We start from the raw sequence: 55,826 nt of genomic DNA on the forward strand, positions 1-55,826 counted from the left end.
CCCGCCGCCTCCCGGGGCCGAACCCGAAGGTGCACGGTTTCGGCCCCGAGCCGCGCGAGCGCTTCGCGCAGCGCGGCCTCTACCGGCGGCTGCGCAGCGCCGCCGGGCATTAAGACCGTCAGCGATGCTTGACGGTCCTTCACCAGACTGTCGCGGACGGCGATTCCGTCCGCGCCTTGCGCCGTGATCGTGTTCACGGCTTCCAGAACTTGTTCGCGTGTGAGCATAGTGTACGGTCTCCACCTTCCGGCATGCGTGAAGGCGGCTCAGCTGAGCCGCCTCATCAAACGAGTATGCTCCCATTATAACATACCGGGACAGCTTCTACTGCTTTTAAGGCTTGGCTGCAGAGTTCTCTGCCAGTACCTCAGAAATCCTTCCCCACCACGCTCACGCTTCCATTTTTCATCTAAAGCTTGATCACTTACCCCAGCCGCAAGATGACAATTACGCGTCAGCACTAAAGAATAGCGTCATACTGGACTAACAGCCCAGCAAGGGCGTTAAAATTCTCATTTAATTCGATGAGACTAGGCTATAAGGCGATCTAAACGCCTCTCCCGTCTCCCTACCCGTTCGCCCCGCCTGTCGTGCCTTGAGGACGCTCGCCGCTGCTGTAGCGCAGGATGCCCTTATAAATCGAGGCTGCCACCTGCTTCTGATATAAACCGTCAGCCAGCTTGGCCGCCTCGCCCGGGTTGGACAGGAAGCCAACCTCAACAAGCGCGCTTGGCACGGATTTGACCGCCTGCAGCAAGTACACCGTATTGGGCGCTTTTGCCGCTACACGGCTCGTATTTTCCAGATTGCGTTTGATTTCCTCTTGAATAAATGAGGCCAGCGCAGAATTCCCTTCATGGTTCGGATAATAAAAAGTCTGCGCTCCCGACCACTTCGGCGATGGAATGCTGTTCATGTGGATGCTGATCATCATATCCGCTTTTTTGTCCTCCACAAACTTTGCCCGCTGCTTCAAATCCTCTGTCTTCCGTTTCCGGTATCCTTTTGTGCCGTCACCGGCGAGATCCTCATCCGCTTCCCGGGTCAAATAAACGACCGCCCCCGACTGCTGCAAATAGTCCCGCAGTTGAAGAGCAATTGCCAAATTAAGATCCTTCTCAATCAAACCGCTTTGGCTAACCGCTCCGCCATCAGGCCCTCCATGGCCCGCATCCAGCACGACAGTTTTGCCGCTCAATGGAAGCGACCAGGAATTCCACGTCCGTGCCGCCGGCAGCTGCTCCGTGAGCAGCCAGCCCAGCATTAGCAGCATAACGGTAATGATGCCCATCCGCACCCAGCCCTTTGGGTTCATCCAGACGACGATTCGGCGCCGTGACGGATAAAGTCCGTGTTTGCCCTCACGCTGCTCCTTGTTTCCGCTTCTGCTCACGCAAAAAACACCCCATCCCGCGTCAATGATCGGCACAGGCTTATCCAAGCCTATCGCTACCATCAACTATATGGGACAGGGTGTTCGTTCATGCCTTACTTTTTAAGAGTGGGCCGGCTGCTCCTGCATGCCTTCAATCAGAATCTGAGCCACCTCTGGGCGGGAGAATTCTGGAGGAGGGCAAATGCCGCCACGCAGCATTTCCCGTACTTTTGTACCGGAAAGCGCGACATGCTCGCTCTTGTCATGCGGGCAAGTTTTGGTCGTCGCCATGTTGCCGCATTTTTTGCAGAAGAAACTGTGTTCAAAATAAAGCGGAGTAATGTCCAGATCCTCAAGCGGGAACGACTTGAGCAGATCTTGCGCTTCATACGTGCCATAGTAATCGCCTACGCCGGCATGGTCGCGGCCAACGATAAAATGCGTACAGCCGTAGTTTTTGCGCACGAGTGCGTGGAAGATCGCTTCGCGAGGCCCTGCATAACGCATCGCCGCCGGGAAAACGCCAAGGAAAGTACGGCTTTCCGGATAATAATTGTCAAGCAGTGCAAGGTAGCTTTTCATTCGCACGTTGGCAGGCACGTCATCCGACTTCGTTTCACCGACGAGCGGGTTCAGGAACAGGCCGTCCACAATTTCCATCGCGCACTTTTGAATGAACTCGTGAGCGCGGTGAACCGGGTTACGGGTTTGGAAGCCTACGACCGATTTCCAGCCTTTTTCAACGAAGATACGGCGCGTTTCGGACGGGTCAAAATAAAACTCGCCAAACTTCTCCGGCTGCGGACGATTCAGAACTGTAATTGGACCTCCAACATAAGTACTGGAGCGGGAGAACAGCTTTTTGACGCCCGGATGCTCCAAATCGTCGGTTTTAAATACCTGCACAGCCTCATGGCGCTGATCCACGCTGTAAATGCTCTCTACGTTCAAAAGTCCGTAAACAACACCGTCTTCACCCTTCAGTGCAACGCGCTGTCCGGCGGAAAGCGCTTCGGCCGTCTCTTCGCTGATCGGCAGCGTAATCGGGATGCTCCATACAAGGCCGTTCGACAGCCTTATGTTGTCAACGACCGACTTGTAATCAGCTTCCGTCAAAAAGCCCGTCAAAGGAGAAAACGCTCCTACGCCGATCAGATCCAGATCGGAAATCGTCCAGTTATCTACGGTAATGGCAGTCAGACCTTGTGCTTCCTGGAGCAGCTGCTCGCGCTCCGCGCCCTGTGCAATACGATTTACCAGTTCGCCGCCATGCGGCTTGATGCTTGACATAATTCCGTAATCCTCCCTTGGGCTTACTTATGCAATCCGCATTCGGTTTTTTCGTTGCCGGACCAGCGTCCAGCGCGCGGGTCTTCTCCCGGAGCTACCTGACGCGTGCAATACTCGCAGCCGATGCTTGGGAAATTGCGGTCATGAAGCGGGTTGTAAATAATCTCGTTATCGCGGATATAATTCCAGACATCTTCCGTCGTCCAGTGAGCAATTGGATTAAACTTCACGAGGCCGAACTTCGTATCGTACTCAATCTTTTTGGCATTGGCGCGGGTAGGAGCCTGATCACGGCGGATGCCTGTAATCCAAGACTCGTACTGAGACAAAATACGCGTCAACGGTTCAACTTTACGGATATTGCAGCATCCGTTTGGATCGCTTTTCCACATCTCTTCCCCGTGCTGAGCGGCTTGCTCCTCCGGCGTAAGGACAGGCTTCACTTGAACGAACTTAATGCCGTAATGTGCTTCCATCCGGTCCCGGGTCTCATACGTTTCTTGAAAATGAAAGTCCGTGTCCAGGTAAAAGATATCTGTTTTAGGGCTGATTTTGTGAAGCATGTCAACAAGTACAACATCTTCTGCGCCAAAGCTGCAAGCAAACGTTATATTTGGAAATGTCTCGACGGCAAATTTCAAAATCTCTTCCGGTGAAGCCGTTTCGAGCTTGACGGCTTGCTCAGCGATAAGCGCTTCTTTTTCCAGCAGATTCAAGTCCGGTCCCCTCCTGTTTCATAAAACCAAGTAAGTTTGTATGTTTTTAATTATAAAGGGTAACCGGGCAATGATCAATTGCATAATTCAGGTCAAAAAGCCCGATTTAGCTAATAAAATAAGCCGACTTTATTGCTTGGATAAGGTAAGCTTATACGATACGATAAACGCCTTCGCGATCCGCCCCTTTAGCGAGCTCGGTCAGATAGTGGAAAAAGGCATCCCGGTCGACATCGTCAACAACCGTTACGGGACGGCCATTTTCTTTCAGCACCGTTCTGCCCTGAGAAGGCCCGTCCGGCAGCACATCGCAATGAACGGCGCGGGAAGATACCAGCTCCGGCTTGCCGATAATAGCCGTTGTAAGAACATCCCAAAGGTAGTAGGTCGAATTTGTCGCAAAATGAACGAGCGGCGGCACTGTCGCATAACATTGTCCCAAAAAGTCGATGCCTTCAAACCGGCGGTTTTGCGCCCAAAGCTTACGCGTCTCGACAGTGAGCGGAACTTTATTCGTGCTCTCCAGCGCCACCATGTCAATGACAATACCGCTATCCCATACTCGTTTGGCCGCTTCTGGATCCCAAAACGAATTCCATTCCGCGGTGCCGTCATGCTCCGGTTCATGGACATTGCCATTCGGAAGAAATGTTCCGCCCATCCAATAGAGTTTTTCTATTTTCTCTTCAATGGATGGATCGGCGTCCAATGCACGGGCCAAATCAGTCAAAGGACCTGTGAATAGCAGCGTTACTTTGTCTTCAGCGGCATGCAGCTTCTCCACTATATCCAGATGGGCCATTTTCGGCGCCTCCTGGGTGACAACCTCAGCGCGCTCGTTAAGCAGCGGCATAGCGTCGACATAAAAAGCATGCATACGCCAGTCTTTCGGAAACGGATTTTTGGGTCGGGAATTGCTGCGTGCTACCTGCAATCCTTTCAGCTCATGAGCGCCATAACGGTCAATGATTTTACGGCTTGCCGATACAGCTGGCTCAACATAACAATCCGCATCAATGACCGATACGCCAATCAAATCGATATTGTCCATTTGCAGGAGCAAAAAAAGCGATACAAGATCGTCCACTCCTCCATCATGGTTGAAATAAACCGGTTTATTCATCGTCATTTGTATGTACCTCCAAAATAGATATAGGTTCGCAATGCTTCAATTTCTGCGTTCTGAAAGCTTCAAAAAGCTGCTGTAGTATCGAAATATATGTTAGCCAAACGTTTGCCTAATCAGGCAGCAGCATATCCCGTATAGCTTATCACAGAATTATGCATTGATAAAAATCTTCGATAACTGCTAAAATCACAGCCATTGCTTTTCGTCTAATTCGTTTAATCGCCGCCTGGTAAAGGATACATTTTGACTGCAATGAAAACCTAAAATTGATTAAAACATAGAAAAAAGACCCTTCCGCAAAAGCGGCAAGGGTCTTTGAGCACATATTAACGTTTGGAGAACTGAGGAGCACGGCGAGCTGCTTTGAGGCCGTATTTCTTACGTTCTTTCATACGTGGGTCACGCGTCAGGAATCCAGCGCGTTTCAAGGATGGACGGAACTCTGGATCTGCTTTGAGCAGAGCACGGGAGATACCGTGACGGATTGCGCCGGCTTGACCGGAGATGCCGCCGCCGTGAGCAAGAACGATGATGTCGTATTTGCCAACCGTCTCAGTCAGTACGAGAGGTTGTTTTACGATCAGCTTCAGCGTTTCCAGACCGAAGTACTCATCCAGCTCGCGTTTGTTGATGATGATGCGTCCTTCACCCGGCACGAGACGTACGCGTGCTACGGAGTGTTTACGACGACCAGTGCCATAGTATTGGACTTGAGCCATTGTAGGGTCCTCCTTCTATTAACCGCGCAGCTCGTAAGCTACCGGATTTTGAGCTTGGTGCGGATGCTCCGAACCAGCGTATACTTTCAGCTTCAGCTTCATTTTGTCGCCAAGACGGTTTTTCGGCAGCATGCCGTATACCGCATATTCCACGAGGGATTCTGGCTTCTTTTTCAGCTGATCTTTAGCAGGAGTCACTTTCAGACCGCCTGGGTGCATGGAGTGACGGTAGTAGTTCTTGTCATTCCATTTGTTGCCCGTCAGGACGATTTTCTCGGCATTGATGACGATAACGAAATCGCCAGTATCAATGTGAGGAGTGAATTGCGGCTTGTGCTTGCCGCGGATCAGGCTTGCAACTTCGCTCGCCAGACGGCCAAGCGTTTGGCCTTCAGCGTCAACGACGTGCCAGTTGCGCTCGACTTCGTTCGTCTTCGCCATATAAGTGGTACGCATGGAGGTTCCTCCTTCAGATGTTTAAGGTTCATTTATTGTCGTGAGATACATAGTCATTGGTTGGGTAAAGCTTGTCTTTCATGGATGTTAGGATGCTGTTCTTATGCGGGGCTGTGGGAGAGCCAATAAGAAAGCACAAGTTATATATTACAATAAACAAGTGCCCAGCGCAAGGATTTTTACGCCTTGTTTTCACCGTAATCCACATTGATTAAAGTCAGTCCGTGCGCAACCGCCGTCGGTCCCGCCAACAGCCGGTCACGCGACTCCAAAATGCTTCCCATCGCATCGGAGGCAATCTTTCCCTGGCCAACATGGATTAAAGTACCCGCAATGATGCGCACCATATTGTAAAGGAAGCCATTGCCCGTTAGGAAAAGCTCCAACCGTTCCTTTTCCTCCCTAAGCACTGCCTCATAGATCGTCCGGACATGAGACTTGTCATCAGAATGATTCGTGGTAAAGGAGGTAAAATCATGCTCGCCCGCCAGTTGCTCCAGCGCAGCTCTCATTGCATCCGCATCCAGCTTTGGAGCCGGATGATGGAATTCGTAATTCCTCCGGAATACGTTATGGAACTTCGCCGTGCAGATGGAGTAGCGGTACGTTTTGCGTTTTGCGGAAAAACGGGAATGAAAGTCAGGCGGCACCTCTACGGCATGTTCCACAACCCGAATATCCTCGGGCAAGCGGCTATTCAGCGCCAGCGCCCAGCGTTCAATCGAGATCCGGGATTCCGTATGAAAATTAAATACCTGGCCTTCCGCATGCACTCTGGCATCCGTGCGGCCTGAGCCGATAATAATCGTACGGGATTCGGTCAACGTCTCGATCGCCTTTTCGATGGTATCCTGGATCGTGTTGCCTCCAGGCTGGGTCTGAAATCCGTTATAACGAGTTCCGTCATAAGCAATCTTCATCCGTATGTTTCGCAAACGTCTATCTCTCCTTCAAGCCAAAAGATGAAACAGCAGTCGCCGTCCTTGGCGGCTCAGAACGTTTCATTCCGAGAATTATAAGAGCAACCGTATATGGAATAGCTATACTTTCTTATAATTGAAAAAAAGGTGGCCTCGTGGGTCCACCTTTTGCTCGCCGCTTGTGGAGCAGCAGTTGCTTTATTACGAGCGGTCAACCAGTTCCAGGTAGACCATAGGCGCAGAATCGCCGCGGCGAGGGCCCAGCTTGAGGATACGAGTGTATCCGCCTGCGCGCTCGGAGTAACGGCCTGCAAGTTCTCCAAACAGCTTTTGGATTGCGTCTTGCTCTCCGTCCACCGTTTCGCGGCGCACGAATGCAGCCACTTGACGACGAGCGTGGAGATCTCCGCGCTTTGCTTTAGTAATGAGTTTTTCTGCGATCGAACGCACTTCTTTGGCTTTCGCTTCAGTCGTTTGAATGCGCTCGTACAGGAAAAGGTCAGTCACAAGGTCACGGAACAGAGCTTTCCGAGCGCTTGCGTCGCGTCCCAGTTTCGAGTATGCCATCGATTTCCCCTCCTTGATGCTCTATTCTTCTGTGCGGAGGCCAAGACCGAGTTCTTCGAGTTTCTCCTGAACTTCCTCCAAAGACTTCCGGCCCAGGTTACGGACCTTCATCATGTCTTCTTCGGTTTTCAAAGTAAGCTCTTGAACGGTATTAATGCCTGCACGTTTGAGACAGTTGTAAGAACGGACGGACAGGTCAAGTTCCTCGATCGTCATCTCGAGTACCTTTTCCTTTTTGTCCTCTTCCTTCTCAACCATAATTTCCGCGTCTTTGGCTTCATCGGTCAGTCCGACGAACAGGTCCAAATGCTCGGTCAGAATCTTAGCGCCGAGGCTAACGGCCTCTTCAGGGCGGATGCTGCCATCCGTCCACACTTCAAGCGTCAGCTTGTCGTAGTTGGTAACTTGGCCGACGCGAGTGTTTTCTACGCTATAGTTGACACGGGTAATTGGCGTGTAAATCGAATCAACAGGAATGACACCAATCGGCTGGTCTTCACGTTTGTTGCGGTCTGCTTGCACATAACCGCGGCCGCGATTGGCGAAAATCCTCATATGGAGCCGTGCGCCGGAAGCTAAGGTTGCGATATGAAGATCAGGGCTGAGAATCTCAACATCGCTGTCCGCGCGGATGTCGCCCGCCGTAACGTTCCCTTCGCCTTCCGCATCAATTTCCAGTACCTTCTCTTCGTCGGAATGGATTTTGAGCGACAGGCCTTTCAGGTTCAGGATCATTTCGGTAACGTCCTCCATTACCCCTGGAACCGTGGAAAACTCGTGAAGTACTCCGTCAATCTGCACGGACGTCACTGCCGCGCCGGGAAGCGACGAGAGAAGAATGCGGCGAAGCGAGTTTCCGAGTGTCGTTCCATAACCCCGTTCAAGGGGCTCGACAACAAAACGGCCATATGCTCCATCGTCACTCAGCTCTACGGTTTCGATTTTCGGCTTTTCGATCTCAATCACTAGTATACCCTCCTTCAAAACGTCGCTCCGTATCTATAACGTTCCATGGCGTCAAATCATGTAGTATGCCAAACCTTCACAACCATTATTCACAAGTTGTCGCAATTTGATACCACAGGCTTCTGACGAACTATACGCGACGGCGTTTCGGCGGACGGCAGCCGTTGTGAGGAACCGGCGTTACGTCTTTGATCAGGTTAACTTCAAGACCAGCGGCTTGAAGGGAACGGATCGCGGCTTCGCGGCCAGCGCCTGGACCTTTAACCATGACTTCAACAGCTTTCATGCCGTGCTCCATAGCTGCTTTAGCTGCGGCTTCAGCGGCCATTTGAGCTGCGAATGGCGTGCTTTTACGGGAGCCTTTGTAACCAAGGTTACCGGAGCTCGCCCAAGAAATCGCATTGCCATGCGGATCCGTGATCGTAACGATCGTATTGTTGAACGTGGAACGGATGTGTGCAACACCGGATTCGATGTTTTTCCGATCGCGACGTTTTGTACGTACGACTTTTTTAGGTTTAGCCATTGTTCGTTATCCCCCCTTATTATTTCTTCTTGTTCGCTACAGTACGGCGAGGACCTTTACGCGTACGCGCGTTGGTCTTCGTACGTTGACCGCGAACTGGAAGACCGCGGCGGTGGCGGATACCACGGTAGCATCCGATTTCAACGAGACGTTTGATGTTGAGGGAAATCTCGCGGCGGAGATCGCCTTCTACTTTAACGGATTTGTCGATAACTTCACGCAGCTTGCTCACTTCATCTTCCGTGAGGTCGCGTACGCGAGTCGCTGCGCTGACGCCCGTTTCAGCCAGAATTCTCTGAGCTGTCGTTTTGCCAATACCGAAAATGTATTGGAGAGCGATTTCAACGCGCTTGTCGCGCGGCAAGTCTACACCAGCAATACGAGCCATGAATCGTGTCCTCCCTTCTTAACCTTGTCTTTGTTTGTGCTTCGGATTTTCGCAAATGACCATAACGTTGCCTTTGCGGCGAATGACTTTGCATTTTTCGCAAATTGGCTTAACCGAAGGTCTGACCTTCATTGTGAATTACCTCCCGAATCCTTCTTCCGTAGCGCCCGCTGGCCTACTTCCGATAGGTGATGCGTCCTCTGGACAGATCGTAAGGCGACAACTGGATAACCACTTTGTCTCCGGTCAGAATACGGATAAAGTGCATTCTGAGCTTGCCGGATACATGAGCGAGAATCTGGTGGCCGTTCTCCAGTTCAACCTTGAACATGGCGTTTGGCAGCGGTTCGATAACCGTACCTTCGACTTCAATGACGTCTTCCTTGGCCATCCTCATTCTCCTTTCAGCTTGTGTACTTCTGTATGGCGAATCTTAACTTGGCGTTGGTCACCCGGCCCGTCTCGGATAAACTATCCGAAACTTCGCTGCTGAGAGCCGGCAGTAACTGAAGATGCTGCACGTTTTTCTTCTTCGGCGAGTCAAAGCGGCGACCGTCTCCGTCGGCAATATGGACGAACCTGTCATCCAGTATTTCCACAATAACGGAAAAGCTGCCCTCATCCTTGCCTCGAAGCACTTTGACTAATCGGCCGACCTGTGCGAGCGGATCCAAAATCCTACTCCGTGTCCGGCAGCTTCGTCAAAATTTCATAACCGCTCTCCGTGACCGCTACCGTGTGCTCATAATGAGCGCACCAGGAGCCGTCAACCGTTACAACCGTCCAATTGTCCGACAGGGTCTGGACATAGCGCTCCCCGATGTTCACCATCGGCTCGATGGCCAGCACCATCCCAGGCTTCAGCCGGGGCCCACGATCCGGAATGCCGTAATTCGGAATTTGAGGCTCTTCGTGAAGATCCTTGCCAATTCCGTGCCCGACATACTCGCGAACAATGGAAAAGCCCGCATCCTCCACCACTTTTTGAATGGCGTGCGAGACCGTATACAGCCGAACATCCGGTTTGACCAGCTCAAGCCCGGCGTACAGCGAGCGTTCGGTTACCTCAAGCAGACGGCTTACTTCTTCCGTAATGTCGCCTACAGGGTAAGTCCAAGCAGAATCTCCGTGATAGCCTTCATACTGGGCGCCGATATCAAGCGTAATGATATCTCCTTCGCTCAGCTTCCGGCTTCCCGGAATGCCGTGCACCAGTTCTTCGTTGACAGAAGCGCAAATGCTGCCAGGAAACTGATTGTAGCCTTTAAAAGATGGAATCGCGCCCTGACTGCGAATGTAGCGATCAGCGATGTCATCCAGCTCGCGGGTCGTAACGCCGGCCCGTACAGCTCCGGCCATAAGACGATGCGTCTCGGCCACGATGCGTCCCGCTTCCCTCATGAATCGCAGTTCGGCTTCAGACTTGCAAATTATCATTCGTTCGAACCCCGCAGACGCTGAGCGATGTCGGCGGTAACCTCATCGATTTCCTGCTCTCCGTTCACTTCACGCAGCAGACCTTTGCCGCTGTAGTATTCCAGAAGCGGAGCCGTTTTGGAGATGTACTCATCCAGACGGGTGCCGACCTTCTCTTCCGTGTCATCCGAACGCTGATAAAGCTCTCCGCCGTCCTTGTCACAGATGCCTTCCGCTTTAGGCGGGTTGAACATCACATGATAAGTAGCTCCGCAGCTTTTGCAGATGCGGCGGCCGGTAAGCCTAGCAAGCAGAAGTCCGCGATCGACATGCAGATTAACAACATGATCGATGCTGCGGCCCATTTCAGCAAGCATGACATCAAGCGCTTCGGCTTGCTGCAGCGTACGCGGAAAGCCGTCCAACAGGAAGCCTTTCTCGCAATCTGCCACCAGCAGGCGTTCCCGCACGATGCCGTTCGTGATTTCATCTGGAACGAGCAGTCCCTGATCGACGAATTCCTTCGCTTTCTGACCAAGCGGGGTGCCCTGCTTCATCGCCAGCCGGAATGCGTCTCCGGTGGAGATGTGAGGAACGTTGAACTGTTCGACGATTCTCTCGGCCTGGGTGCCTTTACCGGCTCCCGGAGGGCCCATAAAAAGAATGTTCATCCTGTCGTCCTCGCTTTGAGCACAATAGGCACGCGCGGGCTGACCTGCAGCTCCCCAAATGAAGCCGTCAAGCCGCCCGTTCGAAGCCTCGTGTTATTTATTGATGAACCCTTTGTAATGGCGTTTGATCAGCTGGCTCTCAATCTGCTTCATCGTGTCAAGCGCAACGCCGACAACGATCAAGAGAGAGGTTCCGCCGAGCTGAATGCTGCGGTCAAGACCAAACAACGAGCCGAAGAACACAGGCAGGATCGAGATAATCGCCAGGAACAGGGCTCCGAATAGCGTAATTCTCGACATAACGCTGGTAATGTAACTCGAGGTTGGCTTACCCGGACGCACTCCAGGGATGTAGCCGCCATTCTTCTTCATTTGATCCGCCATCTGTACAGGGTTAATCTGCACAAAGGTGTAGAAGAAGGTGAAGCCGATAATCAGTATAACATAGATCACCATACCTAGCGCCTTATCCGGTGCAAGGTGGGTAATGATCCATTGAGCCCAATCATGACTAGCCCAGAATTGCGCAATTGTGGACGGGAACATCAGCAACGAAATCGCGAAGATAACCGGAATGACGCCAGCGCCATTCACCTTCAGCGGAATATGCGTCGATTGACCGCCGTACATCTTGCGTCCAACTACGCGCTTAGCGTATTGCACTGGAATCTTGCGAATCCCTTGCTGAACGATGATGACGCCGATAATCATGAGGATGACCCCAACCAAAATGGCTGCAATCTGGAGAATACCCATGAACACTTGACCCGTCTGATCGACGAAGTAAGTGGTGTAAATTTTGCGGAGATGGCCCGGCAGACCAGCGATAATACCTGCGAAGATAATTACCGAGATGCCGTTACCAATGCCGCGCTCCGTGATCTGCTCGCCGAGCCACATCAGGAAGGCTGTACCAGCTGTAAGGACGACCGCGATCATCGCGTAAACCGCGAAGCTCGCATCGGTTACCATCTGGTAGTTGTACATGCGGTTGAATCCAACTGCCGTTGCAAAACCCTGGACAAGACCCAAACCAATCGTGCCGTAGCGGGTAATCTGAGCAAGCTTGCGTTTGCCGTTCTCGCCTTCTTTCGCCCATTCAGCAAACTTTGGAATAACATCCATCGAAAGCAGCTGGACGATAATCGATGCCGTGATGTACGGCATAATACCGATCGCAAAGATCGAGAATTGGAACAAAGCGCCGCCCGAGAAAGTGTTCAGCAAGCCGAACAAGTCTGAACCCTGGTTATCAAGCTGGGTAAAGACACTCTTGTCGATGTTGGGCACCGGAATGAAGGAACCGATGCGGTATACAAGCAAAATGAAAAGGGTAAAGAGGATTCTCCGACGGAGGTCCTCCACTTTCCAAATGTTTGAAACCGTCTTGAACAATTAGATCACCTCGGTTTGACCGCCGGCAGCCTGGATTTTCTCTACCGCAGATTGAGAGAACTTGTTTGCTTTAACCGTCAGTTTAACCGTAACTTCGCCATTGCCCAGGACTTTAATGCCGGCTTGAGGATTTTTGACGATCCCTTTAGCGACAAGAACTTCCGGAGTAATTTCGGAGCCAGCTTCGAAAACGTTAAGCTCTTCGATGTTGACGATTGCATACTCTTTGCGGAAAGGATTGTTGAAACCACGCTTAGGCAGACGACGATAAAGCGGGTTTTGTCCGCCTTCGAAGCCCGGACGGACACCGCCGCCGGAACGTGCGTTTTGACCTTTGTGGCCTTTGCCTGCGGTTTTGCCGTTGCCGCTACCGATACCGCGACCTTTGCGGTATGGAGCTTTGCGGGAACCTTCAGCTGGTTTAAGTTCATGCAGTTTCATCGTTCGTTGCACCTCCTTGTTGCTCTTTGAAAATCTATGGATTGACGATTATCAGTCGTCTTATACTTCTTCCACTTTAACCAGGTGGCTAACGTGGTTCACCATTCCGCGGATAGCGGGGCTGTCGTTAAGAACAACCGTTTGGCGGATTTTGCGGAGACCAAGCGACGCAACCGTAGCGCGCTGTTTCTCGTTGCGGCCGATCAGACTGCGGACGAGGGTGATTTGCAATTTAGCCATCGTGTTCCCTCCTTAACCCCGAAGCTCTTCGACAGTTTTTCCGCGAAGCTTGGCAACATCTTCAGCGCGTTTCAGGCGGGAAAGGCCTTCAAGCGTTGCGTTAACCATGTTCATGGAGTTGGAAGAACCCAGGGATTTGGTCAGAATGTCACCGACACCTGCCAGCTCCAGTACGGCACGCACAGGGCCACCGGCAATAACGCCAGTACCTTGGGAAGCCGGTTTGAGCAGAACTTTACCAGCGCCGAAGTGACCAAGCACTTGGTGCGGAATCGTTGTATTCACGAGCGGAATCGAGATCATATTTTTCTTAGCATCTTCGATTCCTTTGCGGATTGCATCCGGTACTTCTTGAGCTTTTCCGATACCAGCGCCTACGTGGCCTTTGCCGTCGCCGACAACGACCAAGGCGCTGAAGCTGAAGCGGCGTCCGCCTTTGACTACTTTCGCTACGCGGTTAATGTGAACTACCTTTTCTTGCAGTTCACCCAGCGCATTTGCATCAATACGCAAGTCGATTTACCTCCCTTGTCTGAAAATTAGAATTGGAGACCAGCTTCGCGAGCTGCGTCAGCCAGTGCTTGAATCCGTCCATGGTACAGGTAGCCGCCGCGATCGAAAACAACCGTTTCGTGACCTTGTTCTTTGGCACGTTTTGCGATCAGTTCTCCGACCAGCTTTGCGGAATCCACGTTACCGCCGTTACCGATTTTTTCAACAAGCTCTTTGTCCAGCGTGGACGCGGCAGCCAGAGTTACACCGGCTACATCGTCGATCAGCTGAGCATAGATGTGCTTGGAAGAACGGTAAACCGACAGACGAGGACGCGCTACCGTGCCGTTGATTTTCTTGCGGACACGCAGATGGCGTTTCAGACGGGCTTTGTTTTTGTCGCCTTTGGTGATCATTGAGGGATCCTCCCTTCTTGATTCGTGGTAAATCTATCGTACAAAGCATGAAGTCATGCTTATTTTTTCTTACCGGCTTTGCCTTCCTTGCGGATAATGCGTTCGCCTTCGTACTTGATACCTTTGCCTTTGTAAGGCTCAGGCTCACGTACAGAGCGAATTTTGGCAGCCGTTGCGCCGACAAGCTCTTTATCGATACCGCGAACGGTGATCTTGTTGTTGCCGACAACTTCGAACTCGATGCCTAGTGCAGGCACGATTTCAACGGGGTGAGAGTATCCGACGTTCAGAACTACTTTCTCACCTTGTTTGCTTGCGCGGTAGCCTACGCCAACCAGCTCAAGGTTTTTGGAGAAGCCATCCGTTACACCGCTAACCATGTTCGCGATGATGCTGCGCGTGGTTCCGTGCAGGGAGCGGTGCAGCTTGTTGTCGGAAGGACGTTCCACGAGGATCGTGCCTTCTTCCAGGCTAACCTTAATATCTTTATGGACCGGACGGCTAAGGGAACCTTTCGGTCCTTTTACCGTGATCACCGTATCGTCCAGGGAGACGTTCACTCCGCTAGGGACAGTAATGGGTTTGCGACCAATACGGGACATTGTTGCACCTCCTATCGTTGTAGCTTTTTAATTACCAGACGTAGCAGACGACTTCGCCGCCGGCTTTGCCTTGACGTGCTTCTTTATCGGTCATAACTCCCTTGGACGTGGAGATAATCGCAATTCCGAGTCCGCCGAGAACGCGTGGGATCTCAGTGGATTTCGTGTAAACGCGAAGACCAGGCTTACTGATACGTTTCAGGCCGGTGATAACGCGCTCGTTGCTGGAACCGTATTTCAGGAAAATACGGATCATACCTTGTTTGTTGTCCTCGATATATTCAGCGTCACGAATAAAGCCCTCGCGCTTCAGAATATCAGCGATTTGCTTCTTGATTTTCGAAGCGGGCATTTCAACGGTTTCATGACGGACAAGATTCGCATTGCGGATACGGGTAAGCATATCAGCGATCGGATCAGACATAACCATTCTTGTGTACCTCCTTCCCGAGCTAAAACGGATTACCAGCTGGCTTTTTTAACACCAGGGATCTGGCCTTTGTATGCTAATTCACGGAAACAAATCCGGCAAACTTTAAACTTTTGCAGAACCGAGTGAGGACGTCCACAGCGCTCGCAGCGTGTGTAGGCACGTACTTTGAACTTCGGCGTGCGTTGTTGCTTAACTTTCATCGAAGTTTTTGCCACTTTGGTATTACACCTCCTGATTGGCGATTACTTCGCGAACGGCATTCCCAGTTGGGTCAGCAGCTCACGGGATTCTTCGTCCGATTTCGCCGTCGTTACGATAACGACGTCCATACCGCGGACTTTATCGACTTTGTCGTATTCGATCTCCGGGAAGATCAGCTGCTCTTTAAGACCAAGGGTATAGTTGCCGCGACCGTCGAAAGCTTTGGTCGACACACCGCGGAAGTCACGTACGCGCGGCAGGGCAGTGTTGAACAGCTTGTCGAGGAAGTAGTACATGCGGTCACCGCGCAGTGTAACTTTAACCCCGATCGGCATGTTTTCACGAAGCTTGAAGCCTGCGATGGACTTCTTAGCGCGTGTAACAACCGGTTTTTGACCGGAGATAAGGCGAAGATCTTCAACTGCTGTATCAAGCACTTTGGAGTTGGCTACTGCTTCGCCTACACCCATGTTGATAACAACTTTTTCGATCTTTGGCACTTGCATCACGGTCGAATAGTTAAACTTCTGCATCAGAGCAGGAGTAATATCATTCAGGAAACGCTCTTTCATTCTTGCTGCCATGGTAAAGGGTCCTCCTTTCCGTCAAAAATAATTAGTCGATAACCTCGCCGGAGCGCTTAGCAACGCGGACTTTCTTGCCGTTATCAAGCACTTTGTATCCGATGCGGGTTACTTTTCCGCTCTTAGGGTCAACGTGCATCACGTTGGAAACGTGGATCGGAGCTTCCTGCTCGATGATGCCGCCCTGAGGGTTCGCTTGGGAAGGACGCGAATGCTTCTTCACCATGTTTACACCTTCGATCAGAACGCGGTTTTCACGAGGATAAGCTGCGATGACGCGACCTTTTTTGCCTTTATCTTTGCCCGTGATGACGATAACGGTATCGTCCTTTTTCACGTGCAGCTTGTTGTTATGGGATTCCAGAACTTTTTTAACCTTTGGCATGTGTTACACCTCCTGCTCCTTAACTTCACGCCGCTAGAGGCGTTATTAGATAACTTCCGGTGCAAGCGATACGATCTTCATGAAGTCTTTCTCACGAAGTTCGCGGGCAACTGGTCCGAAGATACGGGTACCGCGAGGGGATTTGTCTTCCTTCACGATAACAGCTGCATTTTCGTCGAATGCGATGTAGGAACCGTCCTTACGGCGAACCGTACGCTTCGTGCGAACGATAACCGCTTTGACTACATCGCCTTTTTTGACAACGCCACCGGGTGTTGCTTGTTTGACCGAGCACACGATCAGATCGCCGATGTGTCCTACACGACGTCCCGTACCACCCAGTACGCGGATACACATCAGTTCTTTTGCGCCAGAGTTGTCAGCAACCGACAGGCGTGTAAAAGGTTGAATCATTGAAATGTCCTCCTTTCAAACTTGATGGTCGAATCGTATTAGAGGATTACAGCTTCTTCTACGACTTGAACCAGTCTCCAGCGCTTGTCTTTCGACAGCGGACGAGTTTCCATGATTTTAACCGTATCACCGATTTTCGCAGTGTTGTTTTCATCATGGGCTTTGAATTTCTTCGTGTATTTGATGCGTTTATGGTACAGATCATGTTTTTTGTAGGTTTCTACAGCCACCACGATCGTTTTATCCATTTTGTCGCTAACCACTTTACCAATCTGAACTTTGCGATTGTTGCGTTCGCTCATGTTCTTCCTCCTTCCTCAGGCTGGGCGTGTATAAGCACGCGGCTGAATTAGCTGCTGATTCCCAGTTCTCTTTGGCGCAGTACCGTTTTGGCACGTGCGATTTCTTTCCGAACAGCGCTGATGCGAGTCGGGTTATCCAGTTGGCCAGTAGCCAGTTGGAAGCGGAGGTTGAACAGCTCTTCTTTAAAGCCGGCAACCTTTTGGTTCAGCTCATCAGTGGTCAGGTTGCGGAATTCACTAGCTTTCATTTGCTTCACCACCCACTTCTTCGCGTTTCACAAACTTCGTTTTTACCGGAAGCTTGTGGGCCGCAAGGCGCATTGCTTCGCGAGCAACTTCCTCAGGAACGCCGGCAAGCTCAAACATGACTTTGCCAGGTTTCACAACGGAAACCCATTTTTCTACGTTACCTTTACCGCTACCCATCCGTACCTCAAGAGGCTTTTGGGTAATTGGCTTGGAAGGGAAAATCTTGATCCATACTTTACCGCCACGTTTGATGTAGCGGGTCATGGCGATACGAGCGGACTCGATTTGACGGTTCGTCACCCAGCCCGGCTCAGTCGCTTGCAGACCGAATTCACCGAAGTGAACTTCCGTTCCGCCTTTTGCGCGACCTTTCATGTGTCCGCGCTGTTCTTTGCGGTGCTTGACGCGTTTAGGTACCAACATGATTAGTTGCCTCCTTCCTGGACGGCTGCTTTCTTTTTAGCAGGAAGGATTTCACCGCGGTAGATCCATACTTTTACGCCGATGCGGCCGTAAGTCGTATGAGCTTCAGCTGTGCCGTAGTCGATGTCGGCGCGCAGCGTATGAAGCGGAACGGTGCCTTCGCTGTATCCTTCTTGACGTGCAATCTCAGCGCCGCCCAGACGGCCGCTAACCGAGGTTTTGATTCCTTTTGCGCCTGCGCGCATGGAACGTTGCAGAGCTTGTTTCATTGCGCGGCGGAACGAAGTCCGGCGCTCAAGCTGTTGTGCGATGCTTTCAGCAACGAGAGTTGCGTCCAGATCAGCTTGTTTGATTTCAGAAATGTTGATGTGAACCTTTTTGCCGTTCGTAATGCGAGTAAGCTCGCTACGCAGGTTCTCAACTTCGGAACCGCCCTTACCGATGACCATACCCGGCTTAGCCGTGTAGATCGTTACGTTCACGCGGTTAGCCGCGCGCTCGATCTCGATGCGGGATACAGCAGCGTCTTTCAGTTTTCCTTTAAGGAACTCGCGAACTCGTACGTCTTCCATCAGAAGATCGCCGAAGTCTTTACCCGCGTACCATTTGGATTCCCAATCCCGGATGACTCCGATACGGAGACCCACCGGATTTACCTTTTGACCCACTCGTTATCCCTCCTTATTTTTCGGATACGACCAGCGTAATGTGGCTGGTGCGCTTGTTGATGCGACTTGCGCGACCCATAGCGCGAGGCATGAACCGTTTCATCGTCGGACCTTGGTTAACAAATACCTGGGAGACGACCAGATTGTTAACGTCCATCTGATAGTTATGCTCAGCGTTAGCGATTGCGGAGTTCAGCAGCTTTTCAACGATCGGGGATGCAGCGCGCGGAGTGTGGCGCAGAATTGCGATCGCTTCGCCTACTTGCTTACCGCGGATCAGGTCAACTACGAGTTGAGCCTTACGAGGCGCAATGCGAACTTGATTAAGATGTGCTCTTGCTTCTGCCATGACAGGTACCTCCTCTCAAACAGCTTGGTTATGGAAAGGCAGCTATTAACGTCTGCCCGTTTTTTTGTCGTCGTCGTGACCTTTGTAGGTACGAGTCGGTGCAAATTCGCCGAACTTGTGTCCGACCATATCTTCCGTTACATACACCGGTACGTGTTTGCGGCCGTCATAAACAGCCAGCGTGTGTCCGATGAATTGTGGGAAGATCGTGGAACGGCGGGACCAGGTTTTGATCACCGTTTTTTTGTTCGCAGCATTCAGTTCTTCAACTTTTTTCAGAAGGTACCCATCGATGAAAGGACCTTTTTTCAAACTACGACCCATGATCTAGTTCCTCCCTTCCTCGAGACGTTAGCGTGACGCATGCGACGTCACGCACAGTCGCTCAAGCGGTTATTATTTCGTGCGGCGACGAATAATATATTGGCTCGATGCTTTCTTCTTCTTGCGCGTTTTGGCACCAAGGGTTGGTTTGCCCCAAGGAGACATAGGCGATTTGCGTCCGATTGGAGCGCGGCCTTCACCACCACCGTGTGGGTGATCGTTAGGGTTCATTACTACGCCGCGAACTTCAGGACGTTTGCCCAACCAACGGGAACGGCCGGCTTTACCGATTTTCACGAGTTCGTGATCTTCGTTGCCAACAGAACCGATTGTAGCACGGCAAGTTTTCAGAATGCGACGAACTTCACCGGAAGTCAAGCGGATAACCGCATATGCATCCTCTTTACCGAGGAGCTGAGCTTCCGTACCGGCAGCGCGAACAAGTTGTCCACCTTTGCCAGGCTTCAGTTCGATGTTGTGGATAAGCGTACCTACTGGAATGTTCTCCAGTGGAAGCGAGTTACCCACTTTGATGTCAGCGGAAGGACCGGAAACGATCGTGTCGCCGACTTTCAGACCTTTTGGCGCGATGATGTAGCGCTTCTCGCCATCCACATAGTGGATAAGTGCGATGTTCGAGGTGCGGTTCGGATCGTATTCGATCGTCGCCACGCGGCCTGCGATGCCATCTTTGGTACGTTTGAAGTCGATGATACGATACTTACGTTTATGTCCGCCGCCGTGGTGACGAACCGTAATTTTACCCTGGTTGTTGCGGCCAGCTTTTTTGAAAAGCGGCGCCAGGAGCGATTTCTCCGGTACGTTCGTTGTGATCTCTTCAAATGTCGAGACCGACATGCCGCGACGGGCCGGGGAAGTCGGTTTGTACTTCTTGATTGGCACTTTGTTTCCCTCCTTGTCTTGTCAGATTAGACCGACTCGAAGAATTCCAGCTCTTTGCTGTCTTCGCTCAGTTGAACGAAGGCTTTCTTCCACTCGGACGTATAACCGGAATGACGGCCATAACGTTTAGGCTTAGCCGGCACGCGAAGCGTGTTCACGTTGCTAACTTTAACGTTGAAAATCTGCTCAACTGCAGATTTGATCTCGGTTTTGTTCGCACGGATATCTACTTCGAACACATAACGTTTTGCAGCCATGAGTTCAGTGGATTGTTCCGTGATAACCGGGCGCTTGATAATATCGCGTGGATCCTTCATTACGCAAGCACCTCCTGTACTTTCTCGACCGCATCCTTGGTGATGATGAGTTGGTCGTGCGACAGCACATCCAGAACATTGATGCCATCAGCTGCGACGAACTTAACTCCAGGGATGTTACGGGCGGACAGAGCCACGTTGTTCTCGTATTCAGCCGTTACGATAAGCGCTTTGCGGCCTACTTTGAGGTTGTTCAGAACGGCTTTGAATTCTTTCGTCTTCGGAGCAGCGAAGTTCAGTTGATCCAGAACGATCAGCTCGCTAGCGATGACTTTGGAAGACAGTGCCGAACGAATCGCCAGACGGCGAACTTTCTTAGGCAGCTTGAAGCTGTAGCTGCGCGGAGTCGGTCCGAATACGGTACCACCGCCAACCCATTGCGGGGAGCGAATGGAGCCTTGACGAGCACGGCCGGTGCCTTTTTGTTTCCAAGGCTTACGTCCGCCGCCACGTACTTCGGAGCGTCCTTTCGTTTTGTGCGTGCCAGCGCGTTCAGCTGCTTGTTGCAGCAAAACTGCGCTATGCAGGACATGAGAGTTAGGCTCGATACCGAAGACATGCTCGGAGAGCTCGATGTCGCCGACTTGGGAGCCGCTCACATTGAAGATAGCTACTTTAGGCATAGCTTGTTCCTCCTTTCTTCAGGCGGTGCTTATTTCTTCACCGTTTGTTTGATTTTTACGAAGCTGTTTTTAGGACCCGGAATGGAGCCTTTAACCAGCAGGACATTGCGCTCTGCGTCAACGCGTACGACTTCAAGCTTTTGAATCGTAATCGTTTCGTGGCCCATATGGCCTGGCAGGCGTTTGCCTTTAGGAACGCGGTTAGCTTGGATGGAACCCATCGAACCAGGTCCGCGGTGGTAGCGGGAACCGTGCGCCATTGGTCCGCGGCTTTGTCCCCAGCGTTTGATAACGCCTTGGAAGCCTTTACCTTTGGATACGCCCGTTACGTCAACAAATTCGCCTTCCGTGAATACGTCGACCTTAATCTCTTGGCCAACTTCATATTCGCCCAGGTTAATGCCGCGAATTTCACGAATGTAGCGCTTAGGAGCCGAGTTGGCTTTTTTAGCGTGGCCGATCGCAGGTTTAGTCGCTCTTTTCTCCTTTTTGTCGGAGTAACCGAGCTGAACTGCTTCGTATCCATCGTTTTCTTGGTCTTTCTTTTGCAGAACTACGCAAGGACCAGCTTCGATAACCGTGACTGGCACGACGTTCCCGTCAGCTGTAAAGACTTGCGTCATTCCGATCTTTTTGCCTAAGATACCCTTCATGTTGACACCTCTTTTCGTTCTCACTTAGCTTGCGCTTGTGGATAACTTACAGTTTGATTTCGATATCGACACCGGACGGCAGGTCCAGACGCATCAACGCATCAACCGTTTGTGGAGTCGGGTTCACAATATCGATCAGACGCTTATGCGTACGTTGCTCGAATTGCTCGCGCGAATCCTTGTACTTGTGTACTGCACGGAGAATGGTGATGATTTGCTTTTCCGTCGGAAGCGGAATCGGTCCAGAAACACCTGCTCCGGAACGTTTTGCGGTTTCCACGATTTTCTCTGCAGACTGGTCAAGAATGCGGTGATCGTATGCTTTCAAGCGAATACGAATCTTTTGCTTTGCCATATAAGTCCCTCCTTCTATCGCCCAATTTAGTATCGGACATACTCCGCGAGAACTCCTCACACACACTCCATGGCAAAGGAGCCGGGTGTGTCAGCAACCTCCCGCATCATCGCAACGTCACAGACCAACAGACAATAGTTTATCATGTTGAAAAGCCTAATGCAACAAGTAATTGGGCTTTAGACAAAAAGCTGCCTCACCAGTTCAAATGCATCCATTTATATAGAAGAAACACAATTAAAAAGCTCCCGCCGAAGCGGGAGCTTTTGCGATTCCGCAGCTATTGCTGCAGATTGCTTATTTTTGAATCGTTGCTACGGCGCCAGCGCCTACCGTACGGCCGCCTTCGCGGATCGAGAAGCGAGTTCCTTCTTCGATAGCGATTGGAGCGATCAGCTCAACGGTAACCGTGATGTTGTCGCCAGGCATAACCATTTCCGTACCTTCTGGCAGGTTGATGATGCCAGTTACGTCAGTTGTACGGAAGTAGAATTGTGGACGGTAGCCTGTGAAGAAAGGCTTGTGACGGCCACCCTCTTCTTTAGTCAGGACGTAGATTTGAGCCGTGAAGTTCGTGTGTGGTTTAACGGAACCTGGCTTAGCCAGAACTTGTCCACGCTCGATGTCTTTACGGTCAACGCCACGAAGCAGTGCGCCGATGTTGTCGCCCGCTTGAGCGGAGTCCATCAGTTTACGGAACATTTCTACGCCCGTAACGATGGATTTGCGGGATTCTTCCGCCAGACCGATGATTTCGATCTCGTCGGATACTTTAACTACACCGCGCTCGATACGGCCAGTAGCAACCGTACCACGGCCCGTGATCGTGAACACGTCCTCGACTGGCATCAGGAAAGGCTTAGCCGTGTCGCGCTCAGGAGTAGGGATGTAAGTGTCGATTTGCTCAAACAGCTCAACGATTTTCTCAGCCCAAGGACCTTCTGGGTTTTGGAGAGCTTCACGAGCAGCGCCACGGATGATTGGAGTGTCATCGCCTGGGAAGTCGTACTCGCTCAGCAGGTCGCGAACTTCCATCTCAACCAGCTCGAGGAGCTCTTCGTCTTCAACCATGTCGCATTTGTTCAGAAATACGACGATGTAAGGAACGCCTACTTGACGGGAGAGCAGGATGTGCTCGCGCGTTTGCGGCATTGGGCCGTCAGCTGCGGATACAACCAGGATCGCGCCGTCCATTTGAGCTGCGCCGGTGATCATGTTTTTAACATAGTCGGCGTGGCCTGGGCAGTCAACGTGTGCGTAGTGACGGTTAGGAGTCTCGTACTCAACGTGTGCAGTCGAGATCGTGATACCGCGCTCGCGCTCTTCTGGAGCTTTGTCGATTTGGTCAAATGCGATAGCAGCGCCACCGTATTTTTTGGAAAGAACTGTTGTGATGGCAGCCGTCAGCGTCGTTTTGCCATGGTCAACGTGACCGATTGTGCCAATGTTAACGTGCGGTTTATTACGTTCAAATTTAGCCTTTGCCATTGAACTTAATCCTCCTTAAGGTCAGGAAATTAGTATGTTAGGTGACAGGCAGACAAGATTTGCTAGAAGCAAACAGATAAGCCTGTCACAGCGAACCTATAACGAGATTACTCCGATTTGCTCTTGGAAACAATCTCTTCTTGAATCGATTTTGGAACTTCTTCGTAATGGGAGAGTTCCATGGAGAACACACCGCGTCCTTGGGTACCGGAACGCAGAGTCGTGGAATATCCGAACATCTCGGCAAGAGGCACCTTAGCACGGATAATTTGAGCGCCACCGCGCGTATCCATACCTTCGATGCGACCGCGGCGGGAGTTCAGCATGCCCATAACGTCGCCCATGTACTCTTCTGGAACGGTAACTTCGACTTTCATGATTGGCTCAAGGATGACAGGTTTACACTTGTCTTTAGCAGCCTTGAGGGCCATGGAACCTGCAATTTTGAACGCCATCTCCGAGGAGTCGACGTCATGGTAGGAACCGTCGAAGATTGTTGCTTTAATGTCAACCAGCGGGAAGCCGGCAAGGACACCGTTTTTCATGGATTCTTCGATACCAGCTTGAACCGGACCGATGTATTCACGAGGAACGACACCGCCGACGATTTTGTTTTCGAAAACAAAACCGGCGCCTGGCTCTTGTGGTGCGAATTCGACCCATACGTGACCGTATTGACCGCGTCCGCCGGATTGGCGAACAAATTTGCCTTCAACCTTAGCCGCTTGACGGAACGTCTCACGGTAAGCTACTTGAGGCTTGCCGACATTAGTCTCAACTTTGAATTCGCGGAGCATACGGTCAACAAGGATTTCAAGGTGAAGCTCACCCATACCTGCGATGATCGTTTGGCCCGTTTCTTCGTCCGTATGAGCACGGAAGGTCGGATCCTCTTCAGAAAGCTTTTGCAGGGCGATGCCCATTTTGTCTTGGTCAGCCTTGGTCTTAGGCTCTACCGCAAGCTGGATAACCGGCTCAGGGAAGTTCATCGACTCAAGGATTACCGGATTTTTCTCATCGCACAGCGTATCGCCGGTCGTCGTATCTTTCAGGCCTACGGCAGCGGCGATATCGCCTGCGTATACCTGGCTGATTTCTTGACGGCTGTTAGCGTGCATTTGAAGAATACGTCCGATACGCTCGCGTTTGCCCTTCGTTGCGTTTACTACGTAAGAACCGGAGTTCAGTACGCCGGAGTAAACACGGAAGAACGTCAGCTTACCTACGAACGGATCCGTCATGATTTTGAATGCAAGTGCCGCGAACGGCTCTTCGTCGGAAGACAGGCGAGTCGTCTCCGTACCGTCTTCAAGGGTTCCCTTGATGGAAGGTACGTCGATCGGAGCTGGCAGGTAGTCAACAACAGCATCCAACATCATTTGTACACCTTTGTTGCGGTACGAGGAGCCAGCGATTACTGGGAAGATCTTCACTTCTACAACGCCCTTACGGAGCGCCGCTTTCAGTTCTGGAATGGTAATTTCTTCGCCTTCCAGATACTTCATCATGAGTTCTTCGTCCAGCTCAGCCACTTTCTCAACCAGTTCTGCGCGAAGCTCTTCGACTTGGTCGGCCAGCTCTGCAGGAACTTCGACTTGCTCAGGCTCTTTGCCGAGGTCGTCTTTGTATTTGTAGGCAACGCGCTCAACCAGGTCAACTACGCCGATGAAATCATTCTCGGCGCCAATTGGCAGCTGGATCGCTACAGCATTGGCTTGCAGGCGCTCGCGCATGTCTTTAACGACATTGAGGAAGTCTGCGCCAATGATGTCCATTTTGTTGATATAGGCGATACGCGGTACGCCGTAACGGTCAGCTTGACGCCATACCGTCTCGGATTGAGGCTCGACGCCTTCTTTCGCACTGAATACGCCAACTGCCCCGTCCAATACGCGCAGGGAACGTTCTACTTCAACGGTGAAGTCAACGTGTCCCGGGGTGTCGATAATATTGATGCGGTTGCCCTTCCACTGAGCAGTCGTTGCGGCAGACGTAATCGTGATGCCGCGCTCTTGCTCCTGTTCCATCCAGTCCATCGTTGCGGCGCCTTCATGCACCTCACCGATTTTGTGGGTACGGCCTGTATAGAACAGAATCCGTTCCGTGGTCGTGGTTTTACCGGCATCAATATGCGCCATAATCCCGATGTTACGCGTATTTGCCAAGGAGAACTCTCTTGCCATTGGAATGTCTCCTTTCAAGTTGGTACTGCTTTAGAATTCTACCAGCGGTAGTGAGCAAACGCTTTGTTCGCTTCTGCCATTTTGTGCGTGTCTTCACGTTTTTTAACGGAAGCACCCGTGTTGTTGGAAGCGTCAAGAATTTCAGCAGCCAGACGCTCTTCCATCGTTTTCTCACCGCGGTTACGCGAGTAGTTAACGAGCCAACGGAGACCAAGCGCAGTACGGCGCTCAGGTTTAACTTCGATTGGAACCTGGTAGTTGGAGCCGCCTACACGGCGAGCTTTTACTTCCAGTACAGGCATGATGTTCTTCAGGGCTGCTTCGAACACTTCCATAGGATCTTTACCGGAACGTTCTTGAATCAGTTTGAAGGCATCATACAGCAGCGTTTGAGCAACACCGCGTTTGCCGTCGATCATAATGCGGTTGATCAGACGCGTAACGAGCTTGCTGTTATACACCGGATCTGGCAAAACGTCGCGTTTTGTTACAGGACCTTTGCGTGGCATTGGAGCAAGTCCCCCTTTCCCTCAGTTTATCGTATTTGATTAAAACCAATCTTATTTCTTCACTTTAGGACGTTTCGCACCGTATTTGGAGCGAGCTTGTTTACGGTTGTTTACACCAGCCGTATCCAAAGCGCCGCGAACGATATGATAGCGAACACCTGGAAGGTCTTTTACACGTCCGCCGCGGATCAGCACGACGCTGTGCTCCTGGAGGTTGTGTCCGATACCCGGAATGTAAGCTGTTACCTCTACTTTGTTCGTCAGACGAACACGAGCATACTTACGAAGCGCGGAGTTCGGTTTTTTCGGAGTCATCGTACCTACACGGGTGCAAACACCACGTTTTTGAGGAGCGCTGATTTCCGTCGCCTCACGTTTCAGGGCGTTGAAACCCCGTTGCAGTGCTGGCGATTTGGACTTGACCACTTTAGCTTGACGGCCTTTGCGGACCAGTTGGTTGATAGTTGGCATGTCGGTTGCCACCCCCTTCCCATAATTCATGAAACGCTGAACTGCAATCTGCTCATTATTTTAAGCCCACAGGTCCAGGCGGTTCATCTTTGGACAAACAAAAGTTTTTGCCAGTCGCATGGAGAGCATTTCACAACCCTGCCGGCAAAAACATCGTTCCTACTTTTCATCACTCACGACCGCAGCCATCGCAGCGCCAACGTCAATCCCGCATTCTTTGCCGAGATCCGCCATGCTGTCGAACCATTTGATCGGTATGCTCTCCTTCTCACTGAGCGCGACAATGCCGCGAATCAGCTTGGAATCAGCATCCCGGGCCACATACACCTGAATCGCTTGACGCGATTCAACGGATTTGGTCGTTTGCTTTGTGCCAATCTTGTAAGCCATGGGATTCACCATCCTTATAAAAGCATAAGAATCCACTCACAGGCACACTTCGATATAGTAGCACTAGTTGATTGGGCATGTCAAGAAGACTTGTCCATTCTTTTTGTGCCATACAAAAGATCTTCGCAGCAACGGCAGCTGCCGGTTTGACCGGTCAGCTGCCGCTGGGAAGACCTTGCCGAGATTGCTCCTGGCAAGATTCATAACATTAAGACTCTACCGCAACGGATTCGCTTGTTTCGGATTCCGTTACTTCGACTTCGTCTTCCTGGCCGACAAAACGGATGCTGCGGTAACGGTTCATGCCCGTACCAGCCGGAATCAGCTTGCCGATAATGACATTCTCCTTGAGTCCGAGCAGCTGGTCGACCTTGCCCTTGATGGCGGCGTCGGTAAGAACGCGGGTCGTCTCCTGGAAGGAAGCTGCGGAGAGGAAGGAGTCCGTCTCCAGGGATGCTTTGGTAATACCGAGCAGTACCGGCTTGGCGACTGCCGGCTCGCGGCCGGACAGAAGAACCTCGCGGTTGGCTGCCTCATATTCATGGACATCAACGAAGGCGCCCGGCAGAAGCTTCGTATCTCCGGCATCAACGATGCGGATTTTGCGAAGCATTTGCTTGATCATAACTTCGACGTGTTTGTCGTTAATTTCTACGCCCTGGTTACGGTATACGCGCTGTACTTCCTGCAGGATATAGTTCTGAACCCCGCGGATGCCCTTAATGCGCAGCATATCCTTCGGATCGATAGAGCCGTCTGTCAGCTCATCGCCCGCTTCCAGCTGCTGACCTTCCACAACGCGGATCCGGGAACCGTAGCTGACCGGATACACTTTGGACTCGGCTTCGCCTTGAACCTCGATTTCGCGGCGATCCTTCGTCTCACGGATGCTCTTCACGACGCCGTCGAGCTCGGTGATGATCGCTTGGCCTTTCGGATTCCGGGCCTCGAAAAGCTCCTGGATACGCGGAAGACCTTGCGTGATGTCATCGCCGGCAACGCCGCCGGTATGGAACGTACGCATCGTGAGCTGGGTTCCCGGCTCGCCGATCGATTGAGCGGCGATAATGCCGACAGCTTCGCCGATCTCGACATGTTTGCCGGTTGCCAGGTTGCGGCCGTAGCAGACTTTGCAGACGCCGTGACGCGCGCGGCAGCTCAGGACGGAGCGAATCTGCAGCTTTTCAATTCCAGCGTCAACGATCGCGTCAGCTCTTGTCGTATCGATAAGCTCGTTGCGGCCTACGATGACTTCGCCGGTTTGCGGATGGCGAAGCGTCTCGAAGGAGTAACGGCCTTCAATACGGTCGAACAGGTCCTCGATAACTTCTTTACCGTCCTGGATTTTCGAAACGGTAATGCCTTTGTCCGTACCGCAGTCGTCTTCGCGAACGATAACGTCCTGCGCGACGTCGACGAGACGGCGGGTCAGGTAACCGGAGTCGGCGGTCCGAAGGGCCGTATCGGCGAGACCTTTACGGGCACCGTGCGTCGAGATGTAGTACTCGAGGACGGTAAGGCCTTCGCGGAAGTTGGACTTGATCGGGAGCTCGATAATCCGGCCGGACGGATTCGCCATCAGACCCCGCATACCGCCCAGCTGGGTGATCTGCGATTTGTTACCCCGTGCTTTGGAATCGACCATGAGCATGATGGAGTTGTAACGATCCATCGATTTCATGAGGATTTCCGTAATCTGATCCTTCGTTTTACTCCAGATCTCAATGACGCGATCGTAGCGCTCCTCGTTCGTAATCAGACCGCGACGGTACTGATTCGTAACGATTTTGACCTTCTCGTCGGATTCTTTGAGAATCTCGACTTTTTCCGGCGGAACGATGACGTCGGAGACGGCAACGGTAATACCCGCACGGGTGGAGTAGGTGAAACCAAGCTCTTTGATCTTGTCGAGAATGACGGAAGTGCGCGTTGTATGGTACAAACGGAAACATTCGGCAATGAGCAGGCCAAGGTATTCCTTGCCCACAGCGCCCATTTGCGAAACATTGTCCATAAATGCCTTCAGATCCGCGCCTTTTTCGTACACGAAATATTTATCCGGCGTGCCGTCCATCAGATTCGTCTTTGTAGGCTCATTGATGTACGGGAACGAGCTCGGGAAGATTTCGTTGAAAATAACTTTGCCGACCGTCGTCGAAATGAGCGAGCGGTTCTGCTCTTCCGTAAACGCGTCTTTCTTCAGCACCTTCGCCGGAATGAAAATCCGTGCGTGCAGCGAAACGATTCCGCGCTGATAAGCGGAAATAGCTTCGTTGACAGAGCCGAATACCGAACCGGAACCAAGAGCTTCCTTGTTATCCATCGTCAGATAGAAGGATCCAAGGACCATATCCTGGGACGGAGTAACAACCGGCTTGCCGTCTTTCGGGTTCAAGATGTTGCCGGCAGCCAGCATAAGCAGGCGGGCTTCAGCTTGAGCTTCTGCGGACAGCGGAACGTGAACGGCCATCTGGTCACCGTCGAAGTCGGCGTTATAAGCGGTACAAACGAGCGGATGCAGCTTGATCGCTTTGCCTTCAACGAGAATCGGCTCGAAAGCCTGGATGCCGAGACGGTGAAGCGTAGGGGCGCGGTTCAGCAGAACCGGATGCTCCTTAATTACTTCTTCAAGCACGTCCCATACTTCTGCGCTTACGCGTTCAACTTTGCGCTTAGCGCTTTTGATGTTGTGCGCAAGGCCTTTATTAACAAGCTCTTTCATTACAAACGGTTTGAAAAGCTCAAGCGCCATTTCCTTCGGAAGTCCGCATTGGTACATCTTCAGGTTCGGGCCGACGACGATAACGGAACGTCCGGAATAGTCGACGCGTTTGCCGAGCAAGTTTTGACGGAAGCGGCCCTGTTTACCTTTCAGCATATGGCTGAGGGATTTCAGAGGACGGTTGCCGGGACCGGTAACCGGACGGCCGCGGCGGCCGTTATCGATCAGGGCGTCAACGGCTTCCTGCAGCATCCGCTTCTCGTTCTGTACGATAATGTCAGGAGCGCCAAGATCAAGCAGACGTTTAAGACGGTTGTTCCGGTTAATGACACGGCGGTACAGATCGTTAAGGTCAGACGTTGCAAAACGTCCGCCGTCGAGCTGTACCATCGGGCGAAGCTCCGGAGGAATAACCGGCAGCACATCAAGAATCATCCAGTCGGGCTTGTTGCCGGAATGACGGAATGCCTCAATAACTTCAAGGCGCTTGATGGCACGGTTGCGGCGTTGGCCTTGGGCCGTACGCAGCTCTTCCTTCAGCTGATCGAGCTCGCGCTCAACATCGATGTCCTGAAGCAGTTTTTTGACTGCTTCAGCACCCATGCCAGCTTGGAAGCCGTAGCCATACTTTTCGCGGTAGCTGCGGTATTCCTTCTCTGAGAGAAGCTGTTTTTTCTCAAGCGGCGTATCACCAGGATCAGTGACAACGTAGCTCGCGAAATAAATGATTTCTTCAAGGGAGCGCGGCGACATATCAAGCGCCAGTCCCATCCGGCTCGGAATGCCTTTGAAGTACCAAATGTGGGATACCGGAGCGGCAAGCTCGATATGGCCCATCCGCTCGCGGCGCACTTTGGCGCGGGTAACTTCAACGCCGCAACGGTCACATACAACGCCTTTATAACGAACGCGTTTGTATTTGCCGCAATGACATTCCCAGTCCTTGGTCGGGCCAAAAATCTTCTCGCAGAAGAGCCCTTCCTTCTCCGGTTTTAACGTCCTATAGTTAATGGTCTCTGGCTTCTTGACTTCTCCGCGGGACCAAGAGCGAATCTTTTCCGGCGATGCAAGGCCAATCTTCATGTACTCGAAGTTGTTCACGTCCAACAAGGAGCAACCCTCCTTAGTTCAAGTATGGCTTATTCAACGCCTGCTTCGGCGCCTTCCAGGTTGAGGTTCAGCTTGTCGCCTGTGCCTTCGTCCTCGTCGTCGATTTCTTTCATTTCGATCTCGTCTTCGTTCTCGTTCAGGATTTTGACGTCCATGCCGAGAGACTGCAGCTCCTTGATCAAAACCTTGAACGATTCCGGAACACCAGGCTCCGGCACGTTCTCGCCCTTCACGATCGATTCGTACGTTTTCACCCGACCAACAACGTCATCGGACTTAACCGTAAGAATTTCTTGCAGGGTATACGCCGCGCCGTAGGCTTCAAGCGCCCATACCTCCATCTCCCCGAAACGCTGGCCGCCGAACTGCGCTTTACCGCCGAGAGGCTGCTGCGTGACAAGAGAGTAAGGACCCGTGGAACGGGCATGGATTTTGTCGTCGACCATGTGCGCCAGCTTAATCATGTACATGACGCCGACCGTTACTTCGCGCTCAAAGCGCTCGCCGGTACGTCCGTCGTACAGAACCGTTTTGCCGTTACGCTGCATGCCGGCTTCTTCCATTGTGTCAAATACGTCATACTCGCGCGCTCCGTCGAATACCGGCGTAGCGGCATGAATGCCGAGGCGTTTACACGCCAAGCCAAGGTGGACTTCAAGCACCTGTCCGATGTTCATCCGGGATGGTACGCCCAGCGGGTTAAGAACGACCTCAACTGGCGTGCCGTCCGGCATGAAAGGCATATCTTCTTCTGGCAAAATGCGCGCGATGACACCTTTATTACCGTGGCGTCCGGCCATTTTGTCGCCTTCAGAGATTTTACGCTTCTGAGCGATGTACACGCGCACCAGCTGATTCACGCCTGGAGGCAGCTCATCGCCGTTCTCGCGGGTGAATACTTTAACGTCTACGACGATGCCGTCGGTTCCGTGAGGAACGCGCAGGCTCGTGTCACGAACTTCACGAGCTTTCTCACCGAAGATCGCATGCAGCAGGCGCTCTTCCGCCGTCAGCTCCGTTACGCCTTTAGGCGTTACTTTGCCGACGAGAATATCACCAGCGCTAATTTCAGCGCCGACGCGAATGATGCCGCGCTCGTCGAGGTTTTTGAGAGCCTCTTCCCCGACGTTCGGGATGTCGCGCGTAATTTCTTCTGGTCCAAGCTTCGTGTCACGGGCTTCGGACTCATATTCTTCAATGTGGATGGACGTATAAACGTCTTCCTTCACGAGCTTTTCGCTCAGCAGGATCGCATCCTCATAGTTGTAGCCTTCCCAGGTCATGAACGCGACGACAACGTTGCGTCCAAGCGCCAATTCGCCTTGCTCCGTGGACGGGCCGTCCGCCAGAATATCGCCTTTTTTGACGATATCGCCTTTACGGGCGATAGGACGCTGATTGATGCACGTGCCTTGGTTAGAACGGGTAAACTTGTGCAGCTTGTGCTTCACAAGATCGCCAGTTACCTGTTTGCCATCAACCGTTTCCACACGGCGCAGCCAAATTTCATTGGCCGAAGCGCGTTCGATAACGCCGTCATGCTTCGCTACGATGCAGACGCCGGAATCTTTGGCGGATTTGTGCTCCATGCCGGTGCCCACAAGCGGAGCTTTCGGAATAAGGAGCGGAACGGCTTGCCGCTGCATGTTGGAACCCATAAGCGCACGGTTGGAGTCATCGTTCTCAAGGAACGGAATGAGCGCCGTCGCAACGGATACAACCTGTTTTGGCGAAACGTCCATATAATCGACGCGTTCCGTTGGCATCGTCAGGATGTTATCCGCCTGTTTGTTGTAACGGACGACAACCTGATCGTCAACGAAGTGATTGTCTTCGGTCAGCAGCGCGTTTGCCTGAGCGATAACGTAGTTATCTTCCTCGTCAGCCGTCAAATACGCAATTTGCGTTGTGACAACAGCCGTCTTCGGATCTACCCAACGATATGGAGCTTCGATGAAGCCATACTCGTTGATGCGGGCAAAACTCGACAAGGAGTTGATCAAACCGATATTCGGTCCCTCCGGCGTCTCGATTGGACACATCCGGCCATAGTGGGAATGATGGACGTCGCGGACTTCCATGCCGGCGCGCTCACGCGTCAGACCGCCCGGTCCGAGCGCGGACAGACGGCGTTTATGCGTCAGCTCAGCAAGCGGGTTCGTCTGGTCCATGAACTGCGACAGCTGGGAAGATCCGAAGAACTCTTTAATCGATGCGATAACGGGACGAATATTGATCAGCGCTTGAGGCGTGATTGCGTTTGCGTCCTGAATCGACATCCGCTCGCGCACGACGCGCTCCATACGGGAGAGGCCAATGCGGAACTGGTTCTGAAGCAGCTCGCCCACGGAACGAAGACGACGGTTGCCGAGATGGTCGATGTCGTCCGTGCTTCCTACGCCATGCAGCAGGTTGATGAAATAGTTAATCGACGAGATAATGTCCGCAGGCGTGATGTGCTTGACGGATTTATCGATAACGTCGTTAGAAATCACTTTGATGATTTTTCCATCTTCGTTCGGCGCGAATACGCTGATCGTTTGGAGAGGGATACTATTTGCATCCATGACTCCACCGGCCACTTGATGAATTTTGCTGTTCAGCTTGTCTTCAAGCTGCGGAAGCAGCTCATCCAGCAAGCGGCGGTCGATCATTTGGCCGGCTTCAGCCAGAATCTCGCCCGTGGTCGTGTCCACAAGCGTCTCTGCAAGGCGCTGATTGAAAAGACGGTTTTTAATATGAAGCTTTTTATTAATTTTGTACCGGCCGACGTTGGCCAGATCATAACGTTTAGGGTCAAAGAAACGCGCAACGAGCAAACTTTTCGCATTGTCCAAAGTTGGCGGCTCGCCCGGACGAAGACGCTCATAGATCTCGATCAGAGCTTTATCCGTCGAGTCCGTGTTGTCTTTGTCCAGCGTATTTTTGATATACTCGTCCTGTCCGAGCAAGTCCAAAATTTCCGCATCGGTACCGAATCCAAGGGCACGAAGAAGCACCGTTACCGGGATTTTCCGGGTACGGTCGATACGGACATAAATAATGTCCTTTGCGTCGGTTTCCAGCTCCAGCCAGGCTCCGCGGTTCGGAATAACCGTCGCCGTGTAGGTACGCTTGCCGTTTTTGTCGACCTTCGTGCTGAAATACACGCTGGGTGAGCGTACCAATTGGCTGACGATAACACGTTCCGCACCATTAATAATAAAAGTGCCCGTATCCGTCATCAGCGGGAAATCGCCCATGAACACTTCCTGTTCCTTAACCTCGCCTGTTTCCTTGTTAAGAAGCCTTACCTTAACGCGGAGCGGCGCGGCATACGTAACGTCGCGTTCTTTAGACTCATCGACCGAATACTTCGGCTCTCCGAGACTGTAATCGATGAATTCCAACGAAAGATTTCCCGTGAAGTCCTGAATCGGCGAAATGTCCTGGAACAATTCCAGAAGATCGCTGTCCAAAAACTTCTCGTACGACTTTTGTTGGATTTCAATCAAGTTCGGAACCTCGAGCACTTCGTTGATCCGGTTATAGCTCCTACGCGTGCGTCGACCATACTGAACAAGTTGTCCTGCCAACTTAACCTCACCCCTCATGTCTGCTTCTCAGCTTGATAAGCGTCCTCATGACCTAGACCGCACAGTCCGAATAGCCTGCCGCACCCATGCTTAGAAGCTAAGTGCGCTGTGGTAAATAAAGAAAAGCCCTTATCGAATAGGGTTCGAAAAAAGAGCATGCTTTCGGCCTGAAACCTCGGTCTCCCCACAGGTGAGCCACCGTGAAAGAGAGACGGTCTCCTATCATGTAATTTTGCCCAAAATCTAAACATTATACGTCAAAAACCAGATTTGTATGCATCTAGCAACAAATAAATAATTCTTGACATTTTAGCGGACTAAAGAGAATCCACCTATTTTAATGCTGACATTTTATAATACTACCACAAATGAAAAATCGAGTCAAACAAAAATAAGAAATAAGTCTCTTTCCAAATCAAAAGGCCGATTCGCTCTAACTATGCTTTAATAGCACGGAAAATCCGATAGCCCTTATCCTTACCTACCTCAACTACTTTGCCATACATCTGTTGAAGCTTCGCCTCCGCTGAAGGAGCCCCTTGCTTCTTCTGTATGACGACCCACATGCTGCCGCCGGGACGCAGATAAGCAGCACCCTCTTCAAAAATGCGGTGTACAACCGCCTTGCCCGCCCGAATCGGAGGGTTAGTCAAAATTACATCAAAAAGCTCTGTGCCGGCATTCTCATAGAGATCGCTTTGTCGAATTTGAACATTTCCGATAGAGTTGCGGCGCGCATTCTCCTTCGCCAGCTCAATGGCCCGCTCGTTGACATCAAGCATAACCGCTTCACCGCGAGGCGCAAGCCGAGCCGCTGTTAAGCCAATCGGCCCATAACCGCAGCCAACGTCCAAAACCCGGTCCGCTTCGCTAATCTCCATCTGCTCAATCAAAAAGCGGCTTCCGTAATCAATGCCCCCTTTTGAAAATACCCCGTTGTCCGTCCAAAAGCGGAAGTCGAAGCCGCGCAGCTTCGTTGTATGCTCTTGCCGGTTCTCCTGTACCCCTGGAGTTTTGGAATAATAGTGATCCGACATACGATACCTCCATTCTCATAGAAAGAGAACCCCTTGGAGCCGGAGCGGTTCCAAGGGGTTCCAGTATGCCTAAGCAGTCTTATTTTACTTCTACAGCCGCGCCAGCTTCTTCGAGCTTTGCTTTCAGAGCTTCTGCGTCTTCTTTGGATACTTTTTCTTTGATTGCTTTTGGAGCGTTGTCTACGAGTTCTTTTGCTTCTTTCAGGCCCAGGCCCGTCAGCTCGCGAACAACTTTGATAACGTTGATTTTGGAAGCGCCAGCGCTCGTAAGGATTACGTCGAACTCGGATTGCTCAGCAACTTCTGCTGCGCCGCCGCCAGCAGCTACAACCGTAGGTGCAGCAGCTGTTACGCCGAATTCTTCTTCGATTGCTTTAACGAGATCGTTCAGTTCCAGAACGTTCATGCCTTTAATGGCTTCAAGGATTTGCTCTTTGCTCATGGTTGAACCTCCATATGGGTTTAGTTTTTTTGGTGTATCATAATCCGGCTAAGCCGGGATGCATTTGCTTTTAAGCCGTCCGTACTCCCCGCAAAGCGAAAAGGCGAACCTGCGATAAAAACTTACGCTTGTGCTTCTGCCTCTTGCTTCTCGCCAACAGCTTTGACCGCGAGGGCAAAGTTGCGCATAGGAGCTTGGAGGACGCTGAGGAGCATGGACAGGAGACCGTCGCGGGACGGAAGCTCTGCCAGTGCTTTGATTTGAGCCGCGTCAACGACTTGGCCTTCCAGAACGCCGCCTTTAAGTTTCAGAGCGTCGTTTTTCTTTGCGAAATCGTTGAGGATTTTAGCTGGAGCTACAACGTCGTCACCGCCGAAAGCGATGGCCGTTGGGCCTGTCAGCACCTCGTTCAGACCCGCCAGATCAGCGGATTCCGATGCACGACGAACGAGGGAGTTTTTAAGAACTTGGAACTCGATGCCCGCTTCGCGAAGCTGCTTGCGCAGTTCCGTTACTTGAGCCACGTTCAGTCCGCGGTAGTCAGCAACAACCGTAGTCGTGCTGGCTTTCAGCTTGGAGGAGATCTCCTCCACTTGCTGTTGCTTGGACTCGATTACTTTTACATTTGCCATTTGTGTACACCTCCCGTAGTAATATCTCTTGCATCCTTCGATCGGCTGACCTTCAACCTGCCGGTGCATGAATAAAGGCCTCCGCCAAGACAGCGAAGGCCATGATGGTACGTTTACGAGAAACGTTTATCATAACACCTCGGTAGGAAATTAAGCCGCTTGGGCACCTACTGTCTTAGGCATGCGTGTTCTAAAGTTAGGAATCGCAGCTCTTAGCGGAAGTTGGAAACGTTGACGCGAGCGCCAGGTCCCATCGTCGAAGATACAGCGATGTTTTTCAGGTAAACCCCTTTGGCGGATGCCGGCTTCGCACGGTTCAGAGCGTCAAGAAGCGCTTTGAGGTTTTCGTTCAGCTTTTCAGCGTCGAACGAAACTTTACCGATTGGAGCATGGATTTGACCTGCACGGTCAAGGCGGTATTCGATCTTACCGGCTTTGATCTCCTGAACAGCTTTGGTCACATCGAACGTTACCGTACCGGCTTTAGGGTTAGGCATAAGGCCTTTACCGCCGAGGATACGTCCAAGTTTACCGACTTCAGCCATCATGTCAGGCGTAGCCACGCAGACGTCGAATTCGAACCAGCCTTGCTGGATTTTGTTGATCATGTCTGCATCGCCGACAAAGTCAGCGCCTGCAGCTTCGGCTTCCTTCGCTTTTTCGCCTTTAGCGAAAACGAGGACGCGCTTTGTTTTACCAGTTCCGTGTGGCAGTACTACAACGCCACGAACGGCTTGGTCTTGTTTCCGCGGGTCAACGCCCAGACGGACTGCCACTTCGACGGACTCGTCGAATTTGGCGGATGCGGCTTTTTTCACGAGCTCGATTGCTTCAGCCGGCTCGTAAGTCGCTTCGCTGTTGATCAGCTTAGCGGCTTCTTGGTACTTCTTGCCATGCTTGGCCATAATGAACTTCCTCCTTATGTGGTAAATAGCGGAACCGCCTCTTAGCAGCAGCTCCTCCCACAGCAAAACCGGGGGTTTTACTCAGGGCGGCGCTCTTCAGCGCCGGCTAGATTGGCATTAGTCGACGATTGTAACGCCCATGCTGCGAGCAGTACCTTCGACCATGCGCATTGCAGCTTCTACGGATGCAGCGTTAAGATCCTGCATTTTTTGTTCCGCGATTTCACGAACCTTGGAACGGTTAACCGTAGCGACTTTTTTCTTGTTCGGTTCGCCGGAACCCTTCTCGATGCCTGCTGCTACGCGGAGCAGTACGGCTGCCGGAGGAGTCTTCGTTTCGAACGTGAACGAGCGGTCTTCAAATACCGTGATAACAACCGGAATGATCAGGCCAGCCTGGTCTGCCGTACGAGCATTGAATTCCTTACAGAACGCCATGATGTTGACGCCTGCTTGACCGAGTGCAGGACCGATTGGCGGAGCCGGGTTGGCTTTGCCAGCTGGAACTTGCAGCTTGACCAGTTTAATGACTTTTTTTGCCATGAGTTACACCTCCTGCGATCCAACTAGTAACCTGACGCGATCTCTCGCGTCCGCCCGTAGGACTAGGCCTACAGTGCCGGAAACAACCGGTTCATTATACCTTCTCAACCTGGGTGTAGTCAAGTTCAACCGGGGTTTCCCGTCCGAACATATTGACATGCACTTTGAGCTTGCTTTTGTCGAATTGAATTTCTTCGATAACTCCGACAAAGTTAGCAAACGGACCAGCGGTCACGCGCACGGTTTCTTTCAGCTCGAATTCCATCTTCGGCTTAGGTTCGGACATTCCCATGTGACCGAGAATAGCGTCAACCTCTTCCGGAAGCAGAGCGGTCGGCTTGGAGCCGGAGCCTGTCGAGCCTACGAAGCCTGTTACACCAGGCGTATTGCGAACAACATACCACGAGTCGTCGGTTTGAATCATCTCAACCAGGACGTATCCCGGATAGACTTTGCGCATGACGGTTTTTTTCTTGCCGTCCTTATTCACGATCTCTTCTTCCATCGGAACAAGCACGCGGAAGATCTTGTCCTCCATGCCCATCGATTCAACACGGCGCTCAAGGTTGGCTTTCACCTTGTTCTCATAACCTGAGTAAGTATGAACCACATACCATCTTTTTTCCATCCCAATCCACCTTTGGACCCTTCTTAAACGATCAGTTCAACCAGTTTAGAGATCCCGATGTCAAGAAGCCAAAAGTAAATCGTCACAAACACGATCGTCACGAGCACGACGGTCGTATAGCTTGTCAACTCTTTACGGTTTGGCCAGCGAACTTTCTTAAGTTCAGCCCAACTGTCTGCGAAGAAACCGAATGTTGACCCGAAGTTTTGCTTAATCTTTGCAAGAAAAGCCACCTGAACCCACCTCCATGACTATCTCGTCTCGCGGTGAGGAGTGTGCTCGTTGCAAAACTTGCAGAACTTCCTCATCTCCATACGGTCGGGGTGATTACGCTTGTTCTTGGTGTTCGTGTAATTCCGCTGCTTGCAGTTCGTGCAAGCCAGAGTGATGATTACTCGCATTAAAGTCACCTCCCGGCACAATAATTGGTACTGCTCCACAACGTGCGAATGGACCCAAAAAGGCCTCAGGCCTGATCCGAGTCACTCTCAGTACCTTATCATACGGGATTCTCGCATGTCAATGTAATTCCTAGAGGCCCGAAAAGCCGGGAGCCCGCGCGGGGAGCGAGCAAACAGGCGTTTAGCAGCCGTGCCGCAGCTTCATCCGGCATCGGGTCCGGGCGCTGAGACGGCCGCTTACAGCCATTTGCCTTGCTGCAACCAGTATAGCCCGTAACTCCGGCTTCTTAAACCGCAAGGGACTGGTCCGCCCTAGTCTTCATAAAAAAAGACCCCGAAGGGTCATGCAGCCGATAAGCCGCAGTTATACGCTGACGTTGCGAAGCTCCAGGTATTTCTCCAGCTTGCGCTTAACGCGCTGCAGAGCGTTGTCAATTGACTTCACATGCCTGTCCAAATCAACCGCAATCTCCTGATAGGAGCGGCCGTCCAGATAAAGCATCAACACCTTGCGCTCAAGTTCGCTCAGAATCTCGGACATTTTGTCCTCAAGACCGACGAACTCCTCTTGATTGATGATAAGTTCTTCCGGGTCGCTCACTCTCGTGCCGCAGATGACATCAAGCAGCGTACGGTCGGAATCCTCGTCATAAATCGGCTTGTCCAGGGAAACGTACGAATTCAGCGGAATGTGCTTCTGCCGGGTTGCCGTCTTAATTGCCGTAATGATCTGCCGGGTGATGCAAAGCTCGGCGAACGCTTTAAAAGAGGCGAGCTTGTCCCCGCGGAAATCGCGGATGGACTTGTAAAGCCCGATCATCCCCTCCTGAACGATGTCCTCCCGATCGGCGCCGATCAGGAAGTAGGAACGGGCCTTCGCCCGCACAAAGTTCCGGTACTTGTTGATCAAGTATTCAAGAGCCTCGCTGTCGCCTATGCGCACCGCCTCGACGACATCCTCGTCGGTCCGGCAGTCATAATCATGCGTACTCCATTCTTTGAGGTCGATGCTCACAAACTATCCCTCCGGCCTTCAAAGCATGCATTTCTAGTCTATTCATAAAAGGCTGATACCGGTCAATATTGCCAAAAAAGAATAAGCCAAGTATACAGGACGTCTCTTGACACCGTCAATGCAAACGAGCGTTCTATTCCCATTAGGAAATGCTATAATTGGGTTAAGATGGGTTGAAACCGTTTCACTGACGGCAATAAAACTGACATAATTGTAACGTTATTGTGAACTTACTCCCCCCGGCGCATCCGTTCCAGCTTCATACGCGCCTCCAGGCTTAGATTCCCGTCGATGGAATTCCGTCCGCGCGGCTTCTCCTCCCGCAAGGAACGGGCAATCTGCTGCCGGTTCTGCTCCAGCTCCAGCTGCAGCTCCCGGGCGGACAGGCGCAGCGCGCCTTTGCCGAAGGCGACATGCTGCTCCACCGAATCTGAGGTTGCCACATAGATGCTGCGGCTTCGCTTGCGGAGCTCTCCCGCCAGTCTCTCTATGCACTCATCGGCAGTTTCTTTCTCTTTTGTGAATACGACCGTAATTTTATACTGCTTGTATTCGGAACGGCTGCCGGGAACCTGATGCGCGTCGAACACCACGTAAACCGACATCCCCGTAAAACCTTGATAATCGGCGAGCAAATGAAGGAGCCTTTCCCTTGCCTCCTCCAGATTGCTTTCCTTCAGCCGTTCCAGCTCGGGCCACGCTCCGATAATGTTGTAACCGTCCACCAGCAGGACGTCCGGCTGACGGGTCATCGCCGGCTAAACGCCCCTGCGCTGCCGGACAACCTCGTACATGAGCACGCCAGCAGCAACGGAAGCGTTCAAGGAATTCAACTGGCCGAGCATCGGCAGCTTCACCAAAAAATCGCATTTTTCGCGAATCAGCCTGCCCATGCCCTTCGCCTCGTTGCCGATAACCAGCGCGAGCGGCAGGTTGAAGTCGGTCCGGTATACATCACCGCTGGCGCTCACATCGGCTCCTGCGATCCAAATGCCTTCCTGCTTCAGCATTTCAATCGTCTGAGCCAAATTAGTGACGCGCGCCACAGGCACATGCTCCGCTGCTCCGGCGGATGTTTTCCATACCGTTGCAGTCAAGCCGGCAGCCCGGCGCTTTGGAATAATGACGCCGTGCACACCGGTGCATTCCGCCGTTCTCAGGATGGAGCCGAGATTATGAGGGTCTTCGATCTCGTCCAAAATAAGCAGCAGCGGCGTTTGCCCGCTGGACTTGGCCCGCGCCAGCAGCTCGTCCACCTCAGCGTAGCGGTAAGCAGCCGCCTGAGCGACAACTCCCTGATGCTGAACCCCCAACCCTAGCTGGTCAAGCCGACGCTTATCGACAAATTGCACAACGATGCCCGCATGTTTCGCCTCGGCAATAATAGGCGACACCGACTGTTTTTGCACCGTGTCGGCAATCCAAATTTTATTCAGCTCCCGGCCGGAGCGGAGTGCTTCGAGGACGGGATGTTTGCCTGCGATCCAATCCTGCCCCTGCTCTTGCTCCTGCTCCGTGTTTTGAGTCGTCCTGTTGTTAGCCATGCCCATTCTCCTTCCGGCGGTCTTCATCCCATTCCTTAAATACCGCCGACATCAATTCCCGGATTCTTTCGACCCGGCCTTTATAGTATAAAAATCCGATCAGGCATTCCATTGCCGTTGCCAGCCGGTAATCATGCGGGTCTGCATTTCGCGGCGGCTGCCCGGATTTTGTATTGCGCCCGCGGCGCACGACATCCTGCTCTTCCTCGCTCAGCTGCGGCGCCCATAACTCCAGCCACCGCCGCTGCGCTTTGGCGCTGACGATGCCGGTAGCCGCGCGGTGCAGCTGATTCGGCTTCAGCTGCACTCCAGCGATAAGATGCTGCCTGACCAGCAGCTCGAACACTGCGTCGCCGGCATACGCCAGCACGACGGGATTCAGCAGCTCCGGCGTTTTTGACGGCGGCTCGAACGGCAGCGGCTGCATGGTGGCTTCCGCATGTTCACTCATTTGCGCCGCCACCGGATGCCCTGCGGCGTATCCTCCAGAAGGATTCCCTGCTCCGCCAGCAGATCGCGAATCTCGTCGGCACGCTTCCAATTTTTGTCGGATCTCGCCTGTGTGCGCTCTGCAATAAGCGCGTCCACTTCCGCATCCAGAAGCCCCGCCGCTTCGGCGGAAGCCGGCAGAAGGCCGAGCACGCTGTTCATGGTATCCATTAGTCCTATCATCGCGTCAATCAAGCGGGCAGGCACAACCGGCTGCTTGAGCAGTCCGTTCGCCTCCGCTACGAGCTCGAACAGAACGGTTATCGCATCCGGCGTATTAAAATCGTCGTCCATTTTGGACGTAAACCGCACGGTTAGCTCCCGAAGCCGGGCGTCCAGCGTCTCATCACCAGAGGAAGGCTCGTAGCGCAATGTGCCGACTGGCGCTCCAGCGTTAACCGTAAAGCCCGCCTCGTGAGAGCCGTCTGGCGATACCGCGTTCAGCCGGTGCTCCAGGTTAACGCGGCAATTGGCGATCCGTTCCACGCTGCCTAATGCCTGCTCTACCGTATCGTCGCTGAAATTCAGCGGCGCCCGGTAATGCCCGGAAAGCATAAAATAGCGAATCGCTTCCGGCTTGATGCGCTTCAACAGCTCGTTGACGGTTACGCCGTTGCCGAGCGATTTCGACATTTTTTGATTGTCAATGTTAATAAATCCGTTATGCATCCAGTAATTCGAGAGCGGCTTGCCGGTCAGCGACTCCGACTGGGCGCATTCGCATTCATGATGCGGGAACTGAAGATCGTTGCCGCCTCCATGGATGTCCAGCGTATCGCCCAGATACTGCCGCGCCATGGCGGAGCATTCGATATGCCAGCCCGGACGGCCTGGCCCCCATGGGCTTTCCCAGCTGATTTCGCCCGGCTTGGCGCCTTTCCACAATACGAAGTCCTGCGGATCTTCCTTGCGCTCGTCGATGCCGATACGGATGCCAAGCTGCAGCTCCTCCATATTTTGATGGGACAGCTGGCCGTAATCCGCGAATGATTTTGTGCGGAAATACACATCGCCGGCGCTCGGATATGCGGCTCCTTTGCGAACCAATTCTTCAATAAAAGCGACGATTTGCGGGATATGCTCCGTCACACGCGGATTAAAAGTCGCCCGCTGTACGCCGAGCCCCTCTGTGTCCTCGTAAAAAGCCGCTATGAACCGCTCCGCCACCTCCGGCACCGTCGTGCCGAGCAGCTCCGCCTTGCGAATCAGCTTGTCGTCGACATCCGTAAAGTTGACCAGGAAGTTCACGTCGTAACCGACCGCTTCCAAATAACGGCGGACAACGTCGAAAAAGATCGCCGGCCGCGCATTGCCAATATGAATGTAGTCGTAAACGGTCGGACCGCACACGTACATCTTTACTTTACCCGGTTCTTGGGGAATAAACGCTTCCCGTTTCCGGCTCATTGTATTGTAAATATGCAAACTCATCGTTAAAGCTCTCCTCCGCCTGCCGGCATTTTGACCGGCTGCTGCTCCAAGGGCTTCCGCGAGGCGGCGCTTCCGCGCAGCTCCTCCACTTCGGCCCTCAGGACGTTAATTTCATTTTGCATGCTTCGGAACATTTCAATAACCGGATCGGGCAGCTTTGTATGATCCAGCCTGTCGCCGACGCGCAGGCCGTTTTGCTTCACGATACGGCCAGGATTGCCCACGACCGTGCTGTTGTCCGGCACTTCGCGCAAAACAACGGAATTGGAGCCGATGTTGCAGTTGTCTCCAACCCGGAACGAGCCCAGCACTTTGGAGCCGGACCCGATAACAACGTTGCTGCCAATTGTCGGATGACGCTTGCCCCGCTCCTTGCCGGTACCGCCGAGCGTCACGCCTTGGTAAATGACGACATCGTCTCCGATCTCGCAAGTTTCCCCGATTACAACGCCCATTCCGTGGTCAATGAACAGACGGTTGCCGATCCGCGCTCCAGGATGAATCTCGATGCCGGTCATGAACCGGCTGACCTGGGATACGATACGCGCCAGCGTGAACAGTCTCTTCTTGAACAGCATATGCGCAACCCGGTGCGCCCAGATCGCATGCAAGCCGGAGTAGGTAAAAACCACCTCAAACATGCTGCGCGCGGCGGGATCATTGTCGAATACTGCCCTTATGTCTGATTTGATATGTCGTAACATGCCTTTAGCCCCCTATATGGACTTCATGCTCCCGTCAGGCGCGGCGCTTCGTGCGGGCCGGGACCAGGAAGAGACCTCTGCCAATAAGCAATTAATACGGCTTCGCCGTCGTTTCGACAACAAAGCTTGGATACTTGGGTGGAAAATGAACCCGCTAAGCCGCTTGCAGTGATATAAGGCGTTTCGTTGCGTTAGCGGTTAACAGTTAATCGTTACAATTGCCGCACTTTACGCAAAAAAGCCCCCACAGCCCAAGGGCTGCAGAGGCGCAATATCGCGGTTCCACTCTGCGGTACAGGGCCAGCCGCCAGTCCGGATGCACGCCGCCGCAGCAATTGCTGCCTATGGCATAACGTTGGACAAGCGGCCGATTACAGCCCTGTATCTCGATGCCCTTAACGCGGGCCGGACGTTGCCGCCTACCTCTGCGGGCCCCGTATGCAAATAAACGGAAACCGCAGGCTCGGAGCAAGGCTCACAGGTGCATTGGACGCGCCGCCAGGGATGGACATCTTGCAGCCGCCCGATTGCCGTAGCCTTTTGCATAATTCGCAAAAGACCGGCTGCGTGACGGATGTCCTCTCTGCAATCCCGGATATGGCGTTCCTCTCCTGCTCATAGCCTGTTGGCTCTGATGCACTTAACAATTACCTTTAGTATACTCCTAAAGCCGCAAAGTGCAAGGAGCTAAGCGCCAAGGGCCGCGCAGCGGCGAGGCTGCCCGTTTGCAGCATCCGCTGCTGACGGAGCTTGTCACGTTCACACGTTCCAACACTCCATAACGCAGGCCACTGGCACTCCCCGTCCAGCCAAGCAGTTGCTTCCGGTTAACCCTGCAGCCGCGCGCTTACTCTTCCCGCTACTTTTTCGCGGCCGAGCAGCACGATGGTGCGGTTCAGATCGGGGCCGTGCGTCTGCCCCGTCACTGCGGCGCGAATCGGCATAAACAGCGCTTTGCCTTTGCAGCCGGTTTCCTTTTGCACGGATTTAATCAGCGCCTTGATGCCGTCCTCATTCCACGCTTCCGGCTCCAGCGAATCCAGTCCCGCGCGGAAAGCAGTCAGCACCGCAGGCACCGTTTCTTCCGCCAGCACCTCGCTCGCCTCCGCCTCGTCCTGGTATTGCTCCAGGAAAAACAGCTCGGTTAGCGGCACGATTTCCGCACCCCAGCGCAGCTTATCGCGGTACAGATCGATCAGATCGGTCGCCCACGCTCGTTCTGCTGCGTCAAGCTCCGCGCCAACGCGTCCGGCTTTTTGCAGATGCGGCAGGCACAGATCGACCAGACGCGGCAGCTCCAGCTTTTTGATATATTCGTTGTTCATCCACGCCAGCTTAGTCGTGTCGAATACCGCAGGGCTGCGGCTAAGACGCGCGGAATCAAACGCCTCTACCAGCTCCTCGCGGGTAAACATCTCCTGCTCGCCCTCCGGCGACCAGCCAAGCAAGGCGATGAAATTGAACAGCGTTTCCGGCAAAAAGCCGAGCTGCTCGTACTGCTCGATGAACTGAATAATCGACTCGTCGCGTTTGCTCAGCTTTTTGCGCTGCTCATTGACGATCAAAGTCATGTGACCGAACAGCGGCGGTTCCCAGCCAAGAGCTTCATATATCATCAGCTGGCGCGGAGTGTTGGAAATATGATCCTCGCCGCGCAGCACGTGGGAGATGCGCATCAGATGGTCGTCAACCGCAACCGCGAAGTTATAGGTCGGGATCCCGTCCTTTTTGACGATGACAAAATCGCCCGTTTCCTTCGTGTCGATGCTGATCGTGCCTTTGACCATGTCGTCCCATGTATAGGTGCGGTCCTGCGGAACGCGGAAACGGATGCTCGCCACGCGGCCTTCCGCTTCAAACGCTGCCTGCTGCTCCGGCGTCAGATCGCGGTGGCGGCCCGAGTAGCGTGGCGTTTCGCCGCGCGCCGTCTGCTCCTCGCGCTCCTGCTCCAGCTCTTGCTCTGTGCAATAGCAGCGGTAAGCAAGCCCTTGGTCCATTAGCTGCTGCCAATATTCGCGGTAAATGTCGAGACGCTCCGTCTGGCGGTAAGGGCCGTAGCCTCCCCCGATGTCCACGCTTTCGTCCCATGTAATGCCAAGCCAGTTCATATACTTGAGCTGGCTTTCCTCGCCTCCGGCAACGTTGCGCTTCACGTCCGTATCCTCGATCCGAACGATGAATTTGCCGCCATGCTTGCGGGCGTATAAATAATTGAACAGTGCGGTACGCGTATTGCCGATATGCAAATGGCCCGTTGGGGACGGCGCGTAGCGGACGCGGACCTCCTGGTTAGCTTGTGCCATGAGACGTTGATCCCCCTCAATTAAATTGCCGAAATTAGTCTGAAAATCTCAAAAATAAGTGCCTCTGATCATAGCATATTCTTAACAAGGCAGACAACAGCCTGAGCGGCGATGCCCTCGCCTCTGCCCGGGAAGCCGAGCTTCTCCGTCGTGGTCGCTTTTACATTGACCTGATCCCCCGTCGCTTCAAGCGCGCTGGCGATAATGTCCACCATAGCCGGGATGTAAGGAGCCATTTTTGGCGCTTGCGCAATAATCGTGCAGTCCAGGTTGCCGAGCCGGTAGCCGCGCTCCTTAACCAAGCCCCATACATGCTCCAGCAGCTTCAGGCTGTCCGCATCCTTGAACGCAGGGTCCGTATCCGGGAAATGTTTGCCGATATCGCCAAGCGCCAGCGCGCCGAGCAGCGCATCCGCTACGGTGTGAAGCAGCACATCCGCATCGGAATGGCCGAGCAGCCCTTTTTCGTATGGAATCGTGACGCCGCCGATAATGCACGGACGCCCCTCCACCAGCTGATGGACGTCGAAGCCTTGTCCAACTCTAATCATATTTAGTTTCCCCTCTCCCGCTGTGCCAAAAGGAATTCCGCATACGGCAAATCCTCCGGCGTTGTAATCTTGATGTTCGTATATTCACCCTCTGCCACCGACACCAAATCGCCGAGCCGCTCCACCGCCATCGCGTCGTCCGTGCCAAGGAAGCCGTCACGCAGCGCCTGTTCATGCGCTTCCAGCAGCCGGACACGGCGAAAAGCTTGCGGCGTTTGAATCGCCCACAAGCTTTTCCGGTCCGGCGTAGCCGTAATGACGCCATTCAAGTCGACCTGCTTGATCGTGTCTTTGACCGGAACCGCCAGCACGGCCGCCCCCGTCTCCTCCGCCCGCTTCAGGCAAACGCGGACCGCATCCGCCGTAACGAGCGGCCGCACGCCGTCGTGCACGAGCGCCCATTCCGACTGCAAGCCGGCGAGGCCAAGCCGTACGGAATGCTGCCGCTCGCTGCCGCCCTCCAATACCGCCGTCACCTTGGACAAGCGGTAAGAGCGGCACCATTCCCGGCACCGCTCCACGTCGGACGCTCCCGTCACAAGCACGATTTCGGCGATTTCCGCCATACTCTGGAACAGCTCCAGCGTATGAATAAGCACCGGCTTGCCGCGCAGCTCAAGGAATTGTTTGCTCTCTGCCGTGCCCATTCGCGTGCCGCGGCCCGCCGCTACGATGACTGCGCCCCAGCGGGGCTTGTCCGCCGCTTCGGAATGAACCTGCCGGGCCTTATCCGGCATTCCCACAATTGCGCCGTCCGCAGGCTTCCTGCTGTCTGTCAATCCGCTCACATCCCGCCGTAACGATTATTTCCTTATCATACCTTGTTACAGCGCTTTTTCCAACAGCTTTGGCTTGGCGAAAATCATCCGGCCCGCAGACGTTTGCAGCACGCTCGTAACGAGCACCTCCATCGTCATGCCGATGTAATCCCGGCCGCCCTCGACCACGATCATCGTACCGTCATCCAAATAAGCAACGCCCTGCCCATGCTCCTTGCCGTCCTTGATAATCTGCACGACGATTTCCTCACCCGGCAGCACAACCGGCTTAACCGCATTTGCCAGGTCGTTAATGTTCAGCACGGACACGCCCTGCAGCTCGCATACTTTATTGAGATTAAAATCATTTGTAAGCACTTTGCCGCGCAGCACCTTTGCCAATTTGACCAGCTTGCTGTCCACCTCGCCGATCTCCTCGAAGTCTCCCTCGTAGATCAGCACCTTCACATCAAGCTCTTTTTGAATTTTGTTCAAAATATCCAGCCCGCGGCGGCCGCGGTTGCGCTTGAGCAGGTCGGACGAGTCCGCGATATGCTGCAGCTCCTCCAGCACAAATTCAGGGATGACAAGCGTTCCTTCAATAAATCCGGTTTTGCAAATGTCTGCGATCCTGCCGTCGATGATGACGCTTGTGTCCATAATTTTATGCTCTTCAAAATTGACCGGCTCCACCTTTTCCGGCTCGGGCAGAGCCTTTGGCTGCAGCAGCGTTTGAAGCCCCTCGGACAGCTCTTCCTTTTTGCGGACGCCAACCATAAGGCCGATGTAGCCGAGACCAAGCGTCAGCAGCGCCGGTACAATCATCGCCGCCGTCTCGGGCAGCCGGGAAACGGAAGGATACAGCAGCGCGGAGAGCACCAGGCCTCCGGTCAAGCCCGCCGCTCCGGCAAGCAGATCCGCCGCCGGCAGTTCGGAAGCGCGGCGCGCGCCTTCTCCGAGCAGCCGCTGTATGCGGCCTGCGAGCGCAGTCGCGAGCAACAGTCCGCAGAAAGCTCCTACGGCAAGGCCGGTGTAATAGCCAAATGAGCCATAACCGCCGGCGAGCGGGCTGTAGCTGCCGACTCCGGCAGACATTCCCGTACCAATTCCGGCTTGAGAGCCGAGCATACCGCCAAATACAAGTCCTAGTAATTGCAGAATACGTTTTAACATATCGATTTTGCCACCTCCATTAGCCAGTATGTTCCAATTCCAATGCGGCTAAACCGCGCAGGACCGCAACTTTTTAGGCAATAGAGCTCTGTCTCATATGAAGGATTTCTCATAAAGCTTATTTCGTTTTTGTATTCCGCCGAAGGCAAGCTTATAATAGCTCTATACAAGGTGAACGGCTGATGCCGACCTTGGCGAACCAACAGGTTTCATTCCGAAGAAATATGAGAGCACAGTATAATAGGTACTTATACTTTCTTATATTTCAAGGGTGAAGCGGCTACGCCGTCATTGGCGGAGCAGTGCGTTTCATTCCGAAAATAGTTATTTTTTTTAGGATAAAACATGCGAAAGAGGTGGGTACGATGAGCGCTCCAACGCTTAACGAGTTTCAGCAGCAGGTATCGGAATTAATTTTGCGGCACCGCAGCGTGCTTGATGTACTGTCCAAGTTCGGCCAGACCGGGGCAGCGGTCAACCGTGCTGTAGCTAAAACCGTCACCGAATGCGGCTGTGTCGAGATTCAGGCCACAAAACAGCCTTACTCGGACGATCCTGAGCTGGAAACAGCCAAAAAGCTGCTGGAAACCCACATGGACGGCTCCGTTTGCGAGAACTGCCGCGACGTGCTCAAAGCCGAGCTGGGCCGCAACCTGTTCTACATGTCCGCTCTTTGCAACCTGCTTGAGATTGATCTGGATGAGGTCGTAAAGGCCGAATCGGCTAAATGCTCCACGCTCGGCGTGTTTAATCTGACATAACCCTTATAAGCACAAAAGATCGCGATCCTTCCTTGTGGAAGGGTTACGCGATCTTTTTTTGTGTAGTGAACCGCCAATAGGGTCAAAATTGGTCTTCTTGGGGGGGCAGCTGGGCCGTTTGGGACGAGATAAGACCTATATCGGGCTTATTTAAGCCCAGCAGTGCTGTTTGGGATGAGATAAGACCAATAATGGGCTTATTTCATCTCACCTGGGCTGATTGCGGCGAAATAAGACCTATAACGGGCTTATTTCAGCTCACTCAGGCTGTTTGGAGCGAGATAAGACCTATAACGGGCTTATTTCAGCTCACTTAGGCTATTTGAATCGAAATAAGACCTATAACGGGCTTATTTCAGCTCACTTAGGCTATTTGAATCGAAATAAGACCTATAACGGGCTTATTTCAGCTCACTTAGGCTATTTGAATCGAAATAAGACCAATATCGGGCTTATTTCAGCTCACCTGGGCTGTTTGGGACGAAATAAGACCAATATCGGGCTTATTTCAGCTCACTCAGGCTGTTTGGGACGAAATAAGACCTATAACGGGCTTATTTCAGCTCACCTGGGCTGTTTCGGGCGAAATAAGACCAATAACGGGCTTACCCAGATAGAATAGGAAGGTAGCAACGATGAGTGAAAGATGGATTTATTACGAACCTGGAAGTTATGCCATTACAGCGCATTTTAATGGAGCTGAAATACTAGATGAAATTATCGCTCATCATGAGCAAAGTTATATCGGCGAAGAGATGCTTAACCTTTATTTAGATCTTTATGAGTATGAGGCCGAACGCCAGAACAGTTCCAATGGGAGAAGGGCTTTTCAGAAGAGGATGGAACACTACTTCGATATTAAAGGATATAACTTTTATCTCAGCCAGTAACCATAATATTCGAAATGCGCGGCAGAGGCCAAGAGAAGAAACTCGCTTGAGCAGGTTTCTTTTTTTAGGGTGTTTGATGCCCTTAAGGAGAAGCCGTGCGAGCAATTTTCGTCCTATGACTATGACGGCAAACGAGCAACGTGCTCCCGCCTAGCCCCGCCAAATATCTATAAGAATCAAACAAAAAAGGCAATCCCCAAGCGTTAAGCTGGATGGGGATTGCCTTTTATTTCAGACCTAAACGCTATGCTTCGATCTCCGTTCCTCGTCGCCCTTCTTGCGGCGGCTGCGGCGGCGGAGACGCCCGTGAACGTTAACGTTTTTTTTTAGGCCGTACAGCGCATAGATCAGCAGCGGCACAAAAATGATTTTGCTCAGCTGATCGGGAAACGCAATACCAAGCGCCACTGCAATGACAACGACGATGGGAATGCTCCAGATCGCGCTCTTAGGCAGGCCGAACTTCTTGAAGTTCGGATACTTCACGGTGCTGACCATCAGCAGAGCCAGAGCAAGCGTGCTCGCCATGAGTACCCAAGGCTGAATGTCCTTGTAAAACAGCGCCAGCGTCGCCAGAATGCCGCCAGCTGCCGGAATCGGCAAGCCGACAAAATATCCCGGTATTCCGCTGATGACATTGAAGCGAGCCAGCCGGAGCGCGCCGCAGATCGGGAAGATCGCGGTGACAATCCAGGAAGCCGCGTCGGAGTTCAAATCCTGAAACGCAACTACATACATAATGAAGGCCGGAGCCACCCCGAAGGAAATGACGTCGGACAAAGAGTCGAGCTCCTTGCCAAACTCGCTCTGCACGTTCAGCGCGCGGGCTACCCGACCGTCGACGCCGTCCAGCAGCATCGCGACGATAACCATCATCGCGGCCATTTCCGGTTTATCGTTAAACACGAGAATGATCGACACAATCCCGAGGAACAGGTTACCTATCGTAAAAAGACTCGGCAATGATTTTGCAAACACGCGTTTCCACCTCATCTCTACTATGCCCGGTGGAGCTTGAAATCAGGCATGGAATATTTTCCACCTTCATCCATTAGAGCCCAATGGCATTCCCCCATTCTAGGGGAATCAGATTTGCCTGTCAATGAACATTTGATCTTGAATACGCCGCAATCCTTCCTTAATGGCGCGGGCGCGAACCTCGCCGATTCCGTCCACCTCATCCAGTTCAGCGATTGTCGCCATGACGATATTCGGCAGGTTGCCGAATCGCTCAATCAGGTTATTCATAATGACGAGCGGCAGGCGCGGAATCCGGTACATCTGACGGTAACCCCTTGGCTGTACCGCTTCATCCACAATGGAAGAGCCTTGCGGGTAGCCCAGCAGACGAATTACATGCGGAGCATCCATCAGCTCGTCGTTGCTGAGCTTTTTGAGCCCCATGCGGATCTCCCGCAGCTTCTCATCGCTGTTGTCGCGGGCGTAGTCCTTGAGCAGGAACCAGGCGTCCTCCTCCACTCCGCCGATCAGCTCCTCCATCTGCATGCTGATCAGCCGGCCTTCCGTGCCGAGCTCATTGACGTAACGCTTGATTTCCATTTTGATGCGAAGCACCATTTCCACCCGGTGAATGACATGCGCCACCTCTTGCATCGTGACTAACTCCTCGAACTCCAGCGCGGACAGGTTCGTGAACGATTGACGGAGCACCGCTTTGTATTTCTCCAATGTTTGAATCGCCTGATTGGCTTTGGTCAAAATAACTCCCATGTCTTTTAGCGAATATCTAAGATTACCCATATACAGCGTAATAATATTGCGCCGCTGCGAAATTGATACCACTAGCCTTCCGGTTTGCTTGGCTACCCGCTCTGCGGTACGATGGCGAATACCGGTTTCGGTCGAAGGCGTGGAGGGGTCCGGGATAAGCTGAGTATTGGCGTACAGAATCCGCTTCAGGTCCTCGCTAAGGATGATCGCACCGTCCATTTTGGCCAGCTCATACAAATAATTGGGCGAAAACTCGCAGTTGATTGAAAATCCGCCGTCGACAACCTCCATAACCTCGGGGCTGTATCCAACAACAAGCAGCGCGCCGGTTTTGGCCCGCAGCACATTATCAAGCCCTTCCCGGAAAGCCGTCCCCGGGGCGACCAGCTGCAGCAGCTGGTTCGTTATTTCAATTTCTTTTACTTCCTTCATAATCTGGCAACCCCCTATTCCAGCGCCGCGCGTAATGCCTCCGCGACCGTATTTACACCGATAATTCGAATATCGTCCGGCGGCTTCCACCCCTTGAGGCTTTTTTCCGGCATAATCACTCGCTTAAAGCCCAGCTTTTGAGCTTCCTTAACCCGCTGCTCCGCACGCGACACGGCACGCACCTCACCCGTAAGTCCAACCTCGCCGAAAATAACGTCATCGGGCTTTGTCGGAGCGTCCTTGAAGCTGGAGGCAAGCGCCACCGCCGCCGCCAAATCAACAGCCGGCTCATCCAGCCGCACTCCGCCTGCCGCATTCAGGTAAGCGTCCTGCGTCTGCAGGAACAAGCCAATCCGCTTTTCCAGCACGGCAATAATCAGCGCCATGCGGTGATGGTCGTAGCCGGTCGACATTCTCCTCGGTGACGGGAAATGCGTCGGCGCGACGAGCGCCTGCAGCTCCACGAGCACAGGACGAGTTCCCTCCATGCTGGCAACAACTGTGGAGCCGGATACGCCGAGCGGCCGCTCCGACAGAAACAGCTCCGACGGATTGGCCACCTCGCGCAAACCGTCCTCACCCATTTCGAAGATGCCGATTTCATTTGTGGAGCCGAACCGATTTTTGACCGCCCGCAGAAGCCGGTAGGAATGATGGCGCTCTCCCTCGAAATATAGGACGCAATCGACCATATGCTCCAATAATCGCGGTCCGGCAATTGCGCCTTCCTTCGTCACATGGCCGACCAGCACCGTGGCGATGCCGCTAATCTTGGCTGTGCGCATGAAATGCGCCGTACACTCCCGCACCTGGGCAACACTGCCCGGAGCCGACTGGACGCTTGGATCATAAACCGTTTGAATGGAGTCGATGACGAGAAAATCAGGCTTCAGCGAATCGATGGCATCATTAATATGCTCCATATTCGTTTCGCAAAGCACATAAAGCGATTCTGTCAGCGCCCCAAGTCGATCCGCGCGCAGCTTTGTCTGGCGGACGGATTCCTCGCCCGAAATGTACAGCACCTTAAGCCCCGCCGAGGCAAGCGCATGGGAAGTTTGCAGCAGCAGCGTAGACTTGCCGATACCAGGATCTCCTCCGACAAGAATTAGCGATCCGGGAACGACGCCCCCGCCCAGCACCCGATTGAGCTCGCCTATGCTGCTCTCGATGCGCGGCTCCTGTCCCGTATTAATATCTATGATGGAACGCGGCTTTTCTTTCGTCACACGGCCCATCGGCCCGGACAGGCCGACCCCGGCCGTCTTGACGACCGTTTCCTTTTCTTCAACCATCGTGTTCCATTCGCCGCAGCCCGGACACTTCCCGAGCCACTTTGGCGACTCTGTCCCGCAGTGCGTACAAGCGAACTTAACTTTTATTTTGGCCACAACAGGCTCCTTAAAGATCAGACGTATCCTTCAAAGTTTACCATTTCGCCGTTCTCCATTAAAGGCAAACAAAGAAAAAAGTAAGAATTTCAACAGAACTTGTTCGTTATACTGAACAGTAGAAAGGATGATGAGCCGTTGAAAGAATATACCGTGCTGATGGTCGACGATGAAGCGGAGATCATCAAGCTGATGAGCTTATATTTAAAACAAGAGAACTTCCGCCTGCTGACCGCTCCCAACGGAGAGGAGGCGCTTCAAATTATTGACCGCGAACCGGTCGATCTCGTTGTGCTGGATGTCATGATGCCCGGCATGAACGGGATCGAGGTGTGTATGGAAATTCGCGAGCGCAAGCAGATGCCGATTATTTTTCTCTCCGCCAAAAGTGAGGAGATCGATAAAATTCACGGCCTAAGCGTTGGGGCCGACGATTATGTATCCAAGCCGTTCGGGCCGCTGGAGCTCGTGGCGCGTATCAAAAGCCAGCTGCGCCGTTATGCCGCGTACCAGACTCCGGCAGAAGAGGCCCGTCTCAACCAAAATAACGACGGCATCTTGATTCATGACGGTATTATGCTGAATCCGCTCACACGCGAGGTTACCGTTGAAGATCAAGATGTGCGCCTCACACCGAGGGAGTTCAGCATTTTGGAGCTGCTGATGCGCAGCCCGGGGCGAGTGTACAGCATTGAGCAGTTATACGAAAACATTTGGCAGGAGCCGTTTTTTGAATCCGGCAATACCGTCATGGTTCATATCCGCAAACTGCGGGAAAAAATTGAACAAAATCCGCGCCAGCCCCGGTATATTAAAACCGTTTGGGGCGTCGGCTACAAGATGGATCGGAGCTGAGCGATGATCGTCCGATTGCTTCAATCCATGCTCTGGAAGCTTCTGCTCCGCTTCCTGATCAGCATCGCTGCTGTCGCCCCGCTGCTCTGGATCGGATACACGCTGACAAAACTGCTGCTTAAGTACAATCCGAGCGGTTCATTTCCGCTCACACAGCTGCTCTGGTTCATTATGGAAACGGTTGGGTCTGTTCCGGTCATGATCTTTGGCGGCATTTTTTTGTTTTTTGGTTTGTTCTTCTGGTTGTCCCTGCGCTTCCTGAAGCGTTTTGATTCCATTACAGACGGTCTCACGCAAATTGCCGAGGGCAATCTTAAGCATCGAATTAACGATGAGAGCAGCGACGAGCTGGGGACGGTGTCGCGGACCATTAACGAGATGGCTCAGCAGCTCCAGCTTGCCCAAGCGGAGGAACGAGCGGCTGTTCAGGCAAAAAACGATCTGATTACCGGCGTCTCTCATGATTTGCGGACCCCGCTCACATCCATTCTCGGCTTTTTGGAATATATTCAAAATGACCGCTACCGGGACGAGCTGGAGCTTCGTCAGTATGTCGATATCGCTTATGACAAGGCGCTTGTGCTGCGCAAGCTGATTGATGACTTGTTTGAATATACCCGCGTTGCGGGCGGAGGGATGCCGCTTCAGCCGGAACGGCTGGACCTGAATCCTTTTCTCGGACAGCTGATAGAAGAGCTCCATCCGCTGCTTGAGGAGGCAGGAATGCGCTGCACGCTGCATCCTTCCCCGGGTCCTTTGCTTGTTTCCGCCGATCCTGAGCTGCTTGTGCGGGCTTTTGAAAATCTGATGACCAACGCCATCAGGTACGGGGCATCGGAGAAAGGGATCGACAT

The 55,826-nt window shown here is 52.8% G+C and carries 70 protein-coding genes, 1 pseudogene and 1 other annotated feature (1 of these 72 running past the window's edge); of the genes and pseudogenes, 4 read left to right on the plus strand and 67 right to left on the minus strand.

The window, feature by feature from the left end:
* The 64 genes and pseudogenes from M3223_RS22335 to M3223_RS22650 form a co-directional block, all read right to left on the minus strand.
* A pseudogene (locus tag M3223_RS22335) lies at positions 1-227 on the minus strand (MRP family ATP-binding protein); the annotation flags it as partial.
* A gap of 341 nt (positions 228-568) precedes the next feature.
* Positions 569-1,291, minus strand: coding sequence for an N-acetylmuramoyl-L-alanine amidase CwlD (cwlD, locus tag M3223_RS22340; protein ID WP_251565925.1), 723 nt, complete (start codon positions 1,289-1,291; stop codon positions 569-571).
* Positions 1,292-1,495: 204 nt separating this feature from the next.
* The gene (gene sat, locus M3223_RS22345) at positions 1,496-2,665 is read right to left on the minus strand and encodes a sulfate adenylyltransferase (protein ID WP_251565789.1); all 1,170 of its coding nucleotides are present in this window, start codon (positions 2,663-2,665) and stop codon (positions 1,496-1,498) included.
* A 23-nt stretch (positions 2,666-2,688) separates the two neighbouring features.
* Complete coding sequence (locus tag M3223_RS22350) at positions 2,689-3,381, minus strand: phosphoadenylyl-sulfate reductase (protein ID WP_251565790.1); 693 nt, start codon at positions 3,379-3,381, stop codon at positions 2,689-2,691.
* A gap of 151 nt (positions 3,382-3,532) precedes the next feature.
* A complete protein-coding gene (locus tag M3223_RS22355) occupies positions 3,533-4,504 on the minus strand; it encodes a nucleoside hydrolase (RefSeq protein WP_251565927.1) in 972 nt (323 codons plus the stop codon).
* Between the two features lie 332 nt (positions 4,505-4,836).
* Entirely contained in the window at positions 4,837-5,229 is a 393-nt protein-coding gene (rpsI, locus tag M3223_RS22360; protein ID WP_251565792.1) for a 30S ribosomal protein S9, read from the minus strand.
* Positions 5,230-5,247: 18 nt separating this feature from the next.
* Complete coding sequence (rplM, locus tag M3223_RS22365; protein WP_251565795.1) at positions 5,248-5,685, minus strand: 50S ribosomal protein L13; 438 nt, start codon at positions 5,683-5,685, stop codon at positions 5,248-5,250.
* Between the two features lie 179 nt (positions 5,686-5,864).
* Positions 5,865-6,620: a tRNA pseudouridine(38-40) synthase TruA gene (gene truA, locus M3223_RS22370; protein WP_251565797.1), complete on the minus strand. Its 756-nt coding sequence runs from the start codon at positions 6,618-6,620 to the stop codon at positions 5,865-5,867.
* Between the two features lie 186 nt (positions 6,621-6,806).
* Positions 6,807-7,172, minus strand: coding sequence for a 50S ribosomal protein L17 (gene rplQ / locus M3223_RS22375; RefSeq protein ID WP_251565799.1), 366 nt, complete (start codon positions 7,170-7,172; stop codon positions 6,807-6,809).
* 21 nt (positions 7,173-7,193) lie between these two features.
* Positions 7,194-8,138, minus strand: coding sequence for a DNA-directed RNA polymerase subunit alpha (locus M3223_RS22380; protein WP_049868849.1), 945 nt, complete (start codon positions 8,136-8,138; stop codon positions 7,194-7,196).
* A 130-nt stretch (positions 8,139-8,268) separates the two neighbouring features.
* On the minus strand, positions 8,269-8,664 hold the full coding sequence (gene rpsK / locus M3223_RS22385) for a 30S ribosomal protein S11 (protein ID WP_251565801.1): 396 nt from the start codon (positions 8,662-8,664) through the stop codon (positions 8,269-8,271).
* 19 nt (positions 8,665-8,683) lie between these two features.
* Positions 8,684-9,052: a 30S ribosomal protein S13 gene (gene rpsM, locus M3223_RS22390; RefSeq protein WP_251565804.1), complete on the minus strand. Its 369-nt coding sequence runs from the start codon at positions 9,050-9,052 to the stop codon at positions 8,684-8,686.
* An 18-nt stretch (positions 9,053-9,070) separates the two neighbouring features.
* Positions 9,071-9,184 (minus strand): 50S ribosomal protein L36, encoded by a 114-nt coding sequence (gene rpmJ / locus M3223_RS22395; protein ID WP_021296640.1) that lies wholly within the window; start codon positions 9,182-9,184, stop codon positions 9,071-9,073.
* A 43-nt stretch (positions 9,185-9,227) separates the two neighbouring features.
* Positions 9,228-9,443, minus strand: a complete 216-nt coding sequence (gene infA / locus M3223_RS22400; protein ID WP_015847200.1) for a translation initiation factor IF-1 — start codon at positions 9,441-9,443, stop codon at positions 9,228-9,230.
* Between the two features lie 13 nt (positions 9,444-9,456).
* Positions 9,457-9,726, minus strand: a complete 270-nt coding sequence (locus M3223_RS22405) for a KOW domain-containing RNA-binding protein (protein WP_251565806.1) — start codon at positions 9,724-9,726, stop codon at positions 9,457-9,459.
* 4 nt (positions 9,727-9,730) lie between these two features.
* Positions 9,731-10,489, minus strand: a complete 759-nt coding sequence (gene map, locus M3223_RS22410) for a type I methionyl aminopeptidase (protein WP_251565808.1) — start codon at positions 10,487-10,489, stop codon at positions 9,731-9,733.
* Positions 10,486-11,139, minus strand: coding sequence for an adenylate kinase (locus M3223_RS22415; RefSeq protein WP_251565810.1), 654 nt, complete (start codon positions 11,137-11,139; stop codon positions 10,486-10,488). Before M3223_RS22415 ends, map begins: the two co-directional genes overlap by 4 nt.
* 93 nt (positions 11,140-11,232) lie before the next feature.
* Complete coding sequence (gene secY, locus M3223_RS22420; protein ID WP_251565812.1) at positions 11,233-12,534, minus strand: preprotein translocase subunit SecY; 1,302 nt, start codon at positions 12,532-12,534, stop codon at positions 11,233-11,235.
* Positions 12,535-12,975, minus strand: coding sequence for a 50S ribosomal protein L15 (rplO, locus tag M3223_RS22425; protein WP_251565814.1), 441 nt, complete (start codon positions 12,973-12,975; stop codon positions 12,535-12,537).
* A 60-nt stretch (positions 12,976-13,035) separates the two neighbouring features.
* Positions 13,036-13,215, minus strand: coding sequence for a 50S ribosomal protein L30 (gene rpmD, locus M3223_RS22430; protein ID WP_251565816.1), 180 nt, complete (start codon positions 13,213-13,215; stop codon positions 13,036-13,038).
* A 12-nt stretch (positions 13,216-13,227) separates the two neighbouring features.
* Positions 13,228-13,728, minus strand: coding sequence for a 30S ribosomal protein S5 (gene rpsE, locus M3223_RS22435; protein ID WP_285891416.1), 501 nt, complete (start codon positions 13,726-13,728; stop codon positions 13,228-13,230).
* 26 nt (positions 13,729-13,754) lie between these two features.
* On the minus strand, positions 13,755-14,123 hold the full coding sequence (gene rplR / locus M3223_RS22440) for a 50S ribosomal protein L18 (protein WP_251565818.1): 369 nt from the start codon (positions 14,121-14,123) through the stop codon (positions 13,755-13,757).
* Positions 14,124-14,182: 59 nt separating this feature from the next.
* Positions 14,183-14,725 (minus strand): 50S ribosomal protein L6, encoded by a 543-nt coding sequence (rplF, locus tag M3223_RS22445; protein ID WP_251565820.1) that lies wholly within the window; start codon positions 14,723-14,725, stop codon positions 14,183-14,185.
* A gap of 31 nt (positions 14,726-14,756) precedes the next feature.
* On the minus strand, positions 14,757-15,155 hold the full coding sequence (gene rpsH, locus M3223_RS22450; protein ID WP_251565823.1) for a 30S ribosomal protein S8: 399 nt from the start codon (positions 15,153-15,155) through the stop codon (positions 14,757-14,759).
* 32 nt (positions 15,156-15,187) lie between these two features.
* Positions 15,188-15,373: a type Z 30S ribosomal protein S14 gene (locus M3223_RS22455; RefSeq protein WP_006037933.1), complete on the minus strand. Its 186-nt coding sequence runs from the start codon at positions 15,371-15,373 to the stop codon at positions 15,188-15,190.
* A gap of 27 nt (positions 15,374-15,400) precedes the next feature.
* Positions 15,401-15,943, minus strand: a complete 543-nt coding sequence (rplE, locus tag M3223_RS22460) for a 50S ribosomal protein L5 (protein WP_251565825.1) — start codon at positions 15,941-15,943, stop codon at positions 15,401-15,403.
* Positions 15,944-15,974: 31 nt separating this feature from the next.
* A complete protein-coding gene (gene rplX / locus M3223_RS22465) occupies positions 15,975-16,328 on the minus strand; it encodes a 50S ribosomal protein L24 (RefSeq protein ID WP_251565827.1) in 354 nt (117 codons plus the stop codon).
* Positions 16,329-16,373: 45 nt separating this feature from the next.
* On the minus strand, positions 16,374-16,742 hold the full coding sequence (rplN, locus tag M3223_RS22470; RefSeq protein WP_251565829.1) for a 50S ribosomal protein L14: 369 nt from the start codon (positions 16,740-16,742) through the stop codon (positions 16,374-16,376).
* A 38-nt stretch (positions 16,743-16,780) separates the two neighbouring features.
* Positions 16,781-17,044, minus strand: coding sequence for a 30S ribosomal protein S17 (gene rpsQ / locus M3223_RS22475; protein ID WP_028598205.1), 264 nt, complete (start codon positions 17,042-17,044; stop codon positions 16,781-16,783).
* 47 nt (positions 17,045-17,091) lie between these two features.
* The gene (gene rpmC, locus M3223_RS22480) at positions 17,092-17,292 is read right to left on the minus strand and encodes a 50S ribosomal protein L29 (protein WP_028598204.1); all 201 of its coding nucleotides are present in this window, start codon (positions 17,290-17,292) and stop codon (positions 17,092-17,094) included.
* Positions 17,282-17,716, minus strand: a complete 435-nt coding sequence (gene rplP, locus M3223_RS22485) for a 50S ribosomal protein L16 (protein WP_251565831.1) — start codon at positions 17,714-17,716, stop codon at positions 17,282-17,284. Before rplP ends, rpmC begins: the two co-directional genes overlap by 11 nt.
* Positions 17,717-17,718: 2 nt before the next feature.
* Positions 17,719-18,384, minus strand: a complete 666-nt coding sequence (gene rpsC / locus M3223_RS22490) for a 30S ribosomal protein S3 (RefSeq protein ID WP_251565833.1) — start codon at positions 18,382-18,384, stop codon at positions 17,719-17,721.
* A 13-nt stretch (positions 18,385-18,397) separates the two neighbouring features.
* Positions 18,398-18,733, minus strand: a complete 336-nt coding sequence (gene rplV, locus M3223_RS22495; RefSeq protein ID WP_251565835.1) for a 50S ribosomal protein L22 — start codon at positions 18,731-18,733, stop codon at positions 18,398-18,400.
* A gap of 45 nt (positions 18,734-18,778) precedes the next feature.
* Positions 18,779-19,057, minus strand: a complete 279-nt coding sequence (rpsS, locus tag M3223_RS22500) for a 30S ribosomal protein S19 (protein WP_021878327.1) — start codon at positions 19,055-19,057, stop codon at positions 18,779-18,781.
* A gap of 72 nt (positions 19,058-19,129) precedes the next feature.
* Positions 19,130-19,960, minus strand: a complete 831-nt coding sequence (gene rplB, locus M3223_RS22505) for a 50S ribosomal protein L2 (protein ID WP_251565837.1) — start codon at positions 19,958-19,960, stop codon at positions 19,130-19,132.
* Between the two features lie 26 nt (positions 19,961-19,986).
* Positions 19,987-20,277: a 50S ribosomal protein L23 gene (gene rplW, locus M3223_RS22510; protein ID WP_251565839.1), complete on the minus strand. Its 291-nt coding sequence runs from the start codon at positions 20,275-20,277 to the stop codon at positions 19,987-19,989.
* Positions 20,277-20,900 carry a 50S ribosomal protein L4 gene (gene rplD / locus M3223_RS22515; protein ID WP_251565841.1) on the minus strand — a complete coding sequence of 208 codons (624 nt, stop codon included), beginning with the start codon at positions 20,898-20,900 and terminating at the stop codon, positions 20,277-20,279. The genes rplW and rplD overlap by 1 nt, the downstream gene beginning before the upstream one ends.
* A gap of 29 nt (positions 20,901-20,929) precedes the next feature.
* Entirely contained in the window at positions 20,930-21,553 is a 624-nt protein-coding gene (rplC, locus tag M3223_RS22520; RefSeq protein ID WP_251565843.1) for a 50S ribosomal protein L3, read from the minus strand.
* A 46-nt stretch (positions 21,554-21,599) separates the two neighbouring features.
* On the minus strand, positions 21,600-21,908 hold the full coding sequence (gene rpsJ, locus M3223_RS22525) for a 30S ribosomal protein S10 (RefSeq protein ID WP_017692074.1): 309 nt from the start codon (positions 21,906-21,908) through the stop codon (positions 21,600-21,602).
* Between the two features lie 297 nt (positions 21,909-22,205).
* Positions 22,206-23,396, minus strand: coding sequence for an elongation factor Tu (tuf, locus tag M3223_RS22530; RefSeq protein ID WP_251565845.1), 1,191 nt, complete (start codon positions 23,394-23,396; stop codon positions 22,206-22,208).
* Positions 23,397-23,503: 107 nt separating this feature from the next.
* Positions 23,504-25,579 (minus strand): elongation factor G, encoded by a 2,076-nt coding sequence (gene fusA / locus M3223_RS22535; protein WP_251565847.1) that lies wholly within the window; start codon positions 25,577-25,579, stop codon positions 23,504-23,506.
* A gap of 38 nt (positions 25,580-25,617) precedes the next feature.
* Entirely contained in the window at positions 25,618-26,088 is a 471-nt protein-coding gene (rpsG, locus tag M3223_RS22540) for a 30S ribosomal protein S7 (RefSeq protein WP_251565850.1), read from the minus strand.
* Between the two features lie 51 nt (positions 26,089-26,139).
* Positions 26,140-26,559, minus strand: coding sequence for a 30S ribosomal protein S12 (gene rpsL / locus M3223_RS22545; RefSeq protein WP_028598193.1), 420 nt, complete (start codon positions 26,557-26,559; stop codon positions 26,140-26,142).
* A 159-nt stretch (positions 26,560-26,718) separates the two neighbouring features.
* Positions 26,719-26,949, minus strand: coding sequence for a ribosomal L7Ae/L30e/S12e/Gadd45 family protein (locus M3223_RS22550; protein WP_251565852.1), 231 nt, complete (start codon positions 26,947-26,949; stop codon positions 26,719-26,721).
* Between the two features lie 208 nt (positions 26,950-27,157).
* A complete protein-coding gene (gene rpoC, locus M3223_RS22555; protein WP_285891417.1) occupies positions 27,158-30,781 on the minus strand; it encodes a DNA-directed RNA polymerase subunit beta' in 3,624 nt (1,207 codons plus the stop codon).
* Between the two features lie 29 nt (positions 30,782-30,810).
* Complete coding sequence (rpoB, locus tag M3223_RS22560; protein ID WP_251565855.1) at positions 30,811-34,356, minus strand: DNA-directed RNA polymerase subunit beta; 3,546 nt, start codon at positions 34,354-34,356, stop codon at positions 30,811-30,813.
* Between the two features lie 437 nt (positions 34,357-34,793).
* Positions 34,794-35,393 carry a class I SAM-dependent methyltransferase gene (locus M3223_RS22565; RefSeq protein ID WP_251565857.1) on the minus strand — a complete coding sequence of 200 codons (600 nt, stop codon included), beginning with the start codon at positions 35,391-35,393 and terminating at the stop codon, positions 34,794-34,796.
* 79 nt (positions 35,394-35,472) lie between these two features.
* The gene (gene rplL, locus M3223_RS22570) at positions 35,473-35,835 is read right to left on the minus strand and encodes a 50S ribosomal protein L7/L12 (RefSeq protein ID WP_251565859.1); all 363 of its coding nucleotides are present in this window, start codon (positions 35,833-35,835) and stop codon (positions 35,473-35,475) included.
* A 122-nt stretch (positions 35,836-35,957) separates the two neighbouring features.
* Positions 35,958-36,467, minus strand: coding sequence for a 50S ribosomal protein L10 (gene rplJ, locus M3223_RS22575; protein WP_251565861.1), 510 nt, complete (start codon positions 36,465-36,467; stop codon positions 35,958-35,960).
* A gap of 61 nt (positions 36,468-36,528) precedes the next feature.
* Positions 36,529-36,665 (minus strand) — a sequence feature (ribosomal protein L10 leader region).
* Between the two features lie 14 nt (positions 36,666-36,679).
* Positions 36,680-37,372: a 50S ribosomal protein L1 gene (gene rplA, locus M3223_RS22580; protein ID WP_251565863.1), complete on the minus strand. Its 693-nt coding sequence runs from the start codon at positions 37,370-37,372 to the stop codon at positions 36,680-36,682.
* A gap of 117 nt (positions 37,373-37,489) precedes the next feature.
* Positions 37,490-37,915, minus strand: coding sequence for a 50S ribosomal protein L11 (gene rplK / locus M3223_RS22585; protein ID WP_021878535.1), 426 nt, complete (start codon positions 37,913-37,915; stop codon positions 37,490-37,492).
* 94 nt (positions 37,916-38,009) lie between these two features.
* Positions 38,010-38,543, minus strand: a complete 534-nt coding sequence (gene nusG, locus M3223_RS22590) for a transcription termination/antitermination protein NusG (protein WP_251565866.1) — start codon at positions 38,541-38,543, stop codon at positions 38,010-38,012.
* Positions 38,544-38,566: 23 nt separating this feature from the next.
* Positions 38,567-38,776: a preprotein translocase subunit SecE gene (gene secE / locus M3223_RS22595; RefSeq protein ID WP_251565868.1), complete on the minus strand. Its 210-nt coding sequence runs from the start codon at positions 38,774-38,776 to the stop codon at positions 38,567-38,569.
* 18 nt (positions 38,777-38,794) lie between these two features.
* Positions 38,795-38,944 (minus strand): 50S ribosomal protein L33, encoded by a 150-nt coding sequence (gene rpmG / locus M3223_RS22600; protein WP_021878532.1) that lies wholly within the window; start codon positions 38,942-38,944, stop codon positions 38,795-38,797.
* A 364-nt stretch (positions 38,945-39,308) separates the two neighbouring features.
* Positions 39,309-39,959, minus strand: coding sequence for an RNA polymerase sporulation sigma factor SigH (sigH, locus tag M3223_RS22605; protein WP_251565870.1), 651 nt, complete (start codon positions 39,957-39,959; stop codon positions 39,309-39,311).
* A gap of 230 nt (positions 39,960-40,189) precedes the next feature.
* The gene (locus M3223_RS22610; protein WP_251565872.1) at positions 40,190-40,711 is read right to left on the minus strand and encodes an NYN domain-containing protein; all 522 of its coding nucleotides are present in this window, start codon (positions 40,709-40,711) and stop codon (positions 40,190-40,192) included.
* 6 nt (positions 40,712-40,717) lie between these two features.
* Positions 40,718-41,503, minus strand: a complete 786-nt coding sequence (rlmB, locus tag M3223_RS22615) for a 23S rRNA (guanosine(2251)-2'-O)-methyltransferase RlmB (protein WP_251565874.1) — start codon at positions 41,501-41,503, stop codon at positions 40,718-40,720.
* A complete protein-coding gene (locus tag M3223_RS22620) occupies positions 41,496-41,954 on the minus strand; it encodes a Mini-ribonuclease 3 (RefSeq protein ID WP_251565877.1) in 459 nt (152 codons plus the stop codon). The genes rlmB and M3223_RS22620 overlap by 8 nt, the downstream gene beginning before the upstream one ends.
* A complete protein-coding gene (cysS, locus tag M3223_RS22625; protein ID WP_251565879.1) occupies positions 41,951-43,423 on the minus strand; it encodes a cysteine--tRNA ligase in 1,473 nt (490 codons plus the stop codon). The genes M3223_RS22620 and cysS overlap by 4 nt, the downstream gene beginning before the upstream one ends.
* 2 nt (positions 43,424-43,425) lie before the next feature.
* Complete coding sequence (gene cysE / locus M3223_RS22630; protein ID WP_251565881.1) at positions 43,426-44,127, minus strand: serine O-acetyltransferase; 702 nt, start codon at positions 44,125-44,127, stop codon at positions 43,426-43,428.
* Between the two features lie 827 nt (positions 44,128-44,954).
* Positions 44,955-46,430, minus strand: coding sequence for a glutamate--tRNA ligase (gene gltX, locus M3223_RS22635; RefSeq protein ID WP_251565883.1), 1,476 nt, complete (start codon positions 46,428-46,430; stop codon positions 44,955-44,957).
* 68 nt (positions 46,431-46,498) lie between these two features.
* Complete coding sequence (ispF, locus tag M3223_RS22640; protein WP_251565884.1) at positions 46,499-46,981, minus strand: 2-C-methyl-D-erythritol 2,4-cyclodiphosphate synthase; 483 nt, start codon at positions 46,979-46,981, stop codon at positions 46,499-46,501.
* A gap of 2 nt (positions 46,982-46,983) precedes the next feature.
* The gene (gene ispD, locus M3223_RS22645) at positions 46,984-47,718 is read right to left on the minus strand and encodes a 2-C-methyl-D-erythritol 4-phosphate cytidylyltransferase (RefSeq protein WP_251565932.1); all 735 of its coding nucleotides are present in this window, start codon (positions 47,716-47,718) and stop codon (positions 46,984-46,986) included.
* Between the two features lie 87 nt (positions 47,719-47,805).
* Positions 47,806-48,912 carry a PIN/TRAM domain-containing protein gene (locus M3223_RS22650; protein ID WP_251565887.1) on the minus strand — a complete coding sequence of 369 codons (1,107 nt, stop codon included), beginning with the start codon at positions 48,910-48,912 and terminating at the stop codon, positions 47,806-47,808.
* A 365-nt stretch (positions 48,913-49,277) separates the two neighbouring features.
* Between M3223_RS22650 and M3223_RS22655 the strand changes: the two genes are divergently transcribed.
* On the plus strand, positions 49,278-49,673 hold the full coding sequence (locus M3223_RS22655; RefSeq protein WP_251565889.1) for a DUF1573 domain-containing protein: 396 nt from the start codon (positions 49,278-49,280) through the stop codon (positions 49,671-49,673).
* Between the two features lie 635 nt (positions 49,674-50,308).
* Positions 50,309-50,563 carry a hypothetical protein gene (locus tag M3223_RS22660; RefSeq protein ID WP_251565890.1) on the plus strand — a complete coding sequence of 85 codons (255 nt, stop codon included), beginning with the start codon at positions 50,309-50,311 and terminating at the stop codon, positions 50,561-50,563.
* Positions 50,564-50,800: 237 nt separating this feature from the next.
* Here M3223_RS22660 and pssA read toward each other — a convergent pair whose 3' ends face one another.
* The 3 genes from pssA to radA all read right to left on the minus strand — a co-directional run bounded on the left by pssA (position 50,801) and on the right by radA (position 54,117).
* Positions 50,801-51,541: a CDP-diacylglycerol--serine O-phosphatidyltransferase gene (gene pssA, locus M3223_RS22665; RefSeq protein WP_251565892.1), complete on the minus strand. Its 741-nt coding sequence runs from the start codon at positions 51,539-51,541 to the stop codon at positions 50,801-50,803.
* Between the two features lie 108 nt (positions 51,542-51,649).
* Complete coding sequence (gene disA, locus M3223_RS22670) at positions 51,650-52,726, minus strand: DNA integrity scanning diadenylate cyclase DisA (RefSeq protein ID WP_251565894.1); 1,077 nt, start codon at positions 52,724-52,726, stop codon at positions 51,650-51,652.
* A gap of 14 nt (positions 52,727-52,740) precedes the next feature.
* Complete coding sequence (radA, locus tag M3223_RS22675; protein WP_251565896.1) at positions 52,741-54,117, minus strand: DNA repair protein RadA; 1,377 nt, start codon at positions 54,115-54,117, stop codon at positions 52,741-52,743.
* A gap of 138 nt (positions 54,118-54,255) precedes the next feature.
* On the opposite strand from radA, the gene M3223_RS22680 reads away from it, so the two are divergent.
* Both M3223_RS22680 and M3223_RS22685 read left to right on the plus strand, forming a co-directional pair.
* Positions 54,256-54,972: a response regulator transcription factor gene (locus tag M3223_RS22680; protein WP_251565898.1), complete on the plus strand. Its 717-nt coding sequence runs from the start codon at positions 54,256-54,258 to the stop codon at positions 54,970-54,972.
* Between the two features lie 3 nt (positions 54,973-54,975).
* A protein-coding gene (locus M3223_RS22685; protein WP_251565900.1) for a sensor histidine kinase crosses the window boundary here: on the plus strand, positions 54,976-55,826 show its 5' portion. Its footprint extends 373 nt past the window's final position; the window shows 851 of its 1,224 coding nt (coding positions 1-851); the start codon lies at positions 54,976-54,978; its stop codon lies off the right edge, out of view.

This window comes from Paenibacillus pasadenensis, from assembly GCF_023715725.1.
Taxonomy (GTDB): Bacteria; Bacillota; Bacilli; order Paenibacillales; family Paenibacillaceae; genus Paenibacillus_O; species Paenibacillus_O pasadenensis_A.

Coding starts and splice junctions, on each gene's coding strand:
- infA (WP_015847200.1), bottom strand. CDS start 9,443: ATGGCCAAGGAAGACGTCATTGAAGTCGAAGGTACGGTTATCGAACCG.
- M3223_RS22415 (WP_251565810.1), bottom strand. CDS start 11,139: ATGAACATTCTTTTTATGGGCCCTCCGGGAGCCGGTAAAGGCACCCAG.
- nusG (WP_251565866.1), bottom strand. CDS start 38,543: ATGGAAAAAAGATGGTATGTGGTTCATACTTACTCAGGTTATGAGAAC.
- M3223_RS22660 (WP_251565890.1), top strand. CDS start 50,309: ATGAGTGAAAGATGGATTTATTACGAACCTGGAAGTTATGCCATTACA.
- rpmG (WP_021878532.1), bottom strand. CDS start 38,944: ATGCGAGTAATCATCACTCTGGCTTGCACGAACTGCAAGCAGCGGAAT.
- cysS (WP_251565879.1), bottom strand. CDS start 43,423: ATGAGTTTGCATATTTACAATACAATGAGCCGGAAACGGGAAGCGTTT.
- rpsS (WP_021878327.1), bottom strand. CDS start 19,057: ATGGGTCGTAGTTTGAAAAAAGGTCCTTTCATCGATGGGTACCTTCTG.
- rpsH (WP_251565823.1), bottom strand. CDS start 15,155: ATGGTTATGTCTGATCCGATCGCTGATATGCTTACCCGTATCCGCAAT.
- tuf (WP_251565845.1), bottom strand. CDS start 23,396: ATGGCAAAGGCTAAATTTGAACGTAATAAACCGCACGTTAACATTGGC.
- cysE (WP_251565881.1), bottom strand. CDS start 44,127: ATGTTACGACATATCAAATCAGACATAAGGGCAGTATTCGACAATGAT.
- M3223_RS22565 (WP_251565857.1), bottom strand. CDS start 35,393: ATGTCGGATCACTATTATTCCAAAACTCCAGGGGTACAGGAGAACCGG.
- rpmD (WP_251565816.1), bottom strand. CDS start 13,215: ATGGCTAAATTGCAAATCACCCTCGTCCGCAGTCTGATCGGCCGCAAC.
- M3223_RS22550 (WP_251565852.1), bottom strand. CDS start 26,949: ATGGCTTACAAGATTGGCACAAAGCAAACGACCAAATCCGTTGAATCG.
- rplX (WP_251565827.1), bottom strand. CDS start 16,328: ATGCCAAAGGTTAAAAAAGTTCTGGAATCCCATAACAACAAGCTGCAC.
- rpsJ (WP_017692074.1), bottom strand. CDS start 21,908: ATGGCAAAGCAAAAGATTCGTATTCGCTTGAAAGCATACGATCACCGC.
- rplD (WP_251565841.1), bottom strand. CDS start 20,900: ATGCCTAAAGTAGCTATCTTCAATGTGAGCGGCTCCCAAGTCGGCGAC.
- sat (WP_251565789.1), bottom strand. CDS start 2,665: ATGTCAAGCATCAAGCCGCATGGCGGCGAACTGGTAAATCGTATTGCA.
- rpsG (WP_251565850.1), bottom strand. CDS start 26,088: ATGCCACGCAAAGGTCCTGTAACAAAACGCGACGTTTTGCCAGATCCG.
- M3223_RS22650 (WP_251565887.1), bottom strand. CDS start 48,912: ATGTTAAAACGTATTCTGCAATTACTAGGACTTGTATTTGGCGGTATG.
- rplN (WP_251565829.1), bottom strand. CDS start 16,742: ATGATTCAACCTTTTACACGCCTGTCGGTTGCTGACAACTCTGGCGCA.
- rplA (WP_251565863.1), bottom strand. CDS start 37,372: ATGGCCAAGCATGGCAAGAAGTACCAAGAAGCCGCTAAGCTGATCAAC.
- rplF (WP_251565820.1), bottom strand. CDS start 14,725: ATGTCCCGTATTGGTCGCAAACCCATTACTGTCCCTAGCGGAGTGAAC.
- rplV (WP_251565835.1), bottom strand. CDS start 18,733: ATGGCAGAAGCAAGAGCACATCTTAATCAAGTTCGCATTGCGCCTCGT.
- rplK (WP_021878535.1), bottom strand. CDS start 37,915: ATGGCAAAAAAAGTCATTAAACTGGTCAAGCTGCAAGTTCCAGCTGGC.
- rplW (WP_251565839.1), bottom strand. CDS start 20,277: ATGAAGGATCCACGCGATATTATCAAGCGCCCGGTTATCACGGAACAA.
- fusA (WP_251565847.1), bottom strand. CDS start 25,579: ATGGCAAGAGAGTTCTCCTTGGCAAATACGCGTAACATCGGGATTATG.
- rpsQ (WP_028598205.1), bottom strand. CDS start 17,044: ATGAGCGAACGCAACAATCGCAAAGTTCAGATTGGTAAAGTGGTTAGC.
- rplE (WP_251565825.1), bottom strand. CDS start 15,943: ATGGCAGCAAGAATGAAAGAGCGTTTCCTGAATGATATTACTCCTGCT.
- rplR (WP_251565818.1), bottom strand. CDS start 14,123: ATGATCACCAAAGGCGACAAAAACAAAGCCCGTCTGAAACGCCATCTG.
- cwlD (WP_251565925.1), bottom strand. CDS start 1,291: ATGGGCATCATTACCGTTATGCTGCTAATGCTGGGCTGGCTGCTCACG.
- rpsL (WP_028598193.1), bottom strand. CDS start 26,559: ATGCCAACTATCAACCAACTGGTCCGCAAAGGCCGTCAAGCTAAAGTG.
- rplC (WP_251565843.1), bottom strand. CDS start 21,553: ATGAAGGGTATCTTAGGCAAAAAGATCGGAATGACGCAAGTCTTTACA.
- rplO (WP_251565814.1), bottom strand. CDS start 12,975: ATGAAACTGCATGAACTTAAACCAGCTGAAGGTTCCCGCAAAGCTCCA.
- M3223_RS22355 (WP_251565927.1), bottom strand. CDS start 4,504: ATGAATAAACCGGTTTATTTCAACCATGATGGAGGAGTGGACGATCTT.
- rplM (WP_251565795.1), bottom strand. CDS start 5,685: ATGCGTACCACTTATATGGCGAAGACGAACGAAGTCGAGCGCAACTGG.
- rplQ (WP_251565799.1), bottom strand. CDS start 7,172: ATGGCATACTCGAAACTGGGACGCGACGCAAGCGCTCGGAAAGCTCTG.
- rpsI (WP_251565792.1), bottom strand. CDS start 5,229: ATGGCTCAAGTCCAATACTATGGCACTGGTCGTCGTAAACACTCCGTA.
- disA (WP_251565894.1), bottom strand. CDS start 52,726: ATGAAGGAAGTAAAAGAAATTGAAATAACGAACCAGCTGCTGCAGCTG.
- rplJ (WP_251565861.1), bottom strand. CDS start 36,467: ATGGCAAATGTAAAAGTAATCGAGTCCAAGCAACAGCAAGTGGAGGAG.
- map (WP_251565808.1), bottom strand. CDS start 10,489: ATGATAATTTGCAAGTCTGAAGCCGAACTGCGATTCATGAGGGAAGCG.
- ispF (WP_251565884.1), bottom strand. CDS start 46,981: ATGATTAGAGTTGGACAAGGCTTCGACGTCCATCAGCTGGTGGAGGGG.
- rplL (WP_251565859.1), bottom strand. CDS start 35,835: ATGAGCAAAGAGCAAATCCTTGAAGCCATTAAAGGCATGAACGTTCTG.
- ispD (WP_251565932.1), bottom strand. CDS start 47,718: ATGCCGGATAAGGCCCGGCAGGTTCATTCCGAAGCGGCGGACAAGCCC.
- rplP (WP_251565831.1), bottom strand. CDS start 17,716: ATGTTGGTACCTAAACGCGTCAAGCACCGCAAAGAACAGCGCGGACAC.
- rpmC (WP_028598204.1), bottom strand. CDS start 17,292: ATGAAAGCTAGTGAATTCCGCAACCTGACCACTGATGAGCTGAACCAA.
- rlmB (WP_251565874.1), bottom strand. CDS start 41,503: ATGGCTAACAACAGGACGACTCAAAACACGGAGCAGGAGCAAGAGCAG.
- rpsM (WP_251565804.1), bottom strand. CDS start 9,052: ATGGCTCGTATTGCTGGTGTAGACTTGCCGCGCGACAAGCGCGTTGAA.
- M3223_RS22655 (WP_251565889.1), top strand. CDS start 49,278: ATGAGCGCTCCAACGCTTAACGAGTTTCAGCAGCAGGTATCGGAATTA.
- rpsK (WP_251565801.1), bottom strand. CDS start 8,664: ATGGCTAAACCTAAAAAAGTCGTACGTACAAAACGTCGCGATCGGAAA.
- M3223_RS22620 (WP_251565877.1), bottom strand. CDS start 41,954: ATGAGTGAACATGCGGAAGCCACCATGCAGCCGCTGCCGTTCGAGCCG.
- M3223_RS22610 (WP_251565872.1), bottom strand. CDS start 40,711: ATGACCCGTCAGCCGGACGTCCTGCTGGTGGACGGTTACAACATTATC.
- gltX (WP_251565883.1), bottom strand. CDS start 46,430: ATGGCACAAGCTAACCAGGAGGTCCGCGTCCGCTACGCGCCGTCCCCA.
- rpmJ (WP_021296640.1), bottom strand. CDS start 9,184: ATGAAGGTCAGACCTTCGGTTAAGCCAATTTGCGAAAAATGCAAAGTC.